Below are 55,751 nucleotides of genomic sequence, written 5' to 3' on the forward strand. Positions count from 1 at the left end.
TGCCGACCGCACCGCGCCCAGCCAGAGACGACCCCAAGGTCGAAACCATCGCCGAGGCGCTGCGCCGCACCGGCGGCCGTTCGGTGGGCGTCGTCACCACCTCGGAACTGCAGGACGCGACGCCCGCGGCGGTGGTCGCCCACACCCGCAAGCGCGCGGACAAGGCCGATATCGTCGGCATGTTCTACCAGGTCCAGCCCGAGGTGATGCTGGGCGGCGGCTCGGCCTATTTCCTGAAGTCGGACGTGCCTGGCTCGAAACGCAAGGACGATCAGGACTATGTCCAGATGTTCCGCGACGCGGGCTATACGCTGGCGACCGACGCGGCCGAGCTTGACGCCGCGCGCGGCACCAACAGCGGCAAGATCCTGGGCACTGTTCCACACCGGCAACATGGACACCTGGCTGGACCGCAACCAGCTGAAGAAGGGCACCGTCGACAAGTTCCCGAACCAGCCTGGCCTGGTCGAGATGACCGAAGCGGCGCTGGACCAGCTCTCCAGGGACGAAGACGGCTTCTTCCTGATGGTCGAGGCCGCCTCGGTCGACAAGATGTCGCACCCGCTGGACTGGGACCGCGCCGTGGTCGAGACCATCGAATTCGACAAGGCCGTGGCCGTCGCCCGCGACTTCGCCGCCCAGCACCCCGACACGCTGGTGGTGGTGACGGGCGATCATACGCATGGCGTTTCGATCATCGGCACCATCGACGACGACAAGGACGTGGCCGATGCACGCGAAAAGGTCGGCGTCTATGACGACGCTGGCTTCCCGAACTATGTGGATGAGAACACCGACGGCTTCCCGGATGCGATCAACCCGACGCGCCGGCTGGCGATCTTCTCCAGCAACTTCCCCGACTATTACGAAACCTGGAGCCCCAAGCTCGACGGTCCCTTCGTTCCGGCGATCCAGAACGACAAGGGCGAATATGTCGCGAACGAGGCCTACAAGGACCTGCCGGGCGCCGTGCTGCGCGTCGGCAACCTGCCGCGCGAGAACGACACCGGCGTCCATGCGGTCGACGACATCGTGCTGCAGGCGACGGGCCCGGGGGCCGAGGCCTTCAAGGGCTACATGGAGCAGTCGGACGTCTACCGCGTGCTGGCCGATGCCATGGCGCTGGGTGCGCCGGCGCAGTGACGACAGCGGCCCGTCCCGGTGCAGCCGGGCGGGCCACCCTGACAGGAGGCAGCGATGATCCGCACGCACACCCTGACCCGCAGGAGCTGCCTGGCCGGCCTGGCCGGGCTTTCCCTGATCCGGCCCGCCCATGCGGCGGCGCCCGCGCTGACCTTTGACGAGCTTTACGGCAAGTTCAGCGCGCTGGGACGGGTTTACCGGAGAGTTTGTGGTTCACTGATTAGGCTGCTGGTCAGCGATTCAAGGTTTCGTGGAAAGCCTCCTGAGCAGGCGCTTCGTTCGGCGTGATGTAACCGATGGCGCTGTGCAGGCGGGTGTTGTTATACCAGTCGACCCATTTCAGGGTTTCCCATTCGACTTGCCCGACAGACTTCCAGGGTCCGAAGAACTTGATCACCTCGGTCTTGAACAGACCGATGATGCTTTCGGCGAGAGCGGCTTCGTCAGCCAGCTCCGGCTGCGCGGCGCGCGTTACGAACGGGTCTGAGCGCATGCTTTCGCTTGCCCTCACCGGCGTCGAGGTTGCCTATCCCGGGCTCGAGGCGCCGGTCCTGGCGCTGCCGACCCTGCACATCGCAGCGGGCGAGCATGTGGCCGTCACCGGCCCCTCGGGGTCGGGAAAATCGACACTGGTCAATGTGATCACGGGGCTCGAGCGTCCAGCGCGCGGGCGCGTGGTCTGGTCGGGCACCGACATCGCCGCCTTGTCCGAAGGACGGCGCGACCGCTGGCGCGGCGCGAATGTCGGGCTGGTCATGCAGGATTTCCACCTGTTTCCGGGGCTTTCGGCGCTGGACAACGTGGCCTTGCCGGCGCGGCTGGCGCGTGCCTTCCAGCCTTCCATGGCCCAGCGCGCGCGCGACCTGCTGGCGCGCCTTGGCCTGCAAAAGCCCGCCCAGATGATCGAGACCATGTCGCGGGGCGAGATGCAGCGCGTAGCCATCGCCCGAGCCCTGCTGCGCAATCCCGGGCTGATCGTGGCGGACGAGCCGACCGCCAGCCTGGACCCCCGCAATGCGGACCTGATCGGCACCCTGCTGCTGGAGCTTGCCGCCCAGGCCGGGGCCACGCTGGTCGTCGTCTCGCATGACGCGCGGCTGACCGCGCGGCTGGGCCGGCAGGTCCGGCTGGACCAGGGGCGCATCGCCGCCGACGGTCTGGCGAGGGCTGCCTGACATGATGGGATTCATCCTGGCCGACCTGCGTCGGCTGCGCCTCGGCTCGGCGCTGATCGTGGCGCTGGTGGCGCTGGCCGTGGCGCTTGGCGTCGCCGTCACCTTGCGGATCGGGCGCTGCGGCTGGGAGCGCGCGGGCACCGGCAAGTACGACCTGGTGATCGGGCTCCGGGAGGTAACGACTGGTTTCCACCGTGTTCCTGCAGCCGGCCGCCCTGCCGCTGGTGTCGGGCGACGTGCTGGCGGCATTGCAGGCCGATCCGCGCGTGGCCTGGGCGGCGCCCGTGGGCTTCGGCGATTTCGCGGACGGTCATCCGGTGGTCGGCACCACCACGGTGCTGCTGGAAAACACCGCGCCGGGCCTGGCGCAGGGGCGCATGTTCCAGTCCGGGTTCGAGGCAGTCCTGGGCGCGGCCGTCGACCTGCCGCTGGGGGCCGAGATCACCCCCACCCATGGCCAGCTGCATCAGGGCGGCCACGCGCACGAGGACGTGCATTACCATGTGAGCGGCCGGCTGCTGCCCACCGGCACCTCTTGGGACCGCGCCATCCTGGTGCCGATCTCCTCGGTCTGGTCGGTGCACGGCATGGGCGAGGAGCGCCACGACCACGATCACGACCATGACCACGCGGGCGCGCCCCTGGTCGAGCGCTGGGAGCCGGGCCAGGCGCCGGGGGTCCCCGCGATCCTGGTCAAGCCGAACAGCATCGCCGACGCCTACCGGCTGCGCCAGGACTACCGGGCCGAGGGCCGGACGCTCGCCATCTTTCCGGGCGAGGTGCTGACCGGGCTTTACGGTCTGCTCGGCGATGCGCGCCGCGTGCTGGGGGTGGTGTCGGCCGGGGCGCTTGCGCTGGTTGCGGCCGCGCTGGTGATGGTGACGGTCATCCACATCGGCCAGCGGCGGCGCCAGATCGGCGCCTTGCGGGCCTTCGGGGCGCCGGGCCGGGCAATCTTCGGCGTGGTCTGGACCGAGCTTTTCCTGCTGTTCGGCACCGGCATCGTGCTGGGATTCGCCGGCGGCTACCTGGCGTCCCTGCTGATGTCGCGGGCCATCTCCCGGGCGCAGGGCTTTGTCCTGCCGGTGGGCTTCGCCCCGCAGGATCTGGCCATGTTCCTGGTCCTGCTGGGGTTTTCGGCGCTGGCCGCGGCGGTTCCGGCCTGGCTTGCCTATCGCCAGCCCCCGGCGGCGGCGCTGCGGGGGTAAGGCGTCCATCCTATCTTAACCCTTGCGCGCTAGACCTGCGGCTATCGTCCTGTCGCGGGGGTTCATGCGGATACTCTCCCTTCTTGTCCTGATGCTCTCCTGCCTGTCCGCCGGGGCAGGGCAGGGGGCCGTCCCGCCCGCGGCCGAGGTTTGCGAATGGGCGACCCAGCAGGCCGCGCGGGAAAGCGGCGTGCCCCCCGACATCCTGGGCGCCCTGACCCTGACCGAGACGGGGCGGCGCATGGACGGCGTCGTCCGCCCCTGGGCCTGGAGCGCGAATGCCGAGGGCGAGGGGACCTGGTTCGACGACCCGCAAAGCGCCATCGCCTTTGCGCAGGATCGCGTGGCGCAGGGGCGCACCAACCTCGACATCGGCTGCTTCCAGCTGAATTTCCGCTGGCACGGCGAAAACTTCGCCTCGGTCGCGCAGATGTTCGACCCCCTGGAAAACGCGCGCTACGCCGCCCGCTTCGTCAGCCAGCTTTACACCGAAACGGGTGACTGGCGTGCCGCCGCCGGGGCGTTCCACTCTCGCACCCGGGTCCATGCCGACCGCTATCTGGCGCGGTTCGACGAATTGCGGGCCATGCTGCGCGGGCGCGGCTTTCAGGGCATGACCGGATCGCCCGAAACCTACAACAGCTTCGCTTCGATCGCCTCCGGCAGCCGCACGCGGGTGCGGGAACGGGTGATGCTGCTGGGCGCGCCCCTGGGAACGGAGGTGACGGGCACGCCGGGTTCCCTTGCCGCCATCGGTGCGGGGCGGGGGCCGTCGCTTGGCGCGACACGCGGGCCGCTGATCCTGGCGCGGGCGGCGGGGCCGCTGTTCGGCCAGGCCGATCCGCCGCCCCTGCCGCCCTGAGCGATTGACAAGCGCGCCCGCAGCGTCTTTCTGGGCGGACCCCTGACGCGGAGCCCGTCATGACCCCTGCCGCGCGCGCCGAGGCCGCGATCACCATTCTGGACCGGATCCTGGCCGGAGACCCGGCCGAGCCCGCGCTGCTGCGCTGGTCGCGCGCCAGCCGCATGCGGCTCGGGCGACCGGGCCGCGGTGCGCGACCTGGTCTTCGATGCGCTGCGCCGCAAGCGCTCGCGCGCGGCGCTGGGTGGGGCGATGACCGGGCGCGGGCTGATCCTGGGGATGTGCCGCGACCAAGGGCTGGACCCCGCTGCCCTGTTCACCGGCGAAGGCCATGCCCCGGCGCCCCTGACGGCCGAGGAACGGGCCGCGGGCCGCCCCCCGACCCCGGCCGAGGCGCGCGACCTGCCCGACTGGCTGCTGCCCCTCGGGACGCCTCGCTCGGCGCGCGGGCCGAGGCCGTGGCCCAGGCCATGCGCGCCCGCGCTCCGGTCTGGCTGCGGGCCAACACGCTGCGCGCCTCGCCCCAGCAGGCGGTCGCCGCGCTGGCCGAGGAAGGAATCGCGACCGAAGCCGCGGCAACCCTGCCCACGGCGCTGAGGGTGATCGACGGCGCACGCCGCATCGCCGGCTCGCGCGCCTATCGCGAGGGGCTGGTCGAGCTTCAGGACCTGTCGCCGCAACGCGCCTGCGCGGTCCTGCCCCTGGAAGGGAGCGTGCTGGATTACTGTTCGGGCGGCGGCGGCAAGGCCCTGGCGCTGGCCGCCCGCGGGGCCCGCGCCGTCACCGCCCATGACGTCGATGCCGCGCGCATGGCCGATCTTCCGGCGCGGGCCGCGCGGCCGGGGCGCGCATCCGCATCGCCCCGCCCGGAGGGGAGCGCGGGCACTTCGACCTGGTGGTGGCCGACGTGCCCTGTTCCGGCAGCGGCACCTGGCGGCGCACGCCCGACGCCAAATGGCGGCTGACGCCCCAGGGCTTCGCCGATCTTCTTGACCAGCAGGCGGCCATCCTGGCCCAAGCGGCCGGCTTGGACGCGGCGGGCGGACGTGCTGGCCTACATGACCTTCCCTGCCCAGCACCGCGCGAAATTGCGAGACGGTCCGCCGCTTTCTCGCGCAAGCCCCCTTCTCCCTGGTCGAGGAGCGGCGTTTCCTGCCGCCCGCGGACTCGGATGGATTCTACCTGGCGTTGATCAGACGGGATTAACCTGCCATTAACCCGGGGTGGATATGGAGGGCCGCACAAGCCGCCGTACAGGGGACCCCATGGCATCGACCCGCCCGGAAACATCGCGCTCTGCCCAGCTTCTGGTGCCCTATCTTTCGATGCCGCTGGTCATCGGATCCTGTGGATCGCGCTAGTTCCGCACCGTCACCAGCAGCCGGAACGCGCGGCCGATCACCGCGGGGCTCCGGTTCCTCGCGGGTTCAGCAGGCCCGACAGGGTCCGGTTCCTTCCCTGCGGCGCGCGGTCCGGCTGGCTCAGCCCGGTCCCGTCAGGGGGAGACCCTGCCGCGCCGGTTGCCGCCGTAGTCTCGCCAGGAACATGGGCTTCCTGCTCTGCGACCGGCCGTCGGCCGCAGGATCGGGATCTGATGCCGCCGCCGGGCCGAGCCGCGCTCGGCCTGGCAGGACCTGTGCATCGCCCTGGCGCGGAACGGCCGCACAAGCGCCGAGCTGGGGGACACGGGCAGCTTCATGGTGACGCGGGCGCCGGGCTCGGAGGTGCAGCACTGGCAGGGCGAGCGCCAGCCCGCGCCGGCGTTTTCTGCCCCGCCGCCTCCGGGCCGAGACGATTTCGACAGCCTGCCGGTGGCACTGCTGACGCTGGACGCCGCCGCCACGATCCTGCGCGCGAACCTGGCCGCGCGCGAGCTTCTGGGCGCGGACCTGCCCGGCCAGTCGCTTTCTGCCCTGTTCGACGGGCTCGGCCGCGAGATCGGCGACTGGGTGGCGGATGTCTGCGCCGGCCGTACCATCGGCGGCGCCGAGGTCGTCCACCTGAAGGCCGGCGGCCCGGACCGCTTCGTCCAGATCAGCCTGTCGCATGGCGCGGGCGATTACGTCACCGCCGTCCTGTCCGACGCAAGCGCGCTGAAAACGCTCGAGGCGCAATTCGTCCAAAGCCAGAAGATGCAGGCCATCGGCCAGCTTGCCGGCGGCATCGCGCATGATTTCAACAACCTGCTGACGGCGATCACCGGGCATGCGCCTTCTGATGCTGCGCCACGACAAGGCCGACCCCGATTACGCCGACCTGGACCAGATCAGCCAGAACGCCAACCGCGCGGCGGCGCTGGTGCGGCAGTTGCTGGCGTTTTCGCGCAAGCAGACGCTCAAGCCCCAGATCATGGACCTGCGCGACACGCTGTCGGACCTGACCCACCTGCTGAACCGCCTGGTGGGGGAACGGATCGTGCTGACCTTCGACCACGATCCGCAGCTGCGCATGATCCGCGCAGATCGCCGGCAGCTGGAACAGGTCATCATGAACCTGGTGGTGAACGCGCGCGACGCCATGCCCGGCGGCGGCGACATCACGGTCAGCACCGACAACCTGCGCCTGGACGGCGCGACCGAGATCGGGCGCGCCACCCTGCCGGCGGGGGATTACGTCCGCGTCCAGGTTCGCGACCGCGGCTGCGGCATCCCGGCCGAGGACCTGGCCAAGATCTTCGAGCCCTTCTACACCACCAAGCGCACGGGCGAGGGGACCGGACTTGGCCTGTCCACCGCCTATGGCATCGTCAAGCAGACCGGGGGCTATATCTTTTGCGACAGCACCCTGGGCGAGGGCAGCACCTTTTCGCTGTTCTTCCCGGCCCATGACCGCGACGCGGCCGAGGCGCCGGAACCGGAAAAGCCCCGCCCCGCCAAGCGCCCGCGCCGCGATGTCGAGGCCACCGTCCTGCTGGTCGAGGACGAGGCCCCGGTCCGCGCCTTCGCCAGCCGCGCGCTGAAGCTGCAGGGCTTCAACGTGCTCGAGGCCGCCTGCGCCGAGGACGCCCTGGCGCTGCTGTCCGACCAGCGCCTGAACGTCGACGTCTTCGTCACCGATGTCGTGATGCCGGGCATGGACGGGCCGGCCTGGGTCAGGACCGCGCTGCGCGACCGGCCGCAGACCCGCGTCATCTTCATGTCGGGCTATGCCGAGGATGTCTTTGCCGACGGCCGCCCGTCGGTGCCGCATTCGGCCTTCCTGCCCAAGCCCTTCTCGCTGTCGGACCTGACGGCGCTGGTCAGCCGCCAGCTGGAGATGGGGCCGGTCCCGGCGGGTGGTCAGAGCGAATCGTAAAGCGCCACGTCGCGCTCCATGACCCGGCGCAGCCGCGTCTCTTGCGGCTCGTCCAGCGAGACGTCGACCGCGGGCGGCACGTTCACCCGCGGCAGGCTGATCGCGCAGTCCAGCCGGTCCTCGAGGAAATGCGTGAAGGCCTCGATGTCCTCATAGCGGAAGATGCGGTCCACCCGGTCCCCGTCCCGGGTCAGAAAGCCCGACTGCGACCCGATCTCCCGGTCCTCGTGACCGGCATAGGCCTGGGCGAAATCGGCAAAGCTGACCCCGGTCATGGCGTGGTCCGGGTCGTCCATGTCGTCGCGCAGCCGAAAGCGGTACCAGCTGCGCAGCCAGTCGATCGGTTCGCGCATCAGGGCGACGGTGGTGAAGCCCTCGCCCGCCATTGCCTGCAGCCAGGGCTCGATATGGCCGCGGTAATGGGCAAGGTTCGTATGCTTGAGGGCCGCGGGCCGCTGCACGGCCACGTTGGCCAGGGCTTCGAGCGCGGCCTCGATCGCGGTCGAGCCCGCCTTGGGCGTGGCCAGGAACACCAGGCGCTTTTCCCAGAAAATCAACATGCAGCAGGCCATCCGTCCGTCGTCGCAAGCGGCATGGGGATAAACCCCCGGCGCAGGGCTGTAAACCGTTTCTTAACCCCTGCGGCGGATGCTGGGAAAGCGGGGCCGGCGCGGGGCCGCGAATCGCGGGCGATCTTGCAATTTGATGCAAAAGCGCCCAAATAGGAACAACCCGTGAACATCGTCGCGGGCGGGCACAGATTGCCCCGGCCTTCGGGGTGTGTGATAAGCATGAGGACGGCATGGCAGGGGCAACTCTTTTCGACATGAACGACAAGCGCTCGGCAGACAAGCAAAAGGCGCTGGACAGCGCGCTCGCACAGATCGAGCGGCAGTTCGGCAAGGGCTCCATCATGAAGCTGGGGGCCGACAATCCCGTGGCCGAGATCGAGGCGACCTCGACCGGCTCGCTGGGGCTCGACATCGCATTGGGGATCGGCGGCCTGCCCAAGGGCCGCATCATCGAGATCTTCGGCCCGGAAAGCTCGGGCAAGCCACGCTGACGCTGCATGTGGTGGCCGAGGATCAGAAGAAGGGCGGCGTCTGCGCCTTCGTCGACGCCGAACACGCGCTGGATCCGCAATACGCCAAGAAGCTGGGCGTGAACCTGGACGAACTCCTGATCAGCCAGCCCGACACGGGCGAACAGGCGCTGGAGATCGTCGACACGCTGGTGCGCTCGGGCGCGGTGAACCTGGTGGTGGTCGACTCGGTCGCGGCGCTGACGCCCAAGTCCGAGATCGAGGGCGACATGGGCGACATGCAGATGGGCAGCCAGGCCCGTCTGATGAGCCAGGCGATGCGCAAGCTGACCGCCAGCATCGGCCGGTCGAACTGCATGGTGATCTTCATCAACCAGATCCGCATGAAGATCGGCGTGATGTTCGGCAACCCGGAAACCACGACTGGGGGCAACGCGCTGAAGTTCTACGCCTCGGTCCGGCTCGACATCCGCCGCACCGGCGCGATCAAGGACCGCGACGAGGTGGTCGGCAACGCCACCCGCGTCAAGGTGGTCAAGAACAAGGTGGCGCCGCCCTTCCGCCAGGTCGAGTTCGACATCATGTATGGCGAGGGGATCTCCAAGGTCGGCGAACTGATCGACCTGGGCATCAAGGCCGGGGTGGTCGAGAAATCGGGCAGCTGGTATTCCTATGGCGACGAACGCATCGGCCAGGGCCGCGAGAACGCCAAGCAGTATCTGCGCGACCATCCCGAGGTGTCCTTCGCCATCGAGGACAAGATCCGCGCCAGCCACGGCCTGGATTTCGGCGCGACCGAGGACAGCGACGACAGCCTGACCAGGAGTGATCCGAGGCCTTGGCCGGACAGGATGCGCGGGGCCTCCCCGCGCATTTCCCATGTCCGGGGGCCGCGTCGGCGCAGGAAAGACCCCCGGCCGCCGGTGGGGAGGTCCGGGATTGCTGGACAGAGGTCCGGCCTGGGGCTAGACCGGGCGGCAAACCGGCGCCGGCCGGACCAGACGCTTTGCGATGAAGGCTATGACATGCCCAGCTTGAATGATATCCGCTCGACCTTCCTGAGCTTTTTCGAACGCAACGGCCACCGGGTCGTCGAATCCAGCCCCCTGGTGCCGCGAAACGACCCGACCCTGATGTTCACCAACTCGGGCATGGTGCAGTTCAAGAATCTGTTCACCGGGGTCGAGAAGCGCGACTACAACCGCGCCACCACCGCGCAGAAATGCGTGCGCGCCGGCGGCAAGCACAACGACCTGGACAATGTGGGCTACACCGCCCGGCACCATACCTTCTTCGAAATGCTGGGGAATTTCAGCTTTGGCGATTATTTCAAAAGCCAGGCCATCCCCTATGCCTGGGAATTGCTGACCAAGGATTTCGGCATCCCCAAGGACAAGCTGCTGGTCACCGTCTATCACACCGACGACGAGGCCGCGGATATCTGGAAGAAGGTCGCGGGCCTGACGGACGACCGCATCATCCGCATCCCGACCAGCGACAACTTCTGGCAGATGGGCCCGACCGGCCCCTGCGGCCCCTGCACCGAGATCTTCTACGACCACGGCGACCAGATCTGGGGCGGCCCGCCCGGCTGGCCGATGAGTTCCGCGCCCGCTCATCGAGATCTGGATACCACGTTTTCGGAGCAACGCCTGATAATCGAGCCGGCAGATGCGACGCGCTCGACATGCAGTCGATCGACACCGGCATGGGGCTGGAACGGATCGGCGCGCTCTTGCAGGGCAAGCACGACAATTACGACACCGACCTGATGCGGTCGCTGATCGAGGCCAGCGCCCATGCGACCAGCGCCGACCCGGACGGCCCGGGCAAGGTGCATCACCGCGTCATCGCCGACCACCTGCGCTCGACCAGCTTCCTGATCGCGGACGGGGTGATGCCCAGCAACGAAGGGCGCGGCTATGTGTTGCGCCGGATCATGCGCCGCGCCATGCGCCACGCGCATATGCTGGGCGCCAAGGACCCGGTCATGCACCGCCTGGTGCCGGCGCTGGTGCGCCAGATGGGCGCCGCCTATCCCGAACTCGGCCGCGCCCAGCCCCTGATCGAGGAGACGCTGCGGCTCGAGGAGACGCGCTTCAAGCAGACGCTCGACCGCGGCCTGCGCCTGCTGGATGACGAACTGTCGCGCCTGCCCGAAGGCGCCGACCTGCCCGGCGAGGCGGCCTTCAAGCTTTACGACACCTACGGCTTCCCGCTGGACCTGACCCAGGACGCGCTGCGCGAAAAGGGCCGCAGCGTCGATACCGCGGCTTCGACGCCGCCATGGCCGAGCAGAAGGCCAAGGCCCGCGCTGCCTGGGCCGGCTCGGGCGAGACCAAGGACGCCGCGATCTGGTTCGACCTGGCCGAACAGCACGGGGCCACCGAATTCCTGGGCTACGACACCGAGGAGGCCGAGGGCCAGATCCTGGCCCTGGTGCAGGACGGCGCCGCGGTCGAAACCGCGTCCGAGGGCCAGCCGGTCCAGATCGTCGTCAACCAGACGCCCTTCTACGGTGAATCCGGCGGCCAGATCGGCGACACCGGGCTCATCAAGACCGAAACCGGCGCGGCGCGCGTCACCGACACCAAGAAAGCCAATGGCGTCTTCATCCATGTGGCCGAGGTGACGCTGGGCACGATCAGCCGCGGCCAGGGCGCGCAGCTCTCGGTCGATCACGACCGCCGCAGCGCGATCCGCGCCAACCACTCGGCCACGCACCTGCTGCACGAGGCGCTGCGGCGCGCGCTCGGCGATCACGTCGCGCAGCGCGGCAGCCTGAACGCGCCCGACCGGCTGCGCTTCGACTTCAGCCACGGCAAGGCGCTGACGCCCGAGGAAATCGCCCAGGTCGAACGCGAGGTGAACGATTTCATCCGCCAGAACAGCCCGGTCGAAACCCGGATCATGACCCCCGACGACGCCCGCGCCCTGGGCGCCCAGGCGCTGTTCGGCGAGAAATACGGCGACGAGGTGCGCGTCGTGTCCATGGGCGAGCTGGACGGCTCGGGCAAGGGCAACGAGGGCCGCACCTATTCGCTGGAACTCTGCGGCGGCACCCATGTCGGGCGCACCGGCGACATCGGCATGTTCGCCCTGACCACCGAAACCGCCTCGGCCGCCGGCATCCGCCGGATCGAGGCGCTTACCGGCCAGGCCGCGATGGACGAATTGCGCCGCGTGGACGCCGAGCTTTCCGAAATCGCCGGTATCCTCAAGGCGCAATCGGGCGACGTGGTGAACAAGGTCCGCGCCTTGGCCGAGGAACGCAAGGCGCTGGCCAACGAGGTCGCCCAGCTCAAGCGCCAGCTCGCCATGGGCGGGGGCGCCGAGGACGCGCCCAAGGAGATCAACGGCATCAAGCTGATCGCCCGTCGCGTCGACGGCGTTTCCGGCAAGGAACTCGGCCCGCTGGTGGATGAGATGAAGGCCAGGCTGGGTTCGGGTGCCGTCGTGGTGCTGGCCGAGGCCGAGGGCAAGGCCACCGTCGCCGCCGGCGTCACCCCGGACCTGACCGCGCGCGTCAGCGCCGTGGACCTGGTTCAGGCCGCGACCGCGGCACTGGGCGGCAAGGGCGGCGGCGGCCGCCCCGACCGTGCCCAGGGCGGCGCCCCCAGCCTGGCGCAGGCCGACCAGGCCATCGCCGCCGTCGAAACCCTGATCGGAGAGAAGGCATGACCGCGCTCTGGATTGCCCATGTGACCGTCACCGACCCGGATGCCTATGGCGAATACGCCAGGCTCGCCGGTCCGGCCATCGCCGCCCATCGCGGGGTCTTCCTGGCGCGCGGCTCGCGCTATGTGCAGCTTGAAGGCGCCGACCGCGCCCGCAATGTCGTCGCCCGCTTTCCCAGCGTCGAGGATGCGGTGGCCTGCTACAACTCGCCCGAATACCAGGCGGCGCTGGACCATGCCCGGAATGCGGCAGAGCGCGACCTTGTGATCGTCGAGGAAAACCCCGCCTGAGGGTTTTTGGTGATTCTCCGGCCTTTCCATGCTAGCCCTTGGAAAAGCGTGAAAACGGGGGCAGGAAATGTGTCGCTGGGCAGCCTATATCGGCAGTCCGATCTTTCTTGAGGATGTGATCTGCCGGCCCGGCCATTCGCTGGTCCGGCAAAGCCACGACGCGCAGCGGTGCCTGACGCCGGTCAATGCCGACGGCTTCGGCCTCGCCTGGTACGGGGAGCGGGCCGAGCCGGGCCTTTACCGCGACATCATGCCGGCCTGGTCCGACAGCAATCTGAAAAGCCTGACCGCGACGCTGAAATCGCACCTGTTCCTGGCGCATGTGCGGGCCTCGACGGGGACCGCGACCAGCCGCAACAACTGCCATCCCTTCGTCGTCGGCCGCTGGAGCTTCATGCACAACGGCCAGTTCGGCGGCTACGACCGCTACCGCCGCCATGCCGAGGCGCTGATCCCCGACGACTATTACGCCCACCGCAAGGGCGCCACCGACAGCGAGGCGCTGTTCCTGATGGCCCTGGGCGAGGGGCTGGACAGCGACCCGGCCGGCGCCATGGCCCGCGCTACGGCCCGGTTCCAGGCGCTGGCCCGCGACCGAGGCGAGGCGCCGCATGTCCGCCTGACCGCCGCCTTCTCGGACGGCCAGCGGCTCTATGCGCTGCGCTACGCCAGCGACGACCAGGCGCCGACACTGTTCCACCGCTGGTCGGAAAACCGCAACGGCCGCGCCGTGGTCTCGGAACCCCTGGAAAGCGACGAAGCCGACTGGATCGAGGTGCCGGCGCAAAGCTTCTGCGTCTTCGAGGGGGCCAGGGTCGCGATCGCCCCCTTCCAGCCCGACCTCCTGCGCGCCGCCGCCTGACGCGCCGGGCGGCAAGGACGCCGGACCCGAAACGCCGGACAGGGATCGACCCGGTTCCGGCACCCCGGCATTCACCGTTTTCCAAATACCCGATCCGGCCCCGCCGCTCGCGCCGCCGCGCGGTGCTTCATCCCCGCGCGCCCATCAGACTCGCGCCCATCAGACTGCGGACAGGGCCCGAAAGGGCAGGGCGCACCACCACGGATGCGCAAACAGGGGCGCGGCCATCGCCGCACCCCTGCTCCGGCGGTCAGATCCAGACCAGGTCGCGAAAGACGTAATGCACGATACGGTCCCGCGCGATTCCCATGCGGGCCAGTTCCTCGTCCGATTTCGCCTCGAGCGCGGCGATCTCCGCCCGGCGCGAGCGCGTCTCGACATAGGCGTTCAGACCCTGGCCCAGCTTGGCAAAGAAGGCGTCATAGGCGGCCGGCAGCCAGGACGAATAGGCGTTGGTGTGCAGTGCCATTGGAAACCCTTTCGGTGTTGGCGAACGGTTTCCTCCCCTGCAGGCCAAGATAAGTCATCCTTGCTGCCGTAGCTACTGCCGAAACTGCAATGCTGCGTTGCGGCATCGGCTCCCTGTCGTTCCGTCAGTCCTCCATGAACCGCGCATCCACCGGCACCGCAAGCGCGGTGGCCAGCGCATTGGTCTGGCTGGCCATGGTGATCACCGCCAGCAGTTCGGCGTGCTGCGCGGGGGTCATGCCCTTGGCGCGGGCGGCGGCGGTGTGGGAATGGACGCAATAGGAACAGCCGTTCGCCGTCGAGACCGCCAGATAGACCATCTCCTTGACCAGCGGGTCCAGCGCGCCCGGCCCCATGACCGCCGAAAGCCGTTCCCATGTCGCGCGCAGAAGCGCCGGATCATGCGCCAGCGCGCGCCAGAAATTGTTGACGTAATCCGTTCCCCGTGCGGCGCGGATGGCTTCGAAGACCGCCCGCGATTCCGGCGGGCGCCCCCTCGTCGGACAGCAGCGGGACCGTTGCATCAGACCAGCGCCATCACGCGGGCCGGGCCGCCGGTGCCGCGCGCGTGCTTGGGTGCCCCGACAAAGATCGTCGCGCCCTTGGCCGGAAGCTGGTCGACATGGGCCAGGTTCTCGATCCCGTAGCGCCCGCCCGGCAGCCAGGAGTTGTGCACCGCGAAATCGGCCGAGTTGCCGGGGTCCAGGGACAGCGTGTCGCTGGCGATGGCCGCGACATCCATCGTCGCCAGCAGATCCGTCGCCGACTTGCCGAAGCCCGGAAAGGCGAATGCCCCGTCCGGCGTGTTGCGGAACGCGGGCGTGGCGACCTTCGCGCCCCAGCCGGAATGCATCGCGACGCAGGCGCCCGCCGGGATCGCGCCATGGGCGCTGACCCAGGCCTCGACATCCTCGGCCTCCAGCGCCGCGTTGGCGTCGTCGCGGGCCTTGGCGGTGATGTCGATGACGCAAAGCGGGCAGATCAGGCTTTCCGGCGGCAGTTCCGCCACCGACATGCCGTCCTTGGAAAAATGCAGCGGCGCATCGACATGGGTGCCGGAGTGCTCAAAGACGGTGATCTTCCACAGCTGATAGCCCGAGGCGTCGAAATTCACCGCCTCCTCATAGGCGATGCCGGGCACCCCGTCGAAGGTCGGGAACTTTTCGTCGAACACATAGGTCAGGTCCAGGACCTTGCCCCTGGCCTCGGCCAGGGCCGGGCGGGCGCTCAGCGCGCTGGACGCGATGGCGGCGGCGCCGCTGGCGGCCGCCCCCATGAACAGGCTGCGCCGGCTCATCATGGTTTGCTTGACGCTTTCGATCACGCAGGCATTGCACATGGTCTGTCTCCCTTGCGGCCGGGACCGCCCCGGTCGCCCCAGTGTTCCCACGACTGCCGCGCCCGCGGCAAAGAATTTCCGCACGGGCCGCAGGCCGATTTTCCGCGCGGCATGGAATGCGCTTTCCCCGCAGCGCCCTGGCCATTATACCGTGCTCGGCATTCATGACCGCGGAAGGAAAGCACAATGGCCAATGTGGTGGTCGTCGGCGCGCAATGGGGCGACGAAGGCAAGGGCAAGATCGTGGACTGGCTGTCCGAACGCGCCGACGTGATCGCGCGCTTCCAGGGCGGGCACAACGCGGGCCACACGCTGGTCATCGGCAACCAAGTCTACAAGCTGTCGCTCCTGCCCTCGGGCATCGTGCGCGCGGGCAAGATGGCGGTCATCGGCAACGGCGTCGTGCTGGACCCCTGGGCGCTGTTTGCCGAAATCGACAAGCTGTCGGCCCAGGGCGTGCAGATCAGCCCCGAAAACCTGATGATCGCGGAAAACACGCCGCTGATCCTGCCGCTGCACCAGGACCTCGACAAGCTGCGCGAAGAGGCGGCGGGGGCCTCCAAGATCGGCACCACCGGCCGCGGCATCGGCCCGGCGTATGAGGACAAGGTCGGCCGCCGCACCATCCGCGTCGCCGACCTCGGCGACGAAGAGACGCTGGACGCCCGGCTCGACCGGCTGCTCGCGCATCACGATGCGCTGCGCGAGGGCCTGGGCGCCCGCCAGAACCGGGCCGATTACGCCAGCGACAGTGCGGCCTACAAGGCGATCGCGCCGAAGCTTGGCTGCTCTCCCGACAGTCTGCGCGTCTGGTGCCAGCAGGCCGAGCGTGACCGCGGAGAGCGCGGCGGGCTCGACTGCCGAGAAGGACCGGACCTATCCTTACGTGACCTCCTCGACCACCATGTCGGGCATGGCCGCGACCGGCACCGGCATGGGCCCCTCGGCCATCGGCTTCGTGCTGGGCATCGTCAAGGCCTATACCACCCGCGTCGGCTCCGGTCCCTTCCCGAGCGAGCTCGAGGATGAGGACGGCCAGCGCCTGGGCGAGCGCGGCCATGAATTCGGCACGGTCACCGGCCGCAAGCGCCGCTGCGGCTGGTTCGACGCGGTGCTGGTGCGTCAGACCTGCGCGATTTCCGGCGTGGATGGCATCGCGCTGACCAAGCTCGACGTGCTGGACGGGTTCAAGACGCTGAAGATCTGCACGGGCTACGAAATCGACGGCCAGCATTTCGACCACCTGCCCACCGCCGCCGCCCTGCAGGCCAAGGTGACCCCGGTCTACGAGGAGATGCCGGGCTGGCAACAATCGACGCAAGGCGCGCGCAGCTGGGCCGACCTGCCGGCCGAGGCGATCAAATACGTCCGCCGCATCGAGGAGCTGATCCAGTGCCCCGTGGCGCTGCTTTCGACCTCGCCCGAGCGCGACGACACCATCCTCGTCACCGACCCCTTCGCCGACTGATGGACCTCAAGGCGCGCAAACGCTGGTCGCTGGTGGTGCTGCTGATCGGCCTGCCGCTTTACATCGTGGTGGCGGTGACGCTGATGAACTGGCTGGACGCCCGCTTCGGACGCCTGCCGATCCTGGCCGAATTCGCGGTCTATGTGGGCCTGGGCGTGCTCTGGGCCTTCCCGTTCCGCCGCATCTTCCGCGGCATCGGCAAGGGCGAATGATCCTGCAAAGCCGCCAGCCCGTCACCCTGATCGGTGGCGGGCCGCTCGGGCCGGACGACCTGGCCCAAGCGCTGGCGCTGGCGCCCACCGTGGCCGCGGCGGACGGCGGCGCCGACCAGGCCCTGGCCCGGGGCCTGACCCCCGCCGCCGTCGGGGGCGATTCGACAGCCTGTCAGGCGGCCCGCGCCGCCATCCCGGCCGAAAACCTGCACCGCATCGCCAACCGGACAGCACGGATTTCGAAATGCCTGTCCCGGATCGACGCGCCCCTGGTTCGGCCTGGGCATTTCCGGCGCGCGCCAGGATCATTTTCTGGCCGCGCTCTCGACGCTGGCGCGCCGCCTGGGGCCGCCCTGCATCCTGCTGGCGGGCGATGACGCCATCGCCCTGGCCCCGCCCGAAATCGCCTTGGATCTGCCGCCCGGCACCCGCGTCTCGCTGTTCCCGATGGGACCGGCGCGCGGGCGCTCGCAGGGTCTGGAATGGCCCATCGACGGGCTCGACCTTGCCCCGGACGGTCGCGTCGGCACCTCGAACCGCGCTACCGGCCCCCTGCACCTGCAGATCCAGGGACCCACGCTGCTGATCCTGCCGCGCGCGCATCTGGCCGACCTGGCGCGGGCGCTTTGAAGGTTTCCTTGTTGTTCAAATACCCATTCGGCACTGCTGGCCAAGACCACCGGCGTCGCTTTTGCGAAACAGCCGGTTTGGGTATTTGAACAACAAGGAAACCCTGCATTTGCACAAGTCCGGTTGCCGAGACCGCTTGTGGCGCGCCTTGCGCCGAATTAAGCCTTGGGCATGCAGACCGGCGGACCGATTTCCCTTGCGACCCCCATGCGCTTTGCCGCCGATCCGCCGGCGCAAGCCGATGTCGTCGTGATCGGCGGCGGCATCGCCGGCGTCGCGACGGCGCTTTACCTGGCCGAGGCCGGGCGCCGGGTCGTCCTGTGCGAAAAGGGCCGCATCGCGGGCGAGCAAAGCTCGCGCAACTGGGGCTGGGTGCGCCAGCAGGGCCGGGATCCGGCGGAGCTGCCGGTGATGATCCATGCCCTGCGCCTGTGGGACGGGCTTCAGCAGCGCTTGGGCGAGGCGGTGGGGCTGCGCCGGACCGGGACCACCTATCTGGCCAATGGCCCGGCGGATCTGGCCAATTTCGAAAGCTGGCTGCCCCATGCCCGCGCCCATGGCTTGGACACGCGGATGCTGTCGCGGGCGGAACTGGATGCCCTGCTGCCCAGTGCCGCCGGCTGGGTCGGCGGACTTCACACTGCCAGCGATGCGCGGGCCGAGCCCTGGACCGCCGTTCCCGCCATCGCGGGCCTTGCCGCCGAGGCGGGCGCGAGCCTGCACGAATCCTGCGCCGTGCGCGCCGTCGAGACCGCCGCCGGCCGGGTTTCGGGGGTGGTCACCGAAAAAGGGCCCATCGCTGCGCCGCAGGTGCTGCTGGCCGGGGGCGCCTGGTCCTCGCTTCTGGCGCGCCATGCGGGGCTGGGCTTTCCGCAGCTTGCGGTGCGCGCGACGGTCGCTGCGACGCCGCCGATGCCGGAGTTCCACGCCGGCAACGCCGCCGATTCCGGCTTTGCCTTTCGCCGTCGGGCGGATGGCGGCTATACGCTGGCGCCGGGCATCGGCCATGATTTCTGGGTCGGGCCCGACGCATTCCGGAACCTGGGGGCCTTTCTGCCGCAGATCCGCCGCGACATGCGCCACACCCGCCTCGCGCCCGCGGCGCCGCGCCACTATCCCGATGCCTGGGGGACGCCGCGCCGCTGGGCGGCAGACGCAGCCTCGCCCTTCGAGGCGATGCGTGTCCTTGACCCGGCCCCGAACCTGGGCCGGATCCAAACGCTGCGCGACGATTTCGCTGCGGCATTCCCCGCGCTCGGCCGGCCCGCGATCGCCCGCGCCTGGGCGGGGATGATCGACGTGACGCCCGACCAGGTGCCGGTGCTGGACGAAACCCTGATGCCGGGATTCCACATCGCGCGGGTAGTTCAGGACCACGGCTTCGGCATCGAGCGGTGCGCCATCGTGAAAGCGATCCTGGGCCGGGCGCCGCAGCATGAACTGCGCCGGTTCCGGTTCTCGCGCTTTTCGGACGGGTCGCGGGTCGAACTGGGGCCGTCCATCTGATCGCGGTGCATGGGCGGTGTACGCCCGGTGTACGCGCCGTGCACGGGCTGCACGGCCAAAACCCCGGCGATCCTTGAGTTTTCGTGCCTGTCCCGGGGGCCGGTGCACCGGCGCAACGCGCGCTGCCGTTGCGCGGGCTTGCGGCGCCCCGCGAAAGGGCTAACCTGCCCGCGAAGGAGAGTGTCCCATGCCCGTCAAGAACCGCTTCGCCGAACTGCTGCCCGAGATCGCCGCCTGGCGCCGGGATTTCCACGAGAACCCGGAACTGCTGTACGAGGTGCATCGCACCGCCGCCCGCGTCGCCGCGCTGCTGCGCGACTTCGGCTGCGACGAGGTGGTCGAGGGCATCGGCCGCACCGGCGTCGTGGGCGTGATCCGGGGTCGGACCGACCGCAGCGGCCGGGTCGTGGGCCTGCGCGCGGACATGGACGCGCTGCCCATCCGGGAACGGACGGGGCGCGCCTATGCCTCGAAAAATCCGGGGGTCATGCACGCCTGCGGGCACGACGGCCACACCGCCATGCTGCTGGGCGCCGCGAAATACCTGTCCGAGACGCGCAATTTCGACGGCACCGCCGTGGTCATCTTCCAGCCCGCCGAGGAGGGTGGCGGCGGCGGCCTGGCCATGGTCCAGGACGGGCTGGTCGAGCGTTGGGGCATTCAGGAATTCTATGGCATGCACAACATGCCCGGCTATCCGGTCGGCACGTTCGCGATCCGCGAAGGCGCCATGATGGCCGCCGCCGACCAGTTCGACATCGTGGTGACGGGCAAGGGCGGCCACGCGGCCAAGCCGCATGAATGCATCGACACGACATTGGTTGCGGCGCAGATTATTGTTGCGCTACAGTCCGTTGTGTCGCGCAACGTCGATCCGCTGAAAAGCGGCGTGGTCTCGGTCTGCGTGGTCGAGACGGATTCCACCGCCCACAACGTCATCCCGCAGGTGGTGACCCTGCGCGGCACCGCCCGCAGCCTTGATCCCGAAGTGCGCGACGAGATCGAGGCCGCCATCGCGCGGGTCGCGGAAAACACCGCCGCGGCGCTGGGCGCCCGGGCCGAGGTGCATTACGAGCGCGGCTATCCCGTCACCATGAACGACCCGCAAGCCACTGGTTTCGCGGCGGAGGTGGCCCGGCAGGTGGCCGGTTCTGTGAACATGGACATGCTGCCCCTGATGGCGGGCGAGGATTTCAGCTATATGCTGAACGAACGGCCGGGCGCCTATATCTTTGTCGGCAACGGCGACACCGCCATGGTCCATTCGCCGGAATACGATTTCGACGACAATGCGATCCCGGCGGGCGCAAGCTGGTATGCCGGCATGGTCGAGGCGCGGATGCCGGTTTCCGCCTGAGCGCCGGCCCGGCGGCGGCGTCGGAATATGGGTATTTGAAAAACGGTGATTGCTGAAGGGGGCCGCGCGGGCCCCCTTGGTCTTGCCTAGAAGTGGATGGCGCGGCCATAGGCCGAAAGCACGGATTCGTGCATCATTTCCGACAGGGTCGGGTGCGGGAAGACCGTCTCCATCAGCTCGGCCTCGGTGGTTTCCAGCGTGCGGCCGACGACATAGCCCTGGATCAGTTCGGTGACCTCGGCGCCGACCATTGCGCCCAGCATGCTCGCCGGTCTTGGCGTCGAAGACGGTCTTGGTCAGCCCCAGGGCCGGCAGCGCGTGCCTTGCCGTTGCCGATGAGGCGAAGCGGCCGACCTTGATCTCGTAACCCGCGGCCTTGGCCTTCTCCTCGGTCAGGCCGACGCTGGCGACCTGCGGGTTGCAATAGGTGCAGCCCGGGATCGAGTTCGGCTTGATCGGATGCGGATGCTGGCCGGCGATCAGCTCGGCCACCATGACGCCTTCGTGGCTGGCCTTGTGGGCAAGCCAAGGGGCGCCCGCCACGTCGCCGATGGCATAGAGTCCCTCGACGCCGGTGCGGCAATATTCGTCGGTCACGACATGGGTGCGGTCGATCTTGGCGCCCAGCTTTTCAAGGCCGAGGTTTTCCACGTTGCCGACGATGCCGACGGCCGAGATCACCGTGTCGAACTCCTGCGTCTCGGTCTTGCCGTCCTTTTCGATATGGGCGGTGACCTTGCCGGAGGCGCGGTCCGTTTCTTGACCGCGGCCTTTTCGATGATCTTCTGCTGCTGTTCGATTGCTTCTTCGCCAGCGCCGAGATCTCGGCATCCTCGACCGGCAGCACGCGGTCCATGACCTCGACCACGGTGGTATCGGCGCCCAGCGTGTTGAAGAAGCTGGCGAATTCGATGCCGATGGCGCCCGAGCCGATGACCAGCAGCTTCTTGGGCATGCGCGGTGGCTGCAGCGCGTGCTTGTAGTTCCAGACCAGGTCGCCGTCGGCTTCCAGCCCCGGCAGGTTGCGGGCGCGGGCGCCGGTGGCCAGCACGATGGCCTTGCCGGTGATTTCCTCGGCGCCCTTGTCGGTCTTCACGCTGATCTTGCCGGGGGCGGTCAGCGTGGCTTCGCCCATGATGACGGTGACCTTGTTCTTCTTCAGCAGGTGGCCGACGCCGCCCGCGAGTTGCTTGGCCACGCCGCGCGAGCGTTGGACGACCGCACCCAGGTCATAGCCGATCTGGCCGGCCGAAAGGCCGAATTCCTTGGCGCGGTGCATCAGGTGGAACACCTCGGCCGAGCGCAGCAGCGCCTTGGTCGGGATGCAGCCCCAGTTCAGGCAGATGCCGCCCAGGTGCTCGCGCTCGATACAGGCGACTTTCAGGCCCAGTTGGGCCCCGCGAATGGCGCAGACATAGCCGCCCGGGCCGGAACCGATCACCACCATGTCGAAGTTCTGCGCCATGGAATCCCCCTCTGAAAAGATAGTTGAGCGTTAAACCATTTATCCCAGCTACGGCAACGACTTCGTGATCTCGGGAGGCGCCGTAGCCTCCGGCACCGAACTTCCGGAGATTCCGCCGGTGTGGGGCTGCGTCCCAAGGCGGCATTGCGCCAGGGAAAGCGGCCGAAGCGGGCGATGGTGTCGCGATGGATCTGGGCGTGGCGCAGGTTTTCGCCCGGCATGAATTCGGCGAACAGCTCGACCGCGCGATCCTGATCCTCAAGGTTTTCGCTGTGCTCGAAGGGCAGGTAGAAGAACTGCCGCGCCGGCGGGTCGATGCGCAGGTCGAACCCCGCCGCGATGGCCTCGTCCGCCAGGCGACGGGCCAGCTCGTCGGTGGCGAAGGCGCGGGGATCGTCGCGGAACATGTTGCGCGGGAACTGGTCGGTCAGGATCAGCGCCGCCAGCGCCCCTTCGGGGTCCCCGGCCCAGGCGGGGGCTAGTACCGCCGCATCGTCCCAGGCGGCGCGGAAGCGGTCGCGGATCTGCTGGTCCAGTGCGTCCGAGCGTTCGTACCAGCCCTTCGGGCCGACCTCCTCGATCCAGAAGCGGTTGATCTCGGCCGGTGTGACGGTGGTCATGGGCGCCTCTCCCTGGTTTCAGGGGATGGTCGCAGAGCGGGCAGGCCGCCGCAAGGCCCGATGCTCAGTCGGTGCGCAGCTCGTCCGAGCCCGCGGTTTCCAGCGCCGCCTCGACCGCCAGCGGCGTGGCCGAGGGGGCGATGACCGCAAAGCTCTGGTCCTGGACAGGAGTCGGGCGGCGGGTGCGGCGCCAGCCGGTGTACAGCGCCAGCACCAGAAGCAGCGCGCCGATATAGGCCCAGAACCCGTCCGGGCCCAGCGTCTCCATCAGCCAGCCGGTGATCAGCGGGCCGGTGATGGCGCCGACGCCGTTGATGAACAAAAGCCCCGCCGAGGCGGCCGCCATGTCCTTGGCATCGAGGAAGTCGTTGGTATAGGCCAGCAGCAGCGAATAGACCGGGTTCGCCACGCCCCCGATGATGGCCGCGGTCAGAAGCAGCCCCCAGATATCCGGCTGCAGCATCAGCGTGGCAAGGCAGGCCAGCGTGCCCAGGACCGCAAGGGCCAGCACGATCACGCGCCGGTCGCCATGGTCCGACAGCCAGCCGACAGGATATTGCAGCACCAGCCCGCCGATGTAGATGGCCGCCACGAAGGCCGAGATTTCGGTGACCGAAAGCCCACGCGCCGAACCCCAGACCGAGGCCATGCCGAAGATCGCCGAAAACACCCCGCCCATCAGGAAGATGCCCACGCATCCCAGGGGCGAGACGCGGAACAGGGTGGCGAAGCTCATCCTCTGGATGGTCGAGAACTGCGGCGCGGGCTGGGCCGACAGCAGGATCGGCAGGAAGGCGAAGCTGACCAGGACCGAGGGGATGATGAACAGCAGGTAGCCCGCCGGATCGGCCGTGTTCATCAGGATCTGCGCGCCGATAATGCCCAGCATCTGCACGATCATGTAGGCCGACAGCGCCTGGCCCCGCGTCTCGTTGGTGGCGCTGGCGTTCAGCCAGCTTTCCGAGGTGATGTAGACGCCCGAAAAGCAGAAGCCGATGATCAGGCGCTCGATGGCCCAGATCTCCCACCGGGGGACGACCGCGTAAAGCACCAGCACCGCCGAAATGGTCGAGGCGAGGGCGGCAAAGACGCGGACATGGCCGACCTTCTGGATCATGTCCGGCACCATGCGCGAGCCGAGCAGGAAGCCGCCGAAATAGGACGCCATCACGACCGACATCTGGGTCGTCGAAATTCCCTCGATGCTGCCCCGGATGCCCAGCAGCGTGCCCTGCATCCCATTGCCGACCATCAGCAGCAGGATACCCAGAAGCAGCGGCCAGGTCGTGCGCAGCACGGTCAGCATGAAGGGCGTCCTTTATGGTACAAGCAGCGAGGCGTCGCCGTAGCTGAAGAAGCGATAGCCCGATTCCACGGCGTGGCGATAGAGGGCGCGGATGCGGTCCTGGCCCATCAGCGCCGAAACCAGCATCAGCAGCGTCGATTTGGGCAGGTGGAAATTGGTCATCAGCCCGTCCGTCACCCGAAAGCGATAGCCGGGATAGATGAAGATCTCGGTCACGCCCCGGAACGGCTGGACCCGGCCATCCGGGGTGGCGGCCGATTCGATCAGGCGCAGGGCGGTGGTGCCCACCGGGATCACCCGGCCGCCGGCGGCGCGGGTTTCGTTGATGGCGGCGGCGGCCTCGGGCGTGACCTCGCCCCATTCGCCGTGCATCTTGTGGGTGGTCACGTCCTTGACCTTGACGGGCAGGAAGGTGCCCGCGCCGACATGCAGCGTGACATGGGCAAAGCGCACGCCGCGCGCGCGCAGCGCCGCCAGCAGCGGTTCGTCGAAATGCAGGCTGGCGGTCGGTGCCGCCACCGCGCCCGAGCGACGCGCCCAGACGGTCTGATAGTCCTGCCGGTCGGCCTCGTCCGGGGCGCGCAGGGCGGCGATATAGGGGGGCAGGGGCATCGCGCCGACCTGCGCCAGCGCCGCGTCGAAGGCGTCGCCCGTGGCGTCGAAGCGCAGGACCAGCGCGCCATCCCCGATCCCGGCGACCTCGGCGGAAAGCGCGTCGCCAAAGCGGATGACCTCGCCCGGCTTCAACTTGCGCAGGGGCTTGGCCAGCGCCTTCCAGCCGTCTGCCACGGGCTCCAGCAGGGTGATCTCGACGCGGGCCACGGCCTCGCCCTGCGACGTGGCGCGGCTGCGGGTGCCGGTCAGCCGGGCAGGGATCACCCGCGTGTCGTTCAGGACCAGCAGGTCGCCCGGCCCCAGCAGCTCGGGCAGGTCGCGCACATGCAGGTCGCGCAGGCTGTCGCCCGTCGCCGCCAGCAGCCGCGCGGACGACCGGGGCCTGGCGGGCCGCGTCGCGATCAGCCCCTCGGGCAGGTCGAAGTCGAAATCATCCAGCGTCATGGCCGGGTTCTGGCCCCGCCGCGCAACGGGGTCAAGCTGGCCCGGATGGTCTAGCAAAAAAGTCATCTTTACATGTCCGATAAAATTGCTAGGTTATGGGCACGCTAGAGGTAGGCCGATGATCATCTGTCACTGCACCCATATTTCGGACCACGACATCCGCGCCGCGGTGGACTGGATGCGTGCCGCCGACCCCGAAACGATCATCACCCCTGGCAAGATTTATCACGCCCTGGGCAAGCGCGCCGATTGCGGCGGCTGTATGCCCTTGTTTCTGGACACCATGCGCCGTTGCGATAATCTGGCGGTGCCCCCGATCCTTCGAGGGCTCAGAGCCAACCGCACAGGGGTAAGCCATGAAGGGCGACGAAAAGGTCATCGAGTATCTCAACGCAGCGCTGCGGTCTGAACTGACCGCGGTCAGCCAGTACTGGCTGCATTACCGCCTGCAAGAGGACTGGGGCTATGGCCGCATCGCCGACAAGTCCCGGGCCGAGTCGATCGAGGAAATGCACCACGCCGACCGGCTGATCCAGCGAATCATCTTCCTGGAAGGCCATCCGAATCTGCAAAAGCTCGATCCGCTGCGCATTGGCCAGACGCTTCGGGAAACGCTGGAATCGGATCTGGCCGCCGAACACGACGCCCGCACCCTGTATATCGAGGCGCGGGATTACTGCGAATCGGTCAAGGATTACGTCAGCAAGGTCCTGTTCGAGGAACTGATCAAAGACGAGGAAGGCCATATCGACTTCCTCGAAACCCAGCTGGACCTGTACGAGGAAATCGGCGCCCAGAACTATGGCCAGCTGAACGCCAAGCCCGCCGACCAGGCCGAGTGATCGCGCGGGGGCCTCTCAGGCGGCCCCCAGCCAGTCGCGCGCCAGCGCCGGCAGGTCGTCGAAATGGGCCAGCAGCGCCTCGGGCGCCAGACGGGTCAGCGCCTCGCCTTCGGGACCGAAGGCGACCAGCGCGACCTTGACGCCGGCGGCCGAGGCGGTCTTGCGGTCCGTTTCCGTGTCGCCCACCAGGAAGGATCGCGCGACCGCGCCCCCCGCGCCCTCGACCGCGGCCTGATAGGGACGGGGATCGGGCTTGCTGACCGGCAGCGTGCCCGCACCCACGACGCAGGCAAAGCGGTCGCGGATGCCCAGTTCGTCCAGCAGGATCTCGGCCACGCGGATCGGCTTGTTCGTGCAGACCGACAGCCGGTGCCCGTCCCGGGCCAGAGCATCCAGCGCCTCCAGCGCACCGGGATAAAGCCTGGTGTGGACGGCGGCGGCCTCGCCATAGAAATCCAGCAGCCGGGGGTAATCCTCCTCCTCGGCGCCGGGGGGCATCAGGGTGTCGGCGCCCACGCGGCCGTATCCCGCGCGCAGCATGGCCCGGCCGCCGTGAAAGGCGATCAGCCGTCGTCGACCGGATGCAGCATCGCCAGGCCCCGGCCAGGAAACAGGCGTTGGCCGCCGCGATCAGGTCGCCCGAGGTATCGGCCAGCGTCCCGTCCAGATCAAAGACCACCGTTCCCGCCATGCTGTAACCTTCCGTCAGAATGTTTGATCTCGCCGGGCCTTTCCCCGGTCCCGCCCCCTAGGTAGAACGCGGGCGTGACAGATAAAACAGACAAGAGGCCGGCATGACCCAGATCCCGCAGCCCTGATCGTTCTGGCCGCCGGGCTGGGCAGTCGGATGCAGTCGACCTGCCCAAGGTGCTGCACCGGCTGGGCGGTGTGCCGCTGGTCGGCCATGCGCTGGCCGCTGGCCGGACGCTGGAGCCCGAGCGGGTCGTGGTCGTCGCGGGCCACGGCGCGGCCCAGGTCGAAAAGGCCGTGCGCAAGCTGGAACCCGAGGCGACCATTGCGCTGCAGTCCGAACAACTGGGCACCGGCCATGCGGTCCTGCAGGCCATGCCGATGCTGGACGGGTTCGAGGGCCGGGTGATCGTGCTTTACGGCGACACCCCCTTCATCGGCGCGGACACGTTGGCAGCACTTGCCAGCCACACGGCCGATGTCGTGGTCTTGGGGTTCGAGGCGGCCGATCCGGGGCGCTATGGCCGGCTCGTCACCGGCCCCGAGGGCTGGAACGGATCGTCGAATGGAAGGACGCGGACGAGGCCACCCGCGCCATCCGCCTGGTGAACTCGGGTGTGCTGGCCGCCGACGCGGGCCTGCTGCGCGACCTGCTGCCGCGCCTGGGCAACCGCAATGCCTCGGGCGAGTACACCTGACCGACATTCCCGCGCTGGCCCGCGCCGCAGGCCGCCGGGTCGAGGTCGTCACCTGCAACGAGGACGAGACGCTGGGCATCAACACCCGGGCCGAGCTTGCCGCCGCCGAGGCCGCTTTCCAGGCCCGCGCCCGCGCCCGCGCACTCGACGACGGGGTGACGCTGACCGACCCCGCGACGGTCTGGTTCGCGCTGGACACCGTGATCGGCCGCGATGCGATCATCGGCCCGAATGTCGTCCTGGGCCCCGGCGTCACCATCGAAAGCGGGGCCGAGATCCTGGCCTTTTGCCATCTCGAGGGCTGCCACATCAGCGCCGGCGCCACGGTCGGCCCCTTCGCGCGGCTGCGTCCGGGGGCGGAGCTGGGGGGCGATGTCCATGTCGGCAACTTCGTGGAAATCAAGAACTCGGTCCTGGACGAAGGCGTCAAGGTGGGCCACCTGACCTATCTGGGCGACACCCATGTGGGCGAGCGCACGAACATCGGCGCCGGCATCGTGACTGCAATTACGCGGCGCGGCAAGCATCGCACGGAAATCGGCCCCCATGCCTGCATCGGCTCGGACACCATGCTGGTGGCGCCGGTGCGGGTGGGGGCGCGGGCGGTGACGGGCTCGGGCTCGGTCATCACCGAGGACATCCCGGACGATGCCATGGCGATCGGCCGGGCGCGGCAGGTGACCAAGCCGGGCCTGGGCGCGCGGCTGATGCAGGCCCTGCGCCAGAAGAAGAAGGGACAGTAAAGATGTGCGGCATCATCGGCATCCTCGGCCATCACGAGGTTTCGCCCCAACTGGTCGAGGCGCTGAAGCGGCTGGAGTATCGCGGCTATGACAGCGCGGGCGTGGCGACGGTCGACGCCTCGGGGCGGCTGGACCGGCGGCGCGCGGTGGGCAAGCTGATCAACCTGTCCGACCGGCTGGTGCATGAGCCGCTGACGGGACACGCCGGCATCGGCCACACCCGCTGGGCCACCCACGGCGCCGCGACCGAGGCCAACGCCCATCCCCATCGCCGGGGCCCCGTCGCTGTGGTCCACAACGGCATCATCGAAAACTTCCGCGCGCTGCGCGACGAGGTGATCGCCCTGGGGATGCAGCCCGAATCGCAGACCGACACCGAAACCGTGGCCCTGCTGACCGCCTGGCACATGAGCCAGGGCCTGGGCCCGGTCGAGGCGGCGCGGGCGACGCTGGGCCGGTTGCACGGCGCCTTTGCCCTGGCCTGCCGGTTCGAGGGCGAGGCCGACCTGATGATCGCCGCCCGCCGCGGCAGTCCGCTGGCCATCGGCCACGGCGACGGCGAGATGTTCCTGGGCTCGGACGCGGTGGCGCTGGCGCCCTTCACCGACCGCATCACCTATCTTGAGGACGGCGACCACGCGGTGATCCGCCGCCAGGGCGCCGAGATCTTCGACGCGGCGGGCCAGCGCGCCAACCGCGACCTGCAGCAGATCGACGTGGGCGCCACCCAGATCGACAAGGGCGGCTTTCGCCATTTCATGGCCAAGGAGATCGCCGGCAACCGGTCGTGCTGGGCGATGCGCTGAACGACTACGTCAAGGGCGACCGGATCGTCCTGCCCGAGGCGCTGGATTTCAGCGCCGTGGACCGGCTGACGCTGGTCGGTTGCGGCACGGCCTATTATGCCGCCCATGTCGCGCGCTACTGGTTCGAGACGCTGGCCGGGCTGCCCTGCGACCTGGATGTGGCCTCGGAATTCCGCTATCGCGAGCCGCCGCTGTCGCCGCAAAGCTGGGCGCTGTTCGTCAGCCAGTCGGGTGAAACCGCCGACACGCTGGCCGCGCTGCACTATGCCCGTGACAAGGTGGCGCGGACCGTGGGCGTGGTGAACGTCGGCACCTCGGCCATCGCCCGCGACGCCGACATCGCGCTGCCGACGCTGGCCGGGATCGAGGTCGGCGTGGCGTCCTCCAAGGCGTTCACCTGCCAGTTGGCGGTGCTGGCCGTGCTGGCGCTGAAGGCGGCGCAGGCCGCGGCCGGCTGGACGCGGCGGGGCTGGCGGCGCATCTGGCGGCCTGCGCGCGCTGCCGGGCCGCTGAATCAGGCGCTGGCGGTCAGCGACGAATGCCGCCGCCTGGCCGGCTGGCTGTCCGAGGCGCAGGACGTGCTGTATCTGGGCCGCGGCCCGCTGTATCCGGTGGCGCTGGAGGGGGCGCTGAAGCTCAAGGAACTCAGCTATATCCACGCCGAGGGCTATGCCTCGGGCGAGTTGAAGCATGGCCCCATCGCGCTGATCGACCGCAACGTGCCGGTGGTCGTGCTGGCGCCGCGCGACGGGCTGTTCGACAAGACCGTCTCGAACATGCAGGAGGTCATGGCCCGCCACGGGCAGGTGCTGCTGATTTCGGACGCCGAGGGGGTCGAGAAGGGCGGACAGCGGCGTCCACGACAGCCTGACCATGCCAACCGGCGGGGGCGTGTTCCAGCCGATCCTTTATGCCGTGCCGATGCAATATCTGGCCTATCACACCGCTGTCGCCAAGGGCACGGACGTGGACCAGCCCCGCAACCTGGCGAAATCGGTCACGGTGGAATAAGGGAAAGGGCCCGGCCGTCGCGCCGGGCCCTCTCGCGTCAGCGTCCCGTGGTCACCGGCCGGTCGTCGCGCGGCACGCCGCCGACGATATCGTCATCCTTCTCGCCGAAGGATTTCCAGATCGTGGCGCCGATGACCGCGCCCAGGATCGGGGCGACCCAGAACAGCCACAGCTGGCCGATGGCCCAGCCGCCCGCGAACAGCGCCTGGCTGGTCGAGCGAGCGGGGTTGACCGAGGTGTTCGTCACCGGGATCGAGATCAGGTGGATCAGCGTCAGCGCAAGCCCGATGGCCAGCGGCGCAAAGCCCTTGGGCGCGCGGCCATGCGTGGCGCCCAGGATCACGATCAGGAAGAAGCCGGTCAGGATCACCTCGATCAGCAGGGCGGACAGCAGCGAATAGCCGCCCGGCGAATGCGTGCCATAGCCGATCGCGGCAAAGCCGCCCAGGTCCGCGCCCGCCTTGCCCGAGGCGATGACGTAAAGCGCCGCCGCAGCCAGGATCGCGCCCACGAGCTGCGCCAGGATATAGGGCAGCAGTTGCGCCGACGGGAAGCGCCCGCCGACGGCCAGCCCGACCGAGACGGCAGGGTTGAAATGCCCGCCCGAGATGCCGCCGACCGCATAGGCCATCGTCACCACGGTCAGCCCGAAGGCCAGGGACACGCCCAGAAGGCCGATCCCGACCTCGGGGAAGGCGGCGGCCAGCACGGCACTGCCGCAGCCGCCAAAGACCAGCCAGAATGTGCCGAGCGCCTCGGCCGCTAGTTGTTTCTGCATCATGAACTCCAGATCTGTCACTCGTCATGGCACGGGCCCCGGAGAGGGGCCGGTCGCTGGAGTCACGATCCGTCTAAGCTGCAAGGGAATAAACAAAAATGTACCGGACGAGGCGGTTTTCGCAGCGGCTGTTGCAAGGATGCGAAAGACAAAAAGGCCGCCTGGTCCATCGGGACGCGGGCGGCCGGAAATCGTGAGGCAAACGAAGGGAGACAGAGGAGGCGGGGCGCGGCGGGCGCCCCTTGGGCAATCAAGGCGGGCAGGCGATCAGAGGTGGATCGTGCGGAAGGCCGATTGCGGGATGCCCAGGGTCTTCAGGTCCGCGGCAGCCGGCATACGGTGCATCTCGGTCGCCGCGGCGGCGCGGATGGCGGCGCGGATCGTGTCGAGGGCGGTGCGGATGGTGCGAAGAGCGGTCATTGTTCTGCCTGTCTGGAACGGTGTTTCGATGACAGGAAGATGGGCTCCGGGCCGGCCCGGCACAACGCGGCTTATGGTCAACCCCGCCATGAGCCCAGGTCATGACGGGGTTAACGGTCGGCGTCAGTCCTCGTCCCCGGCCAACTGGGCCAGGACCTGGCCCTTGCCGCGCGCGCGCAGGATCAGGGGCACGATCAGCGCCAGGGCGGCGATGGCCAGCAGGGTTGCCGCGATGGGCGATTGCACCAGATAGGTCCAGTCGCCCTGGCTGATCGTCAGCGCCCGGCGCAGCTGCTGTTCCGCCATCGGCCCCAGGATCAGGCCCACGACGATGGGCGCGATGGGATAGCCGAACAGCCGCATCACATAGCCCAGCACGCCAAAGCCCAGAAGCATCCCCAGCTCGAACGGCGAGGGTTGGCGCCGATGGTGCCCAGGGTCGCGAACAGCAGGATGCCGGCGTAAAGCCAGGGCTTGGGCACGGCCAGCAGTTTGACCCATAGCCCGATCAGCGGCAGGTTCAGGACCAGCAGCATCAGGTTCGCGATTAGAGGCTGGCGATCAGGCCCCAGACCAGTTCCGGTTCGTGGCGAACAGCAGCGGCCCCGGTTGCATGCCCGAACTGCTGGAACCCCGCCAGCATGATCGCCGCCGTGGCGCAGGTCGGCAGACCCAGCGTCAGCAGCGGCACCAGCGCACCGGCGGCGGATGCGTTGTTGGCGGCCTCGGGGCCCGCGACGCCCTCGATGGCGCCCTTGCCGAATTCCTCGGGGTGCTTGGACAGCCGCTTCTCGGTCGAATAGGACAGGAAGGTCGGGATCTCGGCGCCGCCGGCGGGCATGGCGCCGATCGGGAAGCCAAGCGCGGTGCCGCGCAGCCAGGGCCGCCAGGACCGCGCCCAGTCGCTGCGGTTCATCCAGATCGAGCCCTTGACCGGCATACGAATCGTCCTGCTGGGCGCGCGTGCCGGCGATGGCCAGCGTCTCGCCCACGGCAAACAGGCCACGGCCATGGTCGTCACCTCGATCCCGTCCAGAAGCTCGGGGACGCCGAAGGACAGCCGCGCCTGGCCGGTCTGCAGGTCGATGCCGACGCAGGCCAGCGCCAGCCCCAGGAACAGCGAGGTCAGGCCCCGCAGCGCCGAATCGCCGAAGGCGGCCGAGACGGTGACAAAGGCCAGCACCATCAGCGCGAAATAATCGCGCGGGCCGAACACCAGCGCCACCTTGACGATCCAGGGCGCCAGGAAGGCCAGCAGCAGCGTGGCGATCAGCCCGGCCACGAAAGACCCGATGGCGGCGGTGGCCAGCGCCGGGCCGCCGCGCCCCTTGCGGGCCATCTTGTGCCTTCGAGCGCCGTGACGATCGAGGCGCTTTCGCCCGGCGTGTTCAGCAGGATCGAGGTGGTCGAGCCGCCGTACATGCCGCCGTAATAGATGCCCGCGAACATGATGAGCGAGCCGGCCGGGTCCAGCCGATAGGTGACGGGCAGCAGCAGCGCCACGGTCAGCGCCGGGCCGATGCCGGGCAGGACGCCCACGGCGGTGCCCAGCGTCACGCCGATCAGCGCGTAAAGCAGCATCATCGGCTCGGCTGCGGTGGCCAGACCCTGCAGCAGGAAATCAAAGGCGCCCATCGCCTAGCCCCCCGGAAAGAACAGACGCTCCAGCGGCCCGGCGGGCAGGTGCAGCATCAGAAGTTGCGAAAAGACCACCCAGACCGCAAAGGCAAAGACGATGCCAATGGGCAGGGTCATGGCCAGGTTGCGCTTGCCGAAGGCCCGCGCGGTAAAGGCGAACAGGATCCCGGTCGCGATGGAAAAGCCCAAGGGTTTCAGCAGCATCAGCTGAAGCGCAAGCCCCGCCACGATCCACAGCACCGGCTGGGGGTTCTGCGCGGGCCGTTCGGGAAAGTCGCCCCGCAGCCCCGCCGCCACGGTCCAGACCGCAAGGCCCAGCAGGCAGAAGGCGACGACGCGCGGGATGGTGGCCGGCCCGACCCCGGAATAGCCGCCCAGATCGGCCAGCCGGGCGCTGTCCCACAGCATGACCCCGGCCACGACCGCCAGGAAGGCCGCAATCGCAAGCGCCGCCCAATCGCGGCGGCGCTCTTGATGGTCGTTTTCGAACCCGTTCATTTCACCAGACCGATGTCCTTGAGGATCGCGGCCGTCGAGGCCTCGTCCTTGGCAAGTTGCTCGTCAAAGGCGGGACCGGCCAGGAAGGTGTCCATCCAGCCCTTGTCGGCCAGCTGCTTCTGCCAGCTTTCGGACTTGGCCATCTTCTCGATGTCGGCGGTGATCTGGGCCTTCTGGTCGTCCGACAGGCCCGGGGCCGCGGCGACCATGCGCCAGTTCTGCAGGTCGATGTCGAGCCCGGCTTCCTTCAGGGTCGGCGCCTCCACGCCCTCGATCCGCTCGGGGGCCGAGACGGCCAGCAGGCGCAGGGTGCCCGCCTTGACCTGGGCCTCGAACTCGCCCAGCGACGACACGCCCGCGGTGACCTGGTTGCCCAGGATCGCGGCCAGCGCCTCGCCGCCGCCGGAATAGGCGACATAGTTGATCTCGGTCGGATCGACGCCGGCGGCCTTGGCGAACATGCCGACCGCGATGTGGTCGGTGCCCCCGGCCGAACCGCCGGCCCAGCTGACCGCGCCCGGGTTTGCCTTCAGCTTGGCGATCAGCCCGCCGATGTCCTGGATCTCGGACGCGGCGGGACCACGATGGCCTCGTATTCGCCGGTCAGCCGCGCGATGGGGGTCACATCCTTCAGCGAGACGGGCGATTTGTTGGTCAGGATGGCGCCGACCATGACATAGCCGCCGACGATCAGCGCGTCGGGGTTGCCCTTGTTCTGGCTGGCGAACTGCGCAAGCCCGATGGTGCCGCCCGCGCCCGGCACGTTCTGCACCTGGACCGAGGGCGAGACGCCTTCCTCCGCATCACGGTCTGCATGGTGCGCGCGGTCTGGTCCCAGCCGCCGCCGGGGTTCGCGGGCGCGATGATGGTATAGTCGGCCATCGCGGGCAGGGCGATGGCGCCGGCAAACAGGCTGGCGAGAACGAGATGCTTCATGACATTTCCTCCGCTGGCGCCGGGGCGGAACCTGCCGCCCGGGTCGCTGATGTCTTGTTGTGCGTGGAACCCCGCGCCTCTCCCGCGGGCGGGGCTCTCCTCCTGGGTCGCCGTTCGGCGTCCGCTGGCACCCTATCAACCACGCGAACCTGTCATGGACCTGACACCGGCGCAAAAAAATGCATGGCAGCCATGCGGCAGGCTCAATGGCCCGCCAGCGCCCGGTTCCAGCGCGCCAGCAGCCGCGCGCGGGTGGCGCGGTCCAGATAGGCCAGCAGGCCGGGGCTGACGGGCACCGGCTTCAGCCGCAGCCCGGCCAGGTCGTCCATGCCGCCGGCGGGGCTGGGCTGCCCTGCCACCTCAAGGCTGACGGCCGACAGCCGCAGGGTGCGCGACAAAAGCTGCTGGCCTTGAGGCGACATCAGCATGGCCAGAAAGGCCGCGCCCAGGTCGGGGTCGCGCGCCGCCTGGGGCACCAGGCCGACGCGCGACACGACCACGGTGAAGTCGCGCGGCAGGATCAGGCCCACGTTCGGGATGGCGCCGCGCGCAGATAGGCATAGGGGCCGATGATGTTGTACCCCAGCGCGTGTTCGCCCGGCGCCGATCCGCTCGAGCAGCTCGCGGCTGGTCGGGTATTGCTGGACGCCCGCCCGGCCCATCGCCGCGACGACATCCCAGATGCCGGGATAAAGCTCCTGGTCGCGGGCCAGGAACAGATAGCCCACGCCCGAGCGCGCCACGTCATAGGTGCCGATCCGGCCCTGCGCCTCGTCCGGGTGGCCGGTGATCCAAGCGAGCAGGTCGGCGCGGGTGGCGGGCGGCGCGCGCCCGGCAAAGCTGGGCTTGTGATAGGCAAAGACCGCCGGCTCATAGGTCAGCGCATAGGCGGTGTCGCGCCAGTTCGCCCAGTCCGGCAGCGCGGCAGTGTCGGGCGTCATACGGGCCGGCAAAGCCGTCTTCGCCAGCTTGTATATGCAGGTCCATGGCCGAGGACAAGACGAAATCCGCCGTGCGCTCCATCCTGGCTTTCCGCCACGAATGCGGTCGTGCAGCGCGCCCGTCAGCAGGTTTTCATAGCGCACCGCGACGCCGGGGTTTTCGCCCTGGAACGCCGCGATCAGCGGGCGCGCCAGATCGTCGTCGAGCGAGGAATAGATCGTCAGAACCTTGCCCTGAGCCCCCAGGGCGGGGAACAGCGTCGCCTCGGCCAGGGCGGGGCCGCCCGGCAGGCACAGGGCAAGGACCAGGGCGGACAACAGGGCGGGCAGGCGCATGGCCCATGATTGCCGCAGCCGATCCCCGTTCACAAGCGCCGCGCAGCCCGCTAGGGTCCGGTCCGGGGGTTTTCATGCGCATCCTTCTGGTCGAGGACAATCTTTCGCTGGCCGAGGGGCTGGTGCAGCTGCTGCGCCAGTCCGGCTATGCCGTGGACGTGGTCCATGACGGCGCCTCGGCCGAGGCCCTGGCGGCGGCGGAAAGCTTCGATCTGGTGATCCTGGACCTGAACCTGCCGCAGATGGATGGGCTCGAGGTGCTGCGCGCCATGCGGGCGCGGCGCAATCCGGCGGCGGTGATGATCCTGACCGCGCGCGGCTCGCCCGAGGAACGGGTGCGCGGCCTTGACCTCGGCGCCGACGACTATCTCATCAAGCCCTTCGACATCGGCGAGTTCGAGGCCCGCATCCGCTCGCTTCTGCGGCGCCAGGCGGGGTTGCGCACGGCGACGGTCAGCTTCGGCGGGCTGACCTTCGACCAGAACAGCCGCAGCTTTTCGGTGGGCGACCAGCCGCTGGACCTGCCCGCGCGCGAACGCGGCCTGCTGGAACTGCTGATCACCCGCGCGGGAAAGGTGGTGCCGCGCGACAGCATCGTGCAGTCCCTGACCAGCCTCGAGGACGACCTGTCCCCGAACGCCATCGAACAATACGTCAGCCGGTTGCGCAAAAGGCTGGCAGGGGCGGGGCTGACCGTCAGGACGGCGCGCGGCATCGGCTATTTCCTGGACCGGGCGTGACGGGGGCGCGGCTGTTTTCCATCCGCCGCCGGCTGCTGGCCTGGCTGCTGGTGGCGACCGCCGCCTTCGGCGCCCTGGCCCTGGTCGATACCTGGCGCGAGGCCGAGCGCATGGCGACCGCATTGGCCGACCGGGTGCTGGCGGGTTCCGCCCTGGTCATCGCGGAACGCGCCTCGCTGGACGACACGGGCCAGATTGCCATCGAGATCCCCTATGGCGCGCTGGAGATGCTGAGTTCGGCGGCCGAGGACCGGGTATTCTATCGCGTGGACGGGCCGCCGGGGCGGCTGGTCACGGGCTATGGCGATCTGCCCGTGGCCCGCGCCCTGCCGGGCGGCGAGCCGGCCTTTGCCGACGATGTCTTTCGCGGCGAGCCGGTGCGCGTGGCAAGCCTGTCCCGCGCCGCCTCGACCGGAATCGACGAAGTGCCGGTGATCGTGACGGTGGCCGAAACGACCACGGCGCGCGAGGAACTGACCCGCGCCATCCTGATGCGCTCGGCCCTGCGGCTTTTGCTGATGATCCTGGGCGCAGCGCTGATCGTGGGCATCGCCGTCACCCTGTCCTTGCGCCCGCTCTATCGACTGGGCGAGGCCATCGCCACCCGCAGCCCCGACGACCTGAGCCCGGTCGAGACCCCGGTGCCCAGCGAGGTGCGGGGCTTGGTGGGCGCGATCAATTCCTTCATGTCGCGGCTCAAGACCGCGCTGGACGGGTTGCGCAATTTCACCGGCAACGCCGGGCACCAGCTGCGCACGCCGCTGGCCGTCGTGCGCACCCAGCTTGCCCTGGCCGGCCGCGCCGCGACCCTGGCCGAGGCGCAGGCGGCGGCGCGCAAGGGTGACGCCGCCGTGGCCCATGCCGAACGCATCCTGGCGCAGCTTCTGCTGCTGGCCCGCGTCGATGCCGCCGCGGGTGCCGAGGCCGAGCCGATGGACCTGGCGGGCTTTGCCCGCGACCTGACCGCCGATCACATCCCCGCCGCCGCCGAGGCGGGCATCGACCTGGGCTTCGAAGGCGAGGGGCCGCTGTGGGTCCGGGCCGAACCCCTGCTGCTGGGCGAGGCGCTGGGCAACCTGATCCTGAACGCCATCCTGCACACCGGCCCGGGCACCGTCGTCACCGTCCGCGTCGCGCGGGACCTGACCGGCGGTAATCAGGATCGAAGACGACGGCCCCGGTGTCCCCGAACCCGCCTGACGCAGCGTGCTGGGCCGCTTTGCCCGCGGCCCGACGCCCGGGCCCGGCATGGGCCTTGGCCTGCCCGTGGTCGACGAGATCCTGGCCCTTTACGGCGGCCGGCTTGCGCTGCAGGGCGGTGCGGGCGGGCGCGGGCTTTGCGCCCGCCTGACGCTGCCCCTGGCGCATCCGCCGCGCGGCTAGCGTTGCGCAATGCGAATATGGGTCTTGCAATCCCGGCATGGAGTCGCCATGCTTTCCTGCATTCGCGATCGCGTGAATACAGTTTGATGCCGGGCCCCTCTGGCGAACGTGGCGGCACGTTCGTGATGTCGGCGTTGACCTTTGACCAGCCGCCTGGACTTGTTCTGACATGCAGCAAGGAAACAACCCTCTCGCCGGGGCTTCCGCGAATGGAGCCCAACCCTCGACCCTGAGCTATTTCAAGTGGTCGTTCATCGTCACCGTGCTGGGCCTCGCGCTTGGCGGCTTCCTCGGCTGGCAGATGACCGGCACCGTCGGCGGGACGCTGACCATCTTCTTCATCTGCTGCGTCCTCGCGGTGCTTGAAATCTCGCTTTCCTTCGACAACGCCATCGTGAACGCCAACAAGCTCAAGGAAATGACGCCCGAGTGGCAGCGTCGCTTCCTGACCTGGGGTATCCTGATCGCCGTCTTCGGCATGCGGATCGTGTTCCCGCTGCTGATCGTCGTCATCGCGGCCAACATCGGACCGTGGCAGGCGATGGTCCTGGCCGCCAGCCAGCCCGACGAATATTCGCGCATCATGCATGACGCGCACCTGCCCATCGCGGCCTTCGGCGGCACCTTCCTGATGATGGTGGGCCTGTCCTTCTTCTTCGACCACGAAAAGGACGTGCACTGGGTCCGCTGGCTCGAGGACAGGATGCAACGCTATGCCACGATTCGCGGCATCGAGGTCGCGATCGTCCTGGTCACCGTCCTGATCTTCTCGCGCTTCCTGGGACCGGTCGAATCGCAGGTGTTCTTCAGCTCGGCGATCTGGGGCCTGCTGACCTTCCTGCTGGTCGAGGTGCTGGGCGGGCTTCTGGACAGCAGCCAGCAGGCCATGCAGGCCGGGGCCAAGGGCGGCCTGGGTGCCTTCCTCTACCTCGAGGTGCTGGACGCGTCGTTCAGCTTTGACGGGGTGATCGGGGCCTTCGCGCTGACCCACAACCTGTTCATCATCGCGATCGGCCTGGGCATCGGCGCCATGTATGTCCGCTCGATGACCATCATGCTGGTCGAACGCGGGACGCTGGCCGAATACCGTTTCCTGGAACACGGCGCCTTCTATGCCATCATCGCGCTGTCGGTCATCATGTTCGTCCAGCCCCTGATGCATATCCCCGAGGTCATCACCGGCCTGGGCGGCGCGACGCTGATCGGTATCTCGCTGCTGGCGTCGATCCGCTGGAACCGCCGCAACAAGCACGCCGAGGGTTAAGGCCCGCCCGGCCCCCCGAAACCGGCCGCCGCCCGCAAGGACGGCGGCCTTTTTGCTGCGCCAACCTCATTGCCCTGCTATAAGGGCCAAAACTGTCAAGGATTGCCCGTGCGTTATCTGGTCCTGCTTGTCATCGCCCTGCTGTCCCTGGCCTGCTTCTGGGTCGCCCTGCGCTGGCGCGGCGGCGCGCTGCCAAGGCTGGGGCTGGTCCTGCTGGGGCTGGCGGTGCTGGCGGGGGCTGGTGGCAGCTGAGGCAACCGGGCCTGCCCGCGCATGACGACGGCGCCGACCTGCGCCCGCTTTACGCCGCGCCACGAACCCTGCCGGCCGGGCCGATCCGGGTCTATCATCTGGGCCACAGCCTGGTCGGGCGCGACATGCCCGCGATGCTGGCGCAGATGGCGGGCCACGACTATGCGCTGCAGCTGGGCTGGGGCACCGCGCTGCGCGAGCACTTCCAGGGACCCGAGGCGATCAACGGCTTTCAGGCGGAAAACGCGACGCCGCAGTACCGCGACGCGCATCAGGCGCTGGCCTCGGGCGAATACGATGCCTTCGTCATGACCGAGATGGTGCGCCTGCAGGACGCGCTGCTTTACAAGGAAAGCACCGAATACGCCGGCCGCTGGGCCGCCGAGGCGGTCAAGGGCAATCCCGCGATCCAGCTGTTCCTGTACGAAAGCTGGCACGCGCTGGACGACCAGCCCGAATGGCTGGGCCGGTTCCCGGGCGACCTGGACCGGATGTGGAGCCAGATCCTGTGGGCCGCCGCGCGCGCGGCCGATCGCCCGGTCTGGCTGATCCCGGCCGGGCAGGTCATGGCCGCCGTGGTGGCCGAGGCCGAGGCGGGCGGCATCGCCGAACTGACGCGGCGCGAGCAGCTTTTTGCCCGCAATCCCGACGGCAGCCTGGACCCGATCCACCCCAATGATCTGGGCACCTATCTGGTCGCGCTGACCCATTACGCGACGATCTACGGCAAAAGCCCGGTGGGCCTGCCGAACCAGCTGTCGCGGGCCGATGGCTCGCCCGCAACCGCGCCTTCGCCCGAACTGGCGCGCCGGATGCAGCAGATCGTCTGGCAGGTCGTCTCGGCCCAGCCTCTGGCGGGGCTATAGCCCGCGGGACCCGGTCACAAGCGCAGGAACCAAACCGCTTTTTCCGGCTTGTTTCCGCATGGGCGGCGCAGTGCCGCCGGTTCGGATGCAAGGGAGACTGCCATGAACTATCTGACCGCCGTCCTGCTGACCGGCATGGCCTTTGGCCTGGCCGCCTGCGGCAGCAATCCGACGGAACGTGCGGCGACGGGCGGCCTTGGCGGCGCGTTGGCGGCCGGGCCGGTCGGGGCCGTCGCAGGTGCGACGCTCGGCGCCGCGACCGCCGACTAGTCGATCAGGCCCAGCCATTCCCGGATCGCGGCCAGGGCCTCGGGCTCGTCCAGGAACGGGATATGGCCGCGGTCGGGCACCTCGGCAAAGATCATGTCGGGCCGCCTGCGGCGCATCCGGTCGCCGCCCCGGACGACAGCAGGTCCGAGTTTGCGCCCCGGATCAGCGCCAGCGGCAGGCCCTGCAGCATGTCGAACAGCGGCCACAGGTCCACCTCGGGCCCGGAAAAGGCCGCCAGGAAGGCGTCGCGCAGGGCAGGGTCATAGCTGATCCGCAACCCGTCCGGCGTTTCCAGGTAATGGCGGCTGGCTTCCTCGAGCCAGCGGGCTTCGGGCACATTGCGGAACTCGGGCATCAGGCCCGGCAGTTTTGCGGCCATTTCGGTCCATGTCCGCGCCGTGGGGTTGCGCCCGACATAGTCCTTGATCTTGTCCAGCCCGCTGCGGTCCAGGACGGGCCCCACGTCGTTCAGGCACAGGCCGCGCAGCCGGGGCTTTGCCACGGCGGCCAGATACATCCCGATCAGACCGCCGCGCGACGTGCCCAGCACGGCGGCGCTTTCAAGGCCCAGATGGTCCAGCAGCTCCAGCGCGTCCTGCGCCTCGCGCGGGACGGTATAGCTCTCCGCGCCGGTCCAGTCCGATCCGCCCCGGCCCCGGTAATCCGGCCGGATCAGCCGCACGTCCGGCAGATGCGGCGCCAGATAGTCGAAATCTCCGCCGGTCCGTGTCAGGCCCGACAGCGCCAGCACTGGCAGCCCCTCGCCCTCGTCGCGATAGACAAGGCGCGCGCCGTCGCTGGCGGTGAAATGCTGCATCACAGGTTTTCCGACTGCGGCATGCCCAGCACGTGATAGCCGCCATCGACCAGCACGGTTTCGCCGGTGGTGTAGGCGCCCCAGTCGCTACACAGCCAGACCGCGGTGCCGCCGATCGCCTCGAGCGTGGCGTTGGCGCGCAGCGGCGCGTTCGCCTCGGTGTGGCGATAGGTCTTGCGCGCGCCGCCGATGGCCGCGCCGGCCAGCGTCTTCATCGGACCGGGGCTGATCGCGTTCACGCGGATGCCTTCGGGGCCAAGGTCGTTGGCCAGATAGCGCACCGCCGATTCCAGCGCCGCCTTGGCCACGCCCATGACGTTGTAGAAAGGCGTCACCCGGTTCGAGCCGGCATAGGTCAGCGTCAGGATCGTGCCGCCATCCGTCATCAGCGGCCGCGCCCGGCGCGCCACGTCGATCAGCGAATAGCAGGAAATCGTCAGCGAGTTCCTGAAATTCTCGCGCGTGGTGTTGATGAACCGCCCGGTCAGTTCGTTCTTGTCCGAAAACGCGATGGCATGGACGACGAAATCCAGCTTGCCCCAGCGTTCACCGATCCGGCCGAAGGCCGCGTCCAGCGAGGCGTCGTCGGTCACGTCCACGTCCAGCAGGAAATCCGACCCCAAGCTTGCCGCCAACGGCTCGACCCGCTTGCCGAACGCCTCACCCTGATAGGAAAACGCCAGTTCCGCCCCCTGGTCCGCCAGCGCCTTCGCGATACCCCAGGCAATGGAGCGGTCGTTCGCGACCCCCATGACCAGACCGCGCTTGCCTTGCATCAAACCTGTCATCTGTTCTTATCCGTTATAGCGCGACAGCAGCATGGAGCCATTGGTGCCGCCAAAGCCAAAGGAATTGGTCATCACCGTGTCCAGCCCCGCATTTTCCACCAGCCGCGTGGCGATTTCGCCATCATGGATGGCGGGGTCCAGCGTCTCGACATTGATCGAGGGGGCGATGAAGTCGTTTTCCAGCATCAGCAGGCAATAGACCGCCTCCTGCGCGCCGGTCGCGCCCTGGCTGTGCCCGGTCATGGACTTGGTCGAGGAAATCAGCGGGGTCGCGCCTTCGCCAAAGACGCGGCGGACGGCCTGGACCTCGCCCACGTCGCCCACCGGGGTCGAGGTGCCATGCGCGTTGATATAGCCCACGCGCCGCCCCTCGGGCAGGGTCTCCAGCGCCAGCCGCATTGCGCGTTCGCCGCCCTCGCCGGAGGGCGCCACCATGTCGTGCCCGTCCGAGGTCGCGGCATAGCCCGTCACCTCGGCATAGATTTTCGCGCCACGCGCGCGGGCGTGTTCCAGTTCCTCAAGCACCAGGATGCCGCCGCCGCCCGAGATGACGAAGCCGTCGCGGTTCGCGTCGAAGGCGCGCGAGGCCTTTTCCGGCTGGTCGTTGAACTTCGACGACATCGCGCCCATGGCGTCGAACAGGCAGGACAGCGTCCAGTCCAGCTCCTCGGCCCCGCCGGCGAACATCACGTCCTGCCGGCCCATGGCAATCTGTTCGGCGGCGTTGCCGATGCAATGCAGCGAGGTCGAGCAGGCCGAGGTGATCGAATAGTTCACGCCCTTGATGCGGAACGCCGTCGACAGGTTCGCCGAGATGGTCGAGGACATGCATTTCGGCACCGCGAACGGCCCGATCCGCTTGGGCGAGCCCGAGGACAGCACCGTCTGGTGCGCCGCGAACATGCTGGACGTGGACGGCCCGCCCGAACCCGCGATCAGCCCGGTGCGGGGATTGACGATCTCGGCCTCGGTCAGGCCGGAATCCTCGATCGCCTGCTGCATCGCCAGATAGGCATAGGCCGCGCCCGGACCCATGAAGCGCAGCACGCGCTTGTCGACATGGTCCTTGACGTCCAGCTTGACCGCGCCCGCCACCTGGCTGCGAAAGCCGTATTCCTTCATGTCCTCATTGGCGGTGATGCCGATCGCCCCGCCTTGAGCAGGCGAGCACTTCGGCGGCATTCGTTGCCGATGCTGGAAACGATCCCCAGGCGAGTAACCACGTCACGGCGCATAGGCGTTCTCCTGAAATTCGATGCACAAGTTCGAAAGGCGAAGTCAGCTTTCCGACAGCGCGACCTTCATGTCCTTGACCAGATAGATGACCTCGCCATCGGCCTCGACGCGGCCATCCGCCACGCCCATGGTCAGGCGGCGTGTCTGCACGGCCTTGGTGAAGTCTACATGATATCGCAGCAGTTTGCGATCCGGGCGGACCATGCCGGTCAGCTTGACCTCGCCGACGCCCAGGGCATAGCCGCGCCCCTGCCAGCCGCGCCAGCCCAGGTTGAAGCCGGTCAGCTGCCACAGCCCGTCCAGGCCCAGGCAGCCCGGCATGATCGGGTTGCCGGGGAAATGGCAGGCAAAGAACCACAGGTCCGGGGTGATGTCGAATTCCGCGACCACATGGCCCTTGCCATGGGCCCCGCCATCGGCCGAAATGTCGGTGATGCGGTCCATCATCAGCATCGGCGGCTCGGGCAGTTGCGCATTGCCGGGGCCGAACAGTTCGCCACGGGCGCAGGCCAGCAGATCGTCCTTGTCAAAGCTGGTCCGGGTGATCGTCATGCGCGTCTGTTCTCCCTCGATGCGTCTGATCGGCAGCCGCATCGGGAAACCCGGCACGCCGCAAGCCTTCGTGCCGGTCTATCATTCCGCGCCCTCAGGGCGCAAGGGCCCCACCCGGAGCGCCGGCGGGCGGTCAGAACCACTGTCCGGGCTCCATCAGGCCCAGGTCCATCAACTGCTGGGAATGCCAGCGGAAAGGGTGCGAATTGCGCCAGGTGAAGGTCTGGATCTGGTCGCGCGAGCCCGGGTTCCGGACCAGCGCCTTGGCCACCCGGAACGAGGCGATGGCGGCGGTGATGTTGTGGTGCCAGGGGCAGGAATAGGTGTTGTATTCCTCGATGTTGAAGCGGTGGTCGGGCAGCAGCTTCAGACCGGGCTGACTGCGGAACAGCGCGATGCGGTCGATCCGGCGGCGGTCGGCGGGGATGTGCTCCTCGAACCGCCAGCGCAGCCCGCCGTGAAAGTCCAGCTGCCGGGGCAGGGGGGCGCCGTCGCGCCCCGGCCGCGCCAGCGCATAATAGCCCGAGCGGTCGAACATCGCCTCGTTCATGCTGACCGCATCGGGAAAGCGGTTCAGGTCGGGTGCGTAAAGGTCGACCACATAGGTCAGCATCGCGCGCCGCCGCTCCTCGGTATGAAAGGCCAGCATCTCGCCCACGGTGCGCGATTCCGAAAAGGGATAGAACAGGAACTCGGCGTTGTAGCCGTAATAAAGCCAGGTGTTCTCGGGCACCGCCGCCAGCACCGCGTTCACCGCCCTGACGTGGGACCGGGGACGGCGGGCGTCGAAGCGGATATTGCTGATCTTGGCCTCGGCCCCCTCGGGGATCACATGGCCGGGCAGCGGCTCGGCGGACAGGGCCAGGATGTGGCGAAAGCCGCTTTTCAGGTGGTGGGCCAGCGTGGGCGCCACCGCCACCGCGTCCTCGATCAGCAGGATGGCGATGGGCCCCCTGACCAGGCGATCGGGATACGCCTTCAGGAAGCTGTCCAGAGGGGGGAAATTCATGGCAGCGCGGTCTTGATCTGGTCCAGCAGGGCGGGAACGGCGGCGGGGTCCGCGGCCGCCGCGTCGATCCGCGCGGCAAGCTCGGCCTTGCGCGCCTCGGGCAGGGCCGAGGCCGCGACGATCTCGCGCAGCCGGGCCGGGTCGAAGCCCTCGGGGGTCAGCGCGGCCTCGATGCGGACGGCGTGGCTTGCGGCGGCGCCCGCCGCGCGGGCGCCCGGGCCGCGGCGCTGGCCGCCTCGCTGGCTGCGCGGGCGGCGGCCGGGTCCTCGGCCCCCGCGCTGGCGGCGGCGGCATCGGCGGCGCGGTCGGCGGCGGCAATCGCGGCCTCGGCGGCGACCTCGGCCTCGGTCGCAGCGGCGCTGGCCGCGCCCACGGTCGCCGATCGGCCGAAGCCGCCGCATCCGCGGCCACGTCCGCCGCAATGGCCGCCGCGTCGGCGGCCGCATCGGCCGCGGCATCGGCGGCGGTTCCCCCGGCGGTGGCGTCGCCGGTCAGGGGCGCGGCGGGGGCGGGTTCGGGCTGGACCAGGGGTTCGGCCAGGGGCTCCTCGGGCAGCGAGGCGCGGTGCTGCCAGTAAAGCGCGCCGCCAAGGGCCAGAACCAGGACCAGGACAAGGACAGGCAAAAGACGCATGGGGAAATGCTCCGTCACGGGCGTGCGCGACCTCTATGGCACGGCGGGACGCGCGCCGACAAGGCGCGGCGCGGTGCGCCCGGATGCGGGCCGATGCGCCGGGAATGATGCGAATCCAGTTGAAATGACGGGTTTGCGCGACTATTTAACCGCGCAAAACCTCTGGCCATACAAGGAAGACAGCCATAGCCCGTAGACCGCATAACGCTCCGCCCACCCGTGACACCGGCCCCCGCGTCAACGAACGCATCCGAGTCGCCGAAATCCGCCTGATCGGCGCGGATGGCGAAAACGTCGGCGTCGTGACCCCCGCCCGGGGCCTGGAGCTTGCGCAGGAGGCCGGGCTGGACCTGGTCGAGATCTCGCCCAACGCGGTGCCGCCGGTCTGCAAGATCATGGACCTCGGCAAGTTCAAGTACGAACAGCAAAAGCGCGAGGCCGAGGCCCGCAAGAAGCAGAAGATCATCGAGATCAAGGAGATCAAGTTCCGTCCCGGGACCGATACCCATGACTACGACGTCAAGATGCGCTCGGTGATGAAGTTCCTGACCGAAGGCGACAAGGTCAAGGTCACCCTGCGCTTTCGCGGCCGCGAGATGGCCCACCAGCAGCTTGGCCTGGAACTGCTGAACCGCGTTGCCAGCGACGTGGGCGAGGCCGGCAAGATCGAATCGATGCCCAAGCTGGAAGGGCGTCAGATGGTCATGATGATCGCGCCCAAGTGACGATGGCGGCGGCGGTCACGATTCTGGTTCTGCGCGAACCGGGCGCGGATGCCGCGCTGCCGCTTCCCGAATACCAGACGGCGGGCGCGGCGGGGGCCGACCTGCGCGCCGACCTCGGCGGGGCCGAGTGGGTGCTTCAGCCCGGCGACATCCGCCTGGTCCCCACCGGGCTGCGCGTCCAGATCCCCGAGGGCTATGAAATGCAGATCCGCCCCCGCTCCAGCCTGGCGCTGAAGCACGGGGTGACGCTGCCGAACACGCCCGGCACCATCGACAGCGACTATCGCGGTCCGCTGGGGGTGATCCTGATCAACCTCGGCCGTGAACCCTATGCGCTGCGGCACGGCGAACGCATTGCCCAGGCGGTGATCGCCCCGGTGACGCGCGCCAAGTTTGTCGTGGCCGAGACGCTGGACCAGACCGCGCGGGGCGAGGGCGGCTTCGGCTCGACCGGGCGCGGCTGATGGGGCGCGGCTGATGCCCATCGTCGTCGCGGGCGTGGTCTGTGGCTGACCCGGGGCTGTTGGCTGCTGGGATTGGGGGCGGTGCTGGGCCTGCTTGGCTGGGCCTGCGCGGCTGGCGATCGGCCTGATGGGCGTCCTGCTGAGGCTTGCCACCGCCGCCGCGATCTGGCGCGCATCCGGACAGCGTTTTCGCCCGCATCGTCCATTGGTCCCCCGCGACGCTGCTCTGGGTGCTGGGCCTGGGCCGTCTTGGGCTCAGCCGCCACCCTGGCGCTCCGCGCCCTGCACCGCCGCAGCGCCGGGACCGGACAGGACGCGCCGGGGTTGGTGCCCGCGCGCGGCGCCGCCAGCCCCCGACCCGCGCCCGCCACGGACCCGCTGCTCGACCGCTATGCCCGTCACATCGTCCTGCGCGAGATCGGCGGCCCGGGTCAGGCGGCGCTCAGGCGCGCGCGCGTGCTGGTCGTGGGCGCAGGGGGCTTGGGCGCGCCGGTCTGCCTCTATCTGGCCGGCGCGGGCGTCGGGCGCATCACCCTGGCCGACGACGACCGGGTCAGCCTGTCGAACCTGCAACGCCAGGTCATCTTTCGCACCCAGGACGAAGGCCGCCCCAAGGTCCAGGCCGCCCGCGACGCCATGCGCGCCCTGAACCCCTATGTCGAGATCACGCCCCTTGAGCGCCGCGTGACCCAGGCCGACCGCGCCCTGATCGCCGAACACGATCTGGTCATCGACGGCACCGACAGCTTTGCTGCAAGGGCCCAGATCAACGCCGCCTGCGCCGCCGCCGGCGTGGCCCTGGTCGCGGGCGCCATCGCGCAATGGGAAGGCCAACTGACCGTCTGGGACCCCGCGCGCGGCGCCCCCTGCATGGCCTGCGTCTTTCCCGAGGCCCCCGCGCCGGGCCTTGCCCCCGCCTGCGCCGAGGCGGGCGTCGTCGGTCCCCTGCCGGGCGTCCTCGGCAGCATGATGGCGCTGGAAGCGATCAAGATCCTGACCGGCGCGGGCGAGGCGCTGCGCGGCCGGATGCTGGTCTTTGACGGGCTTTACGGCGAAAACCGGACCATGCGCATCGCGCGCCGCGCCGATTGCCCGGTTTGCGGCTCTGGACATTTCCCGCAGGGGTGAAACAGTGGCGCCGACCGGAAATGGAGGCCGCCATGAACCCCGAACTCATCCACTGGACCGGGCCGCTGGGCCTGCCGCGTTTCGACCTGATCCGGGACGAGGATTTCGCCCCCGCCTTCGATGAATGCCTGAAACTGGCGGGCGATGCCGTCGAATCCATCGCCGCGAACCCCGAACCGCCCAGCTTCGCCAACACCGTCGCCGCCCTTGAAACCGCCGAGGAGCCGCTGAACCGGCTTTGCGCCATCTTCTTCACCCTGGCCGGCGTCGATTCGAACCCCACGCGCGAGGCGTTGCAGCGCGACATCGCCCCCCGGCTGGCCGCGCATGGGGCGAAAACCAGCATGGACCCGCGCCTGTTCGACCGGGTCGAGGCGATCCACCAGGACCGCGACGAACTGGGCCCGCAGGACCGTCGCCTGACCGAACTGACGCTGCGCGGGCTGCGCCGCTCGGGCGCCGGCCTGACGGGCGCGGCGCGCGACCGCATGGCCCAGATCCGCGAGCGGCTGGCGGTGCTGTCCACCGAATTCGCCCAGAACGTGCTGACCGACGAACGCGACTATGTGCTGGCGGTGGCTGACGACCGGCTGGCGGGCCTGCCCGACTGGCTGCTGCGCGCGATGCGGGCGGCGGCGCGCGAACGCGGCCTGCCGGGGCAGGTGGTGACGCTGAACCGCTCGCTGATCGTTCCCTTCCTGGAACATGCGCAGGACCGCGCCTTGCGCGAAACCGCCTTCCGGGCCTGGACCGCGCGCGGTACCGGGCAGGGCGCGGGGGGGGCTGCGACCGACAACCGCCCCCTGGTGGCCGAGATCCTGGCCCTGCGCCACGAACGCGCCACGCTTCTGGGCTACAAGGACTTCGCCAGCTACAAGCTTGAACCCGAGATGGCCGGCAATGCCGAAAACGTCGACGCGCTGCTGCGTCAGGTCTGGACCCCCGCCAAGGCCCGGGCCGAGGCCGATGCCGGGCGCTTCGCCGCCATGCTGCACGAGGACGGCGTGAACGGCGCGCTGGAACCCTGGGACTGGCGCTACTATGCCGAACGCCGCCGGCAGGCCGAACACGACCTGGACGAGGCGCAGATCAAGCCCTACCTGACGCTGGAGGCGATGATCGGCGCGGTCTTCGACACCGCCGCGCGCCTGTTCCGGCTGGAGTTCCGCGAATTCGACGCGCCCCTGTGGACGCCCGGGGTGCGGGCCTGGGAAATCGCCCGCGACGGGCGCCGGATGGCGGTGTTCCTGGGCGATTACCACGCCCGGCCCGGCAAGCGCTCGGGCGCCTGGTGTTCGTCCCTGCAGCAGCAGCACCGCATCGGCGCGGGACAGCGGGCCATCGTGGTCAATGTCTGCAACTTCACCCCGCCCGAGGCGCCCGGCGCGCCCAGCTATCTGTCCTGGGACGACGCGCGCACGCTGTTTCACGAATTCGGCCATGCGCTGCACCACATCCTGTCGGACGTGGACTGGCCCTCGATGTCGGGCACCTCGGTCGCGCGCGACTTCGTCGAACTGCCAAGCCAGCTTTACGAACATTGGCTGGAACAGCCCCAGGTGCTGGACCGCCACGCCCGCCATGCCGAAACCGGCGCGCCGATGCCCGCCGACCTGCGCGACCGCATCCTGGCCGCGCGGAACGCCGACCAGGGCTTCGCGACGACCGAATACCTGGAAAGCGCGCTGGTCGACCTGGCCTTCCACACGGGCGAGCCGCCCGCCGACCCGATGGCGCGCCAGGCCGAAGTGCTGGCAAGCCTCGGCGCCCCGGCGGCGATTCCGATGCGCCACGCCACACCGCATTTCGCGCATGTGTTTTCCGGCGACGGCTACAGCGCCGGCTATTACAGCTACATGTGGTCCGAGGTGATGGACGCCGACGCCTTCGAAGCCTTCCTGGAACAGGGCGACGCCTTCGACCCGGAAACGGCAGGCAAGCTCGAGCAATGGATTCTGTCCAAAGGAGATTCTTCGCCGGCCGACGAACTTTGGTTGAAATTCAGGGAACGAAAACCGGGGGTTCACGCTTTGTTGAAAGGACGCGGCCTGGTGGCCGACGTTTCCTGACACAACCGGGAGAACCGACATGCCTGTGACAAAACCCCTTATCGCCTTTGCCGCCGTGGCCGTGCTGGGCGGGCTTGCCGCCTGCGACCAGGTCGCCCCCGTCGACCCCGAACCGACACCCGGCCCGATGGCGCAATCCAGCGCGCTGAACGGCACCTACAACCTGCTGCGCTCGGATTGCGGCGATCCGACCAGCGACAAGTCGCTGGTGATCGACGGCAACAAGTTCATGTTCCCCGCCTCGACCTGCACCGTCGCCTCGTCCGAACAGCAGGTGAACCAGACCCGCGTCACGCTGGCCTGCGAAGGCTCGCCCGCCGCCGGCAACCGCGTCGTGGACCTGCAGACCCGTCCCGACGGCACGCTGCGCATGACCGAGGGCACCATCACCCTGACCTATTTCCAGTGCATGAAGGCCACGGCCTCGACCGACGCGCTGGTCGGCCAGACCATGTAAGCGCCACGGGCCGGCTGCCGCGGGCCCCTGCCAAGGCCATCCCCGCGGGGTGGCCTTTATCTCAGTCCCGGATCTCGTCGGGGTCCACCCCCCAGATCGTCGTCTTGGGCACCCAGCCCTTTTCACCGCCGCCCGACACCCGGCACCAGTCCTTGGTGCATTCGTGCAGCCGCACGATGGCCCCCGCCTCGGCGCGGGCGACCACATTGGCGCGCGCGTCCGGCTTCGCCAGCAGCTCCAGCATGTCCTTTTGCACCAGCGCGGTCCTGACGCCCGACAGCAGCGCGTAATGCACCCAGCCACCGGCACCGTCCTGGTCCTCGACCCGGCGCCACTGGCCGAACTCGGCCACGACCCGCAGGGGCAGGCCGGAATGGCGGAACACCCAGTCGATGCGGTGCGACAGGCTGGGCCCGCGCCGTGCATTGCCCTCGCTGCCCTTCAGGCTGACATAGCGGGGCAGGGGCAGGTTGGTGACCGGCCCCCGTCCCGGATCGGCGTTGCGGCTGATCTCGGCATCCGCCGAAACGCCGGGGATCTGCTTGGCGTCCAGCGTCTCGCCCGGATCGACCGATTGCGCCAGCGCCGCCGTGCCCAGGCACGCCCACAAGGCCAGGGGACGCGCCCCCCGCCAAACCCGTCTCATGCTCATCTGCCCGTCCTGCATTTCCGGGGTCTTGTGCCTGCCCCGCATCGCGGGCACTTTGCCAAAAGCCGCCCCGCATTGGAAGAGAGGACGGCGCCGAGACAGCCTTGCCAGGGAGCCGCCATGCCCGCCGATCCGACCCGCCCGCGTCTCAAGGTCACGCTGACCCGCCGCTTGCCCGGCCCGGTCGAGGCCCGCATGGCCGAGCTGTTCGACCTGATCCCGAACCCCGAGGATCGCAAGATGACGCGCGACGAACTGGCGGCGGCCATGCGCCACAGCGACGTGCTGGTGCCGACCGTCACTGACCGGATCGACGCGCCCCTGCTGGCCCAGGCGGGCGAGCGGCTGAAGCTGATCGCGAATTACGGCGCGGGCGTCGATCACATCGACGTGCAATCGGCCCGCCAGCGCGGCATCCTGGTGTCGAACACCCCCGGCGTCGTGACCGAGGACACGGCCGACATGACCATGGCCCTGATCCTTGCCGTGACCCGCCGCATCCCCGAAGGCCTGGCCGGGATGCAGGCCGGGCGCTGGCAGGGCTGGTCGCCGACCGCGCATCTGGGCGGCCGCGTCGGCGGGCGGCGGCTGGGCATCCTCGGCATGGGCCGCATCGGCCAGGCGGTGGCGCGGCGGGCCAATGTCTTCGGCATGCAGGTCCATTACCACAACCGCCGCCGCCTGCGCCCCGAAACCGAGGCGGAACTGGGCGCGACCTGGTGGGAAAGCCTGGACCAGATGCTCGCGCGCATGGACATCATCAGCGTGAACGCGCCGCACACGCCTTCGACCTTCCACCTGCTGAACGCGCGGCGGCTGAAGCTGCTGAAGCCCTCGGCCGTGGTCATCAACACCTCGCGCGGCGAGGTGATCGACGAAAACGCCCTGACCCGGATGCTGCGCGCGGGCGAGATCGCGGGCGCCGGGCTCGACGTGTTCGAACACGGGCACGAGATCAACCCGCGGCTGCGCGAACTGCCGAACGTCGTGCTGCTGCCGCACATGGGCTCGGCCACGGTCGAGGGCCGCAACGAGATGGGCGAAAAGGTCATCATCAACATCAAGACCTTCGCCGACGGGCACCGGCCGCCGGACCTGGTCGTGCCCGCGATGCTGTGACCCGCAAGGAAGCGTTGCGACCGAACCATCGGCTAAATGCGTCATGTCGTTTTTCGGCAGGAATATGTCGCGGAAAACGGGCACGGCGCCCCGGCCTCTGTCAGAACTCGCGACAGTAGCTTACGCGCGAAATCAAGGGAGACGCTGCCATGAAAACCCATGTGAAGGCCCTGGTGGTCGGAGGCGGCGCGGTCGGGTGCGGCATCGCCCTGCATCTGGCCCGCGCGGGCTGGGACACGATGCTGGTCGAACGCGACGAACTGACCTCGGGCTCGACCTGGCACGCGGCGGGCCTTCTGCCCTTGTTCAACATGAGCTATGCGACCAGCCACATCCACGACTATTCGGTCAAGCTTTACGCCGGGCTCGAGGCGGAGATCGTCAAATCCTACATGGACAGCTTCAACGACACGCTGCGGCAACCTGCGCATGGCGCAGACCCAGGACCGGATGGACGAATTCATGCTCTATTCCTCGACGGCCGAGACGATCGGCGTCGAGCATGAATTCCTGACCCCCGCCCAGATCAAGGAACGCTGGCCGCTGGTCAACATCGACGGGCTGAAAGGCGCGCTGTTCCACCCGACCGACGGCTATATCAACCCCGCCGACGTGACCCAGGCCATGGCCAAGGGCGCGCGCATGGCCGGCGCCACCATCGAGCGCAAGATCCAGGTCAACGGCTACAAGTGGACCGGCGACGAATGGATCGTCACCTGCGACCGCATGGTGGAACGCGGCGGCAACCTCGTCCCCGCCGGCGAGCCCTTCGAGATCCGGGCCGAACATGTGGTGACCGCGACGGGCAACCACGCGCAGCGCACCGCCCGCCTCTTGGGCATCAAGATCCCCGCCATCCCGGTCGAGCACCAGTACATCGTGACCGAGCCGGACCCCGCCCTGGCCGCCTGGCGCGCCGCCGGCAACCCCGAACACCCCGTTCTGCGCGACGCCGACGCCAAATGGTATGTGCGCGAGGAACGCGGCGGCTGGATCCTCGGCCCCTATGAGGACGGCGCCCCCGCCCGCTTCCCCTACGAGGTGCCCGAAGGCTTCCGCGCCGACCTCTTCCCGCTCGACCTCGAGCGGATCGAGGAAGAATACATGTCCATGATCCACCGCATTCCCAGCTCGGAAACCGTGGGGCTCAAGGACGATTTCAACGGCCCGATCTGCTACACCCCCGACGGCAACCCGCTGGTCGGCCCGGCGCCCGGCCTGCGCAACATGTGGCTGGCCGAGGGCTTTTCGTTCGGCATCACCGCCGCCGGCGGCGTCGGCCACTACCTCGCCCAGATGATGACCGCAGGAGAGGCCGAGATCGACATGGCCAGCCTCGATCCGCGCCGCTACGGGTCCTGGATGACCACCGAATACGGGGTGAAAAAGAACGAGGAATGCTATTCCCACGTCTTCATCCTGCACCACCCCGACGAGGAACGCGAATCCGCCCGCCCGCTGCGCACCGCCCCCGCCTATGACCGCCAGATCGCGGCCGGCGCGCAGATGGGCCAGGTGAACGGCTGGGAACGCCCGAACTATTACGCGCCGCAGGGCTTCGACGACCACGCCGCGCGCAGCTTCCGCCGCGGCGGCTGGTGGCAATACGCCAGGGACGAGGCCCAGGCGATCCGCCAGACCGCCGGGTTGATCGACGCCTCGGCCTTCACCAAGCACCGCGTGTCCGGCCCCGGCGCGACCGCCTTCCTTGGGCTGGCAATGACCGGCAGACGCTGCCCAAGGTCGGCCGCATCAACTGACCTATGCGCTGACCCCCACCGGCACCACCCGCACCGAATACACCATCGTGCGCCTGGATCAGGACGACTATTACCTGATCTCGGCCGGGGCCTGGACCGATTACGACGCCGACTACCTGCGCAAGACGGCCGAGGACAAGCAGGCCGACTTCGGCCAGGTCATCATCCAGGACATCACCACGCAATGGGGCGTCTTCGCCCTGGCCGGCCCGAACAGCCGCAAGATCCTCAATGAGATCGTGCGCGACGCCGACCCCGCGACCGTGCTGGGCAACAAGCGTTTCCCCTGGCTTTCGATGCGCAACATCGAACTCGGCATGTGCCCGGTCCGCGCCATCCGCGTGGCCTATACCGGGGAACTCGGCTGGGAACTGCACCACCCGATCGAATTCGGCCGCTATCTCTGGGACCAGCTGGTTGCGGCGGGCGAAAAGCACGGGATGAAGCTGGTCGGCGCGCGGGCCCAGAACTGGCTGCGGCAGGAAAAATCCTATCGTGCCTTCGGGACCGAGCTTGGCCGCGACGCGACGCCGCTGGAAGCCGGGCTCGACCGTTTCGTGGACCTCGACAAGGACTTCAACGGCAAGCAGGCGATGCTGGACACGGGCATCCGCAGCAAATGCGTGACCCTGCTGATCGACGGCCCGTCCGACGCCGACCCCTGGGGCCGCGAGGCGCTTTACACCGAGGACGGCGCCACGAAAATCGGCCGCCTGACCTCGGGCGGCTGGTCGGCGGCCTTCGGCAAGTCCATCGGCATGGGCTACGTCCGCCCCGACCTGACCGGACCCGGCACCAAGCTGAAGGTCCGCATGCAGCGCGAGCTGTGGGATGCCGTCGTGACCGAGGACAGCCCCTACGACCCCGAAAACAAGGTGATCCGCGTGGACGGGTGATGCTGTTTGCAGATGACGAAAAGGCCCGCCGTGATGGCGGGCCTTTTTTATGGCAGGACCGGCCTGCTACAGCAGGAAATCCGCCCCGACCAGGCTGTGGCTGCCGTGCAGCGCCACCGAGACGCCCGGCCCATGCCACCCGGCAATCCGGCCGCGCGCCATGGCGGGGGCGCCACCAGGCCGGGATAAAATGCTGACAATGCCGCCGATTCCATGGTCGCGCGACCGGACGCCTGCGCCTACCACAGGGACACCGAACCAGATAACGAGAAAGCCGGGACTGGTGACGCAATTCATCACCTTTGTGCACTTGCCCGCCTCGAACCAGAGGTTCTCGTCCGCCCAGAGATGCAGCTTGCGATAGACCCCCAGTACCCCGTCCGGTCCAATGACGACCGCGCTGTTATAAAGCCGGTCCCCCTCGCGCTCGGCAATTCCACCCACCAGGAACAGCTTTCTGCGGGCGGCGACATCGGCCGCGAGGCACCAGGCTGGAGGCCGCTGGACCGTGACCAGGACCCCCGGCAGGCCACGGCCACCCTGATGACGGCGGAACCTGTTCGACAACGGCCGCTAGCACCGACGCGGCCCTGCTGCTCGGCGCGCGCGAACTCCTTTGCCGATGCCCGGTTCGTAACGGGCTACCAGTGCACGCCGACCAAGGCCCGGAGGCGCGGCATAGGCAGCTGATCCACATCCTGCCGCACCTTCTGTTTCCCGACACGTTCGAGCGGATCAGTTCCGAGGGCGACAAACGCCTGATCCTCGCCGGCTTCGGAGACACGACGGAGAAGGAGATCAAGAAGTGGAGCACTGTCGAGATCGACCGTGCCTGCTCGACCCGCCGTGCCATTTCCAAGGCACACCACCAGTGCACGACCCGTGTACGCCCAGTGTACGCCAGTCACACCCGCTTTTCGTGCCGATTCAGTGACTTGCCGGCCCCGTTGCATCCCCCCGGCGCACGCAGCTGCCGCGCCTAGCGCAACGCCCCCAGCCGCCGCTCCAGATCGTCCTTCAGCGCCACCCGCTCCTCGGGCGACAGAAAGGCGCCCAGTTCGACCTCGCGCCGGCCGTCGGTCAGGACCAGATAGTCCTCGACCGGGCCGTTCGGGCGCAGCGCCACCCGCACCCAATAGGGGTTCGTGCGCCACAGCCGGTCCGCCCGGCCCAGGTCGCTGCGGCGCAGGTCCAGGCTGTCGCGCGACAGGGTCATCACCTCGCGGGGGCCGCCATAGCTGTGCCGGATCGCCAGCCACAGCCCCCACACCGCCAGCGCCGCAAAGGGCAGCAGGCCCCACAGCACCACGGTCCCCAGCAGGGCGACCAGCGGCAGGGCCAGCCCTGCGGCCG

The 55,751-nt window shown here is 68.8% G+C and carries 50 protein-coding genes and 15 pseudogenes (2 of these 65 running past the window's edge); 36 read left to right on the forward strand and 29 right to left on the reverse strand.

The genetic code is table 11. The annotated features are described in order from the left end of the window. Together DPM13_RS25195 and DPM13_RS25200 are read left to right on the forward strand one after the other, a co-directional pair. Window positions 1-311: pseudogene (locus DPM13_RS25195) on the forward strand (alkaline phosphatase) (its annotated part extends 1 nt beyond the left edge of the window); the annotation flags it as partial. Between the two features lie 22 nt (window positions 312-333). Then, window positions 334-1,143: an alkaline phosphatase gene (locus DPM13_RS25200; RefSeq protein WP_262983133.1), complete on the forward strand. Its 810-nt coding sequence runs from the start codon at window positions 334-336 to the stop codon at window positions 1,141-1,143. A 232-nt stretch (window positions 1,144-1,375) separates the two neighbouring features. On the opposite strand, the pseudogene DPM13_RS13545 reads toward DPM13_RS25200, so the two are convergent. Continuing rightward, window positions 1,376-1,579, reverse strand: a pseudogene (locus tag DPM13_RS13545) (integrase core domain-containing protein); the annotation flags it as partial. A 55-nt stretch (window positions 1,580-1,634) separates the two neighbouring features. On the opposite strand from DPM13_RS13545, the gene DPM13_RS13550 reads away from it, so the two are divergent. The 6 genes and pseudogenes from DPM13_RS13550 to DPM13_RS13570 all read left to right on the forward strand — a co-directional run. Then, complete coding sequence (locus DPM13_RS13550) at window positions 1,635-2,318, forward strand: ABC transporter ATP-binding protein (RefSeq protein ID WP_099648983.1); 684 nt, start codon at window positions 1,635-1,637, stop codon at window positions 2,316-2,318. Window positions 2,319-2,512: 194 nt separating this feature from the next. Continuing rightward, window positions 2,513-3,526 carry an ABC transporter permease gene (locus DPM13_RS13555; RefSeq protein ID WP_223252025.1) on the forward strand — a complete coding sequence of 338 codons (1,014 nt, stop codon included), beginning with the start codon at window positions 2,513-2,515 and terminating at the stop codon, window positions 3,524-3,526. A gap of 64 nt (window positions 3,527-3,590) precedes the next feature. After that, the gene (locus tag DPM13_RS13560) at window positions 3,591-4,388 is read left to right on the forward strand and encodes a lysozyme family protein (protein WP_223252026.1); all 798 of its coding nucleotides are present in this window, start codon (window positions 3,591-3,593) and stop codon (window positions 4,386-4,388) included. A gap of 59 nt (window positions 4,389-4,447) precedes the next feature. Next, window positions 4,448-5,353, forward strand: a complete 906-nt coding sequence (locus tag DPM13_RS13565) for an RsmB/NOP family class I SAM-dependent RNA methyltransferase (RefSeq protein WP_317616315.1) — start codon at window positions 4,448-4,450, stop codon at window positions 5,351-5,353. Further along, the gene (locus tag DPM13_RS26135; RefSeq protein WP_317616449.1) at window positions 5,296-5,580 is read left to right on the forward strand and encodes a hypothetical protein; all 285 of its coding nucleotides are present in this window, start codon (window positions 5,296-5,298) and stop codon (window positions 5,578-5,580) included. The genes DPM13_RS13565 and DPM13_RS26135 overlap by 58 nt, the downstream gene beginning before the upstream one ends. A 601-nt stretch (window positions 5,581-6,181) precedes the next feature. Continuing rightward, window positions 6,182-7,682 (forward strand): annotated as a pseudogene (locus DPM13_RS13570) (ATP-binding protein); the annotation flags it as partial. Here DPM13_RS13570 and DPM13_RS13575 read toward each other — a convergent pair. Next, complete coding sequence (locus tag DPM13_RS13575) at window positions 7,667-8,242, reverse strand: sulfotransferase family 2 domain-containing protein (RefSeq protein WP_112888775.1); 576 nt, start codon at window positions 8,240-8,242, stop codon at window positions 7,667-7,669. The pseudogene DPM13_RS13570 and the gene DPM13_RS13575 sit on opposite strands and share 16 nt — an antisense overlap. Window positions 8,243-8,484: 242 nt before the next feature. Here DPM13_RS13575 and recA point away from each other — a divergent pair. From recA to DPM13_RS13595, 4 genes and pseudogenes are all read left to right on the forward strand, one after another. Further along, window positions 8,485-9,542 (forward strand): annotated as a pseudogene (gene recA / locus DPM13_RS13580) (recombinase RecA); the annotation flags it as partial. Between the two features lie 207 nt (window positions 9,543-9,749). Continuing rightward, window positions 9,750-12,405: pseudogene (alaS, locus tag DPM13_RS27190) on the forward strand (alanine--tRNA ligase). Beyond that, window positions 12,402-12,692, forward strand: a complete 291-nt coding sequence (locus tag DPM13_RS13590) for a DUF1330 domain-containing protein (RefSeq protein ID WP_112888207.1) — start codon at window positions 12,402-12,404, stop codon at window positions 12,690-12,692. The pseudogene alaS and the gene DPM13_RS13590 overlap by 4 nt, the downstream one beginning before the upstream one ends. A 67-nt stretch (window positions 12,693-12,759) precedes the next feature. Further along, a complete protein-coding gene (locus tag DPM13_RS13595) occupies window positions 12,760-13,554 on the forward strand; it encodes a class II glutamine amidotransferase (RefSeq protein ID WP_028718295.1) in 795 nt (264 codons plus the stop codon). A 250-nt stretch (window positions 13,555-13,804) separates the two neighbouring features. Here DPM13_RS13595 and DPM13_RS13600 read toward each other — a convergent pair whose 3' ends face one another. The 3 genes and pseudogenes from DPM13_RS13600 to DPM13_RS13610 form a co-directional block, all read right to left on the reverse strand. Beyond that, the gene (locus DPM13_RS13600) at window positions 13,805-14,023 is read right to left on the reverse strand and encodes a hypothetical protein (protein WP_080622013.1); all 219 of its coding nucleotides are present in this window, start codon (window positions 14,021-14,023) and stop codon (window positions 13,805-13,807) included. Between the two features lie 124 nt (window positions 14,024-14,147). Continuing rightward, a pseudogene (locus tag DPM13_RS13605) lies at window positions 14,148-14,532 on the reverse strand (carboxymuconolactone decarboxylase family protein). Between the two features lie 13 nt (window positions 14,533-14,545). Beyond that, complete coding sequence (locus tag DPM13_RS13610; RefSeq protein ID WP_112888208.1) at window positions 14,546-15,361, reverse strand: cyclase family protein; 816 nt, start codon at window positions 15,359-15,361, stop codon at window positions 14,546-14,548. 186 nt (window positions 15,362-15,547) lie between these two features. On the opposite strand from DPM13_RS13610, the pseudogene DPM13_RS13615 reads away from it, so the two are divergent. From DPM13_RS13615 to DPM13_RS13635, 6 genes and pseudogenes are all read left to right on the forward strand, one after another. Further along, a pseudogene (locus tag DPM13_RS13615) lies at window positions 15,548-16,829 on the forward strand (adenylosuccinate synthase). Beyond that, window positions 16,829-17,041 (forward strand): DUF2842 domain-containing protein, encoded by a 213-nt coding sequence (locus tag DPM13_RS13620; RefSeq protein ID WP_028718290.1) that lies wholly within the window; start codon window positions 16,829-16,831, stop codon window positions 17,039-17,041. Before DPM13_RS13615 ends, DPM13_RS13620 begins: the two are co-directional and overlap by 1 nt. After that, window positions 17,038-17,418, forward strand: a complete 381-nt coding sequence (locus DPM13_RS26140) for a hypothetical protein (RefSeq protein WP_317616316.1) — start codon at window positions 17,038-17,040, stop codon at window positions 17,416-17,418. Before DPM13_RS13620 ends, DPM13_RS26140 begins: the two co-directional genes overlap by 4 nt. Window positions 17,419-17,449: 31 nt before the next feature. After that, window positions 17,450-17,671: a hypothetical protein gene (locus DPM13_RS26145; RefSeq protein WP_317616317.1), complete on the forward strand. Its 222-nt coding sequence runs from the start codon at window positions 17,450-17,452 to the stop codon at window positions 17,669-17,671. 171 nt (window positions 17,672-17,842) lie between these two features. Next, window positions 17,843-19,177 (forward strand): NAD(P)/FAD-dependent oxidoreductase, encoded by a 1,335-nt coding sequence (locus DPM13_RS13630; RefSeq protein WP_112888209.1) that lies wholly within the window; start codon window positions 17,843-17,845, stop codon window positions 19,175-19,177. Between the two features lie 187 nt (window positions 19,178-19,364). Continuing rightward, a complete protein-coding gene (locus DPM13_RS13635) occupies window positions 19,365-20,534 on the forward strand; it encodes a M20 aminoacylase family protein (RefSeq protein WP_112888210.1) in 1,170 nt (389 codons plus the stop codon). 86 nt (window positions 20,535-20,620) lie between these two features. On the opposite strand, the gene DPM13_RS27195 is transcribed toward DPM13_RS13635, so the two are convergent. The 6 genes and pseudogenes from DPM13_RS27195 to queA form a co-directional block, all read right to left on the reverse strand. Further along, the gene (locus DPM13_RS27195; RefSeq protein ID WP_397244570.1) at window positions 20,621-20,797 is read right to left on the reverse strand and encodes a hypothetical protein; all 177 of its coding nucleotides are present in this window, start codon (window positions 20,795-20,797) and stop codon (window positions 20,621-20,623) included. Between the two features lie 61 nt (window positions 20,798-20,858). Beyond that, window positions 20,859-21,215: pseudogene (locus DPM13_RS27200) on the reverse strand (FAD-dependent oxidoreductase); the annotation flags it as partial. Further along, window positions 21,166-21,999: an FAD-dependent oxidoreductase gene (locus DPM13_RS27205; RefSeq protein ID WP_397244573.1), complete on the reverse strand. Its 834-nt coding sequence runs from the start codon at window positions 21,997-21,999 to the stop codon at window positions 21,166-21,168. The gene DPM13_RS27205 and the pseudogene DPM13_RS27200, both read right to left, overlap by 50 nt. Beyond that, window positions 21,972-22,619, reverse strand: coding sequence for a DUF924 family protein (locus DPM13_RS13645; RefSeq protein WP_317616318.1), 648 nt, complete (start codon window positions 22,617-22,619; stop codon window positions 21,972-21,974). Before DPM13_RS13645 ends, DPM13_RS27205 begins: the two co-directional genes overlap by 28 nt. Before the next feature lie 64 nt (window positions 22,620-22,683). Next, complete coding sequence (locus tag DPM13_RS13650; protein ID WP_028718284.1) at window positions 22,684-23,925, reverse strand: MFS transporter; 1,242 nt, start codon at window positions 23,923-23,925, stop codon at window positions 22,684-22,686. A gap of 12 nt (window positions 23,926-23,937) precedes the next feature. Beyond that, window positions 23,938-24,984 (reverse strand): tRNA preQ1(34) S-adenosylmethionine ribosyltransferase-isomerase QueA, encoded by a 1,047-nt coding sequence (gene queA, locus DPM13_RS13655; RefSeq protein ID WP_112888776.1) that lies wholly within the window; start codon window positions 24,982-24,984, stop codon window positions 23,938-23,940. Window positions 24,985-25,102: 118 nt separating this feature from the next. Here queA and DPM13_RS13660 point away from each other — a divergent pair, with 118 nt between their 5' ends. Continuing rightward, on the forward strand, window positions 25,103-25,393 hold the full coding sequence (locus DPM13_RS13660; protein ID WP_112888211.1) for a (2Fe-2S)-binding protein: 291 nt from the start codon (window positions 25,103-25,105) through the stop codon (window positions 25,391-25,393). Continuing rightward, entirely contained in the window at window positions 25,341-25,826 is a 486-nt protein-coding gene (gene bfr, locus DPM13_RS13665) for a bacterioferritin (RefSeq protein WP_112888212.1), read from the forward strand. Before DPM13_RS13660 ends, bfr begins: the two co-directional genes overlap by 53 nt. A gap of 15 nt (window positions 25,827-25,841) precedes the next feature. On the opposite strand, the pseudogene DPM13_RS13670 reads toward bfr, so the two are convergent. Then, a pseudogene (locus DPM13_RS13670) lies at window positions 25,842-26,517 on the reverse strand (HAD-IA family hydrolase). A gap of 156 nt (window positions 26,518-26,673) precedes the next feature. Here DPM13_RS13670 and glmU point away from each other — a divergent pair. Together glmU and glmS are read left to right on the forward strand one after the other, a co-directional pair. Then, window positions 26,674-27,957, forward strand: a pseudogene (glmU, locus tag DPM13_RS13675) (bifunctional UDP-N-acetylglucosamine diphosphorylase/glucosamine-1-phosphate N-acetyltransferase GlmU). 2 nt (window positions 27,958-27,959) lie between these two features. After that, window positions 27,960-29,774: pseudogene (gene glmS / locus DPM13_RS13680) on the forward strand (glutamine--fructose-6-phosphate transaminase (isomerizing)). Between the two features lie 37 nt (window positions 29,775-29,811). Here the strand turns inward: glmS and aqpZ are convergent. The 8 genes and pseudogenes from aqpZ to DPM13_RS13705 form a co-directional block, all read right to left on the reverse strand. Beyond that, on the reverse strand, window positions 29,812-30,552 hold the full coding sequence (gene aqpZ / locus DPM13_RS13685; protein WP_112888777.1) for an aquaporin Z: 741 nt from the start codon (window positions 30,550-30,552) through the stop codon (window positions 29,812-29,814). A 267-nt stretch (window positions 30,553-30,819) separates the two neighbouring features. Further along, window positions 30,820-30,972, reverse strand: coding sequence for a hypothetical protein (locus DPM13_RS21050; protein WP_099649000.1), 153 nt, complete (start codon window positions 30,970-30,972; stop codon window positions 30,820-30,822). A 123-nt stretch (window positions 30,973-31,095) separates the two neighbouring features. Further along, complete coding sequence (locus DPM13_RS23580; protein WP_223252027.1) at window positions 31,096-31,368, reverse strand: hypothetical protein; 273 nt, start codon at window positions 31,366-31,368, stop codon at window positions 31,096-31,098. Beyond that, a pseudogene (locus DPM13_RS13690) lies at window positions 31,335-32,607 on the reverse strand (tripartite tricarboxylate transporter permease). The gene DPM13_RS23580 and the pseudogene DPM13_RS13690 overlap by 34 nt, the downstream one beginning before the upstream one ends. A 3-nt stretch (window positions 32,608-32,610) precedes the next feature. Further along, a complete protein-coding gene (locus DPM13_RS13695) occupies window positions 32,611-33,108 on the reverse strand; it encodes a tripartite tricarboxylate transporter TctB family protein (protein ID WP_112888213.1) in 498 nt (165 codons plus the stop codon). Next, window positions 33,105-33,755 carry a Bug family tripartite tricarboxylate transporter substrate binding protein gene (locus DPM13_RS23585; RefSeq protein WP_317616450.1) on the reverse strand — a complete coding sequence of 217 codons (651 nt, stop codon included), beginning with the start codon at window positions 33,753-33,755 and terminating at the stop codon, window positions 33,105-33,107. Before DPM13_RS23585 ends, DPM13_RS13695 begins: the two co-directional genes overlap by 4 nt. Continuing rightward, entirely contained in the window at window positions 33,650-33,871 is a 222-nt protein-coding gene (locus DPM13_RS23590; protein WP_223252028.1) for a type 2 periplasmic-binding domain-containing protein, read from the reverse strand. Before DPM13_RS23590 ends, DPM13_RS23585 begins: the two co-directional genes overlap by 106 nt. Window positions 33,872-34,247: 376 nt before the next feature. Next, entirely contained in the window at window positions 34,248-35,321 is a 1,074-nt protein-coding gene (locus tag DPM13_RS13705; protein WP_112888214.1) for an ABC transporter substrate-binding protein, read from the reverse strand. Window positions 35,322-35,395: 74 nt separating this feature from the next. On the opposite strand from DPM13_RS13705, the gene DPM13_RS13710 reads away from it, so the two are divergent. The 6 genes from DPM13_RS13710 to DPM13_RS21060 all read left to right on the forward strand — a co-directional run bounded on the left by DPM13_RS13710 (window position 35,396) and on the right by DPM13_RS21060 (window position 40,096). Beyond that, entirely contained in the window at window positions 35,396-36,061 is a 666-nt protein-coding gene (locus DPM13_RS13710) for a response regulator transcription factor (RefSeq protein WP_028718274.1), read from the forward strand. Beyond that, the gene (locus DPM13_RS13715) at window positions 36,058-37,677 is read left to right on the forward strand and encodes a sensor histidine kinase (RefSeq protein ID WP_223252029.1); all 1,620 of its coding nucleotides are present in this window, start codon (window positions 36,058-36,060) and stop codon (window positions 37,675-37,677) included. Before DPM13_RS13710 ends, DPM13_RS13715 begins: the two co-directional genes overlap by 4 nt. Next, window positions 37,614-38,708 (forward strand): DUF475 domain-containing protein, encoded by a 1,095-nt coding sequence (locus DPM13_RS13720; protein WP_051577698.1) that lies wholly within the window; start codon window positions 37,614-37,616, stop codon window positions 38,706-38,708. The genes DPM13_RS13715 and DPM13_RS13720 overlap by 64 nt, the downstream gene beginning before the upstream one ends. Before the next feature lie 108 nt (window positions 38,709-38,816). Then, the gene (locus tag DPM13_RS21055; protein ID WP_189654682.1) at window positions 38,817-38,960 is read left to right on the forward strand and encodes a hypothetical protein; all 144 of its coding nucleotides are present in this window, start codon (window positions 38,817-38,819) and stop codon (window positions 38,958-38,960) included. 125 nt (window positions 38,961-39,085) lie between these two features. Next, window positions 39,086-39,826, forward strand: coding sequence for a hypothetical protein (locus DPM13_RS13725; protein ID WP_223252030.1), 741 nt, complete (start codon window positions 39,086-39,088; stop codon window positions 39,824-39,826). 102 nt (window positions 39,827-39,928) lie between these two features. Further along, window positions 39,929-40,096: a hypothetical protein gene (locus DPM13_RS21060; RefSeq protein WP_189654683.1), complete on the forward strand. Its 168-nt coding sequence runs from the start codon at window positions 39,929-39,931 to the stop codon at window positions 40,094-40,096. Here DPM13_RS21060 and DPM13_RS13730 read toward each other — a convergent pair. The 6 genes and pseudogenes from DPM13_RS13730 to DPM13_RS23595 form a co-directional block, all read right to left on the reverse strand. After that, a pseudogene (locus DPM13_RS13730) lies at window positions 40,093-40,913 on the reverse strand (alpha/beta fold hydrolase). The gene DPM13_RS21060 and the pseudogene DPM13_RS13730 overlap by 4 nt on opposite strands. Next, a complete protein-coding gene (locus tag DPM13_RS13735) occupies window positions 40,913-41,701 on the reverse strand; it encodes an enoyl-ACP reductase FabI (protein ID WP_112888215.1) in 789 nt (262 codons plus the stop codon). The pseudogene DPM13_RS13730 and the gene DPM13_RS13735 overlap by 1 nt, the downstream one beginning before the upstream one ends. A gap of 6 nt (window positions 41,702-41,707) precedes the next feature. After that, window positions 41,708-42,936, reverse strand: a pseudogene (gene fabB, locus DPM13_RS13740) (beta-ketoacyl-ACP synthase I). Between the two features lie 43 nt (window positions 42,937-42,979). Beyond that, window positions 42,980-43,489, reverse strand: a complete 510-nt coding sequence (gene fabA / locus DPM13_RS13745; protein WP_028718267.1) for a bifunctional 3-hydroxydecanoyl-ACP dehydratase/trans-2-decenoyl-ACP isomerase — start codon at window positions 43,487-43,489, stop codon at window positions 42,980-42,982. 133 nt (window positions 43,490-43,622) lie between these two features. Next, a complete protein-coding gene (locus tag DPM13_RS13750; protein ID WP_112888216.1) occupies window positions 43,623-44,498 on the reverse strand; it encodes a glycosyltransferase family 2 protein in 876 nt (291 codons plus the stop codon). Beyond that, window positions 44,495-44,899, reverse strand: a complete 405-nt coding sequence (locus tag DPM13_RS23595) for a hypothetical protein (RefSeq protein ID WP_223252661.1) — start codon at window positions 44,897-44,899, stop codon at window positions 44,495-44,497. Before DPM13_RS23595 ends, DPM13_RS13750 begins: the two co-directional genes overlap by 4 nt. Before the next feature lie 504 nt (window positions 44,900-45,403). Between DPM13_RS23595 and infC the strand changes: the two genes are divergently transcribed. The 5 genes from infC (at window position 45,404) to DPM13_RS13780 (ending at window position 49,974) form a co-directional block, all read left to right on the forward strand. Then, a complete protein-coding gene (gene infC / locus DPM13_RS13760; protein WP_232525916.1) occupies window positions 45,404-45,856 on the forward strand; it encodes a translation initiation factor IF-3 in 453 nt (150 codons plus the stop codon). A gap of 2 nt (window positions 45,857-45,858) precedes the next feature. Then, the gene (dut, locus tag DPM13_RS13765; RefSeq protein WP_099649008.1) at window positions 45,859-46,320 is read left to right on the forward strand and encodes a dUTP diphosphatase; all 462 of its coding nucleotides are present in this window, start codon (window positions 45,859-45,861) and stop codon (window positions 46,318-46,320) included. 249 nt (window positions 46,321-46,569) lie between these two features. Beyond that, window positions 46,570-47,448, forward strand: a complete 879-nt coding sequence (locus tag DPM13_RS13770) for a HesA/MoeB/ThiF family protein (protein ID WP_223252031.1) — start codon at window positions 46,570-46,572, stop codon at window positions 47,446-47,448. Window positions 47,449-47,480: 32 nt separating this feature from the next. Then, entirely contained in the window at window positions 47,481-49,517 is a 2,037-nt protein-coding gene (locus tag DPM13_RS13775; protein WP_112888778.1) for a M3 family metallopeptidase, read from the forward strand. 19 nt (window positions 49,518-49,536) lie between these two features. Next, window positions 49,537-49,974: a hypothetical protein gene (locus DPM13_RS13780; RefSeq protein WP_028718260.1), complete on the forward strand. Its 438-nt coding sequence runs from the start codon at window positions 49,537-49,539 to the stop codon at window positions 49,972-49,974. 61 nt (window positions 49,975-50,035) lie between these two features. On the opposite strand, the gene DPM13_RS13785 is transcribed toward DPM13_RS13780, so the two are convergent. Beyond that, on the reverse strand, window positions 50,036-50,668 hold the full coding sequence (locus tag DPM13_RS13785) for an SH3 domain-containing protein (protein WP_088239231.1): 633 nt from the start codon (window positions 50,666-50,668) through the stop codon (window positions 50,036-50,038). A 75-nt stretch (window positions 50,669-50,743) separates the two neighbouring features. Between DPM13_RS13785 and DPM13_RS13790 the strand changes: the two genes are divergently transcribed. Together DPM13_RS13790 and DPM13_RS13795 are read left to right on the forward strand one after the other, a co-directional pair. After that, complete coding sequence (locus DPM13_RS13790) at window positions 50,744-51,742, forward strand: 2-hydroxyacid dehydrogenase (protein WP_080622034.1); 999 nt, start codon at window positions 50,744-50,746, stop codon at window positions 51,740-51,742. A gap of 149 nt (window positions 51,743-51,891) precedes the next feature. Next, window positions 51,892-54,398 (forward strand): annotated as a pseudogene (locus DPM13_RS13795) (GcvT family protein). Window positions 54,399-54,464: 66 nt separating this feature from the next. Here the strand turns inward: DPM13_RS13795 and DPM13_RS13800 are convergent. Continuing rightward, window positions 54,465-54,965: a nitrilase-related carbon-nitrogen hydrolase gene (locus DPM13_RS13800; protein ID WP_112888217.1), complete on the reverse strand. Its 501-nt coding sequence runs from the start codon at window positions 54,963-54,965 to the stop codon at window positions 54,465-54,467. Between the two features lie 80 nt (window positions 54,966-55,045). Between DPM13_RS13800 and DPM13_RS13805 the strand changes: the two genes are divergently transcribed. Then, window positions 55,046-55,381, forward strand: a complete 336-nt coding sequence (locus DPM13_RS13805) for a hypothetical protein (RefSeq protein WP_112888218.1) — start codon at window positions 55,046-55,048, stop codon at window positions 55,379-55,381. Here DPM13_RS13805 and DPM13_RS13810 read toward each other — a convergent pair. After that, window positions 55,378-55,751, reverse strand: the 3' portion of a protein-coding gene (locus DPM13_RS13810; protein WP_112888219.1) for a DUF2244 domain-containing protein. Its footprint extends 115 nt past the window's final position; only the last 374 of its 489 coding nucleotides appear in the window; the start codon falls outside the window, past its right edge — the gene reads right to left on this strand; its stop codon occupies window positions 55,378-55,380. The genes DPM13_RS13805 and DPM13_RS13810 overlap by 4 nt on opposite strands.

This window comes from Paracoccus mutanolyticus (genome assembly GCF_003285265.1).
In the GTDB taxonomy this organism is placed as follows: Bacteria; Pseudomonadota; Alphaproteobacteria; order Rhodobacterales; family Rhodobacteraceae; genus Paracoccus; species Paracoccus yeei.

Bases quoted from the DNA above. Each gene is read 5' to 3' on its own strand.
- DPM13_RS13550 (WP_099648983.1), top strand. From the start codon at position 1,635: ATGCTTTCGCTTGCCCTCACCGGCGTCGAGGTTGCCTATCCCGGGCTC.
- DPM13_RS13560 (WP_223252026.1), top strand. From the start codon at position 3,591: ATGCGGATACTCTCCCTTCTTGTCCTGATGCTCTCCTGCCTGTCCGCC.
- DPM13_RS13565 (WP_317616315.1), top strand. From the start codon at position 4,448: ATGACCCCTGCCGCGCGCGCCGAGGCCGCGATCACCATTCTGGACCGG.
- DPM13_RS13575 (WP_112888775.1), bottom strand. From the start codon at position 8,242: ATGTTGATTTTCTGGGAAAAGCGCCTGGTGTTCCTGGCCACGCCCAAG.
- DPM13_RS13590 (WP_112888207.1), top strand. From the start codon at position 12,402: ATGACCGCGCTCTGGATTGCCCATGTGACCGTCACCGACCCGGATGCC.
- DPM13_RS13595 (WP_028718295.1), top strand. From the start codon at position 12,760: ATGTGTCGCTGGGCAGCCTATATCGGCAGTCCGATCTTTCTTGAGGAT.
- DPM13_RS13600 (WP_080622013.1), bottom strand. From the start codon at position 14,023: ATGGCACTGCACACCAACGCCTATTCGTCCTGGCTGCCGGCCGCCTAT.
- DPM13_RS13610 (WP_112888208.1), bottom strand. From the start codon at position 15,361: ATGTGCAATGCCTGCGTGATCGAAAGCGTCAAGCAAACCATGATGAGC.
- DPM13_RS13620 (WP_028718290.1), top strand. From the start codon at position 16,829: ATGGACCTCAAGGCGCGCAAACGCTGGTCGCTGGTGGTGCTGCTGATC.
- DPM13_RS26140 (WP_317616316.1), top strand. From the start codon at position 17,038: ATGATCCTGCAAAGCCGCCAGCCCGTCACCCTGATCGGTGGCGGGCCG.
- DPM13_RS13630 (WP_112888209.1), top strand. From the start codon at position 17,843: ATGCAGACCGGCGGACCGATTTCCCTTGCGACCCCCATGCGCTTTGCC.
- DPM13_RS13635 (WP_112888210.1), top strand. From the start codon at position 19,365: ATGCCCGTCAAGAACCGCTTCGCCGAACTGCTGCCCGAGATCGCCGCC.
- DPM13_RS27195 (WP_397244570.1), bottom strand. From the start codon at position 20,797: ATGCTGGGCGCAATGGTCGGCGCCGAGGTCACCGAACTGATCCAGGGC.
- DPM13_RS27205 (WP_397244573.1), bottom strand. From the start codon at position 21,999: ATGGCGCAGAACTTCGACATGGTGGTGATCGGTTCCGGCCCGGGCGGC.
- DPM13_RS13645 (WP_317616318.1), bottom strand. From the start codon at position 22,619: ATGACCACCGTCACACCGGCCGAGATCAACCGCTTCTGGATCGAGGAG.
- DPM13_RS13650 (WP_028718284.1), bottom strand. From the start codon at position 23,925: ATGCTGACCGTGCTGCGCACGACCTGGCCGCTGCTTCTGGGTATCCTG.
- queA (WP_112888776.1), bottom strand. From the start codon at position 24,984: ATGACGCTGGATGATTTCGACTTCGACCTGCCCGAGGGGCTGATCGCG.
- DPM13_RS13660 (WP_112888211.1), top strand. From the start codon at position 25,103: ATGATCATCTGTCACTGCACCCATATTTCGGACCACGACATCCGCGCC.
- bfr (WP_112888212.1), top strand. From the start codon at position 25,341: ATGAAGGGCGACGAAAAGGTCATCGAGTATCTCAACGCAGCGCTGCGG.
- aqpZ (WP_112888777.1), bottom strand. From the start codon at position 30,552: ATGCAGAAACAACTAGCGGCCGAGGCGCTCGGCACATTCTGGCTGGTC.
- DPM13_RS21050 (WP_099649000.1), bottom strand. From the start codon at position 30,972: ATGACCGCTCTTCGCACCATCCGCACCGCCCTCGACACGATCCGCGCC.
- DPM13_RS23580 (WP_223252027.1), bottom strand. From the start codon at position 31,368: ATGCTTCTGGGCTTTGGCGTGCTGGGCTATGTGATGCGGCTGTTCGGC.
- DPM13_RS13695 (WP_112888213.1), bottom strand. From the start codon at position 33,108: ATGAACGGGTTCGAAAACGACCATCAAGAGCGCCGCCGCGATTGGGCG.
- DPM13_RS13705 (WP_112888214.1), bottom strand. From the start codon at position 35,321: ATGCGCCTGCCCGCCCTGTTGTCCGCCCTGGTCCTTGCCCTGTGCCTG.
- DPM13_RS13710 (WP_028718274.1), top strand. From the start codon at position 35,396: ATGCGCATCCTTCTGGTCGAGGACAATCTTTCGCTGGCCGAGGGGCTG.
- DPM13_RS13720 (WP_051577698.1), top strand. From the start codon at position 37,614: ATGCAGCAAGGAAACAACCCTCTCGCCGGGGCTTCCGCGAATGGAGCC.
- DPM13_RS13725 (WP_223252030.1), top strand. From the start codon at position 39,086: ATGCCCGCGATGCTGGCGCAGATGGCGGGCCACGACTATGCGCTGCAG.
- DPM13_RS21060 (WP_189654683.1), top strand. From the start codon at position 39,929: ATGAACTATCTGACCGCCGTCCTGCTGACCGGCATGGCCTTTGGCCTG.
- DPM13_RS13735 (WP_112888215.1), bottom strand. From the start codon at position 41,701: ATGACAGGTTTGATGCAAGGCAAGCGCGGTCTGGTCATGGGGGTCGCG.
- fabA (WP_028718267.1), bottom strand. From the start codon at position 43,489: ATGACGATCACCCGGACCAGCTTTGACAAGGACGATCTGCTGGCCTGC.
- DPM13_RS13750 (WP_112888216.1), bottom strand. From the start codon at position 44,498: ATGAATTTCCCCCCTCTGGACAGCTTCCTGAAGGCGTATCCCGATCGC.
- DPM13_RS23595 (WP_223252661.1), bottom strand. From the start codon at position 44,899: ATGCGGCGGCTTCGGCCGATCGGCGACCGTGGGCGCGGCCAGCGCCGC.
- dut (WP_099649008.1), top strand. From the start codon at position 45,859: ATGGCGGCGGCGGTCACGATTCTGGTTCTGCGCGAACCGGGCGCGGAT.
- DPM13_RS13775 (WP_112888778.1), top strand. From the start codon at position 47,481: ATGAACCCCGAACTCATCCACTGGACCGGGCCGCTGGGCCTGCCGCGT.
- DPM13_RS13780 (WP_028718260.1), top strand. From the start codon at position 49,537: ATGCCTGTGACAAAACCCCTTATCGCCTTTGCCGCCGTGGCCGTGCTG.
- DPM13_RS13785 (WP_088239231.1), bottom strand. From the start codon at position 50,668: ATGCGGGGCAGGCACAAGACCCCGGAAATGCAGGACGGGCAGATGAGC.
- DPM13_RS13790 (WP_080622034.1), top strand. From the start codon at position 50,744: ATGCCCGCCGATCCGACCCGCCCGCGTCTCAAGGTCACGCTGACCCGC.